Consider the following 57216-nt stretch of genomic DNA (forward strand, 5'->3'; position numbering starts at 1 on the left):
TCCCTCCCCCCCCCCCCCCCCCCCCCCCCCCCCCTCCCCCCCCCCCCCCCCCCCCCCCCCCCCCCCCCCCCCCCCCCCCCCCCCCCCCCGGCCGGCGCGGACCGGGCGGGCCGCCGTCAGCAGCGGGGCACGCCCGGGATGTAACCGTCGTGACCGGTGAGGACGTACGTGTCCGAGATGAACCGGCCGGTGCCGATCCGGTCCCAGATGTTGCTGGTGCCGTACGTGCCGGTGACGGTGGAGCCGGCCGTCTGGCACTGGATGGTCACCCGGGCACCGTCGGCGACCGAGCCCACGACGGCGTAACCGGTGCCCGGACCGGAGCGCACGTTGAGGTCGATCCCCGAGGTGTTCACCGTGCCGGTGGCGCCGCCACCACCGCCGCAGTTGTTGTCACTGGTGTACGTCTTCGTGCCGTAGTAGAGGGCGAGGGTGCCGTTGAACCGGACCTGGGCGTACGAGCCGTTGAGCCGCTGCTCGTAGTGCAGGTGCGGTCCGGTCGAGCCGCCGGTGGAGCCGACGTAGCCGATCACGGTGCCGTAGCCGACGCTGGAGCCGACCCCGATGCCGCTGGCGAAAGCGCTCAGGTGGGCGTAGTAGGTGGTGTGGCCGCCGCCGTGGTTGATCCGGATGTAGCGGCCGTAACTGGTGTTGCCGAGGTTCGTCGCGACGTCCACGGTGCCCGGCGCGCTCGCCACCACCGGATCGCCGTCGTCGTTCGTACGGTTGAAGTCGATCGCGGGCTGCGGGCTGTGGTCGGTCCGGGTCTGCCCGGACCAGGACTGCCCACAGGGGAACGGGACCTTGAAGGTGGGCGCGGCCATGGCCGGTGCGGCCGGCACCAGCACCGCCCCCACCAGCAGCGTCGCGGCGGTGACCACGGTCAGCAAACGTCTGTGCATCGGAGTTCTCCTCTGCCGAGAGGCTTTGTGAACGGTGTCACAGACTGGCAGAGGGAACATGAACAACATAGGTGAACATTGATCTCGGAAAGGTAACCAGGGACGATCAGTGGTCCGGGTCGGCCACCGGGTACGGCGCGAACGTGCTGTGGTTCTCGTCGATGGACAGCCCGCGCCCGATCTGCGGGAAGGCCCGCTGCGCGCAGCCGCTGCGCTCGCAGACCTTGCAGCCGATACCGATCGGCACGGCGGCGTCGGCGTCGTCGAGGTCCAGCCCGGTCGAGTAGACGAGCCGACCGGCCTGGCGCAGGTCACAGCCGAGGCCGATGGCGAAGGACTTGCCGGGGCGGCCGTACCGGCCGGGGGCGCGGGTGACCGTCCGGGCGATCCAGAAGTAGCGCCGACCGTCGGGCATCGCCGCGATCTGGGTCAGGATCCGCCCCGGCGCCGCGAACGCCTCGTAGACGTTCCAGAGCGGACAGGTCCCGCCGGTACGGGAGAAGTGGAAACCGGTCGCCGACTGCCGCTTGGACATGTTGCCGGCCCGGTCCACCCGGACGAACGAGAAGGCGACCCCGCGCGCCCGTGGTCGCTGGAGCGTGCTGACCCGGTGACAGACGGTCTCGTACCCGACGCCGTAGTGGGTGGCGAGCCGGTCGAGGTCGTAGCGGAACTCCTCCGCGCGCGCGTGGAAGTCGGTGTACGGCAGGATCAGCGCGGCGGCGAAGTACTTGGCCAGCCCGATCCGGGCCAGTGTCTCCGAGTCCGGGCTGCTCAGCGATGCTGCGTCGATCAGGTTGTCGAGGCTGCCGCCCACCTCGGCGAAGGCGAGTTGGGTGGCCATCCGGATCGCCACCTGCCCCGGTCGCAGGTAACCGGACAGGCGCAGCAACTGCGTCTTCGGGTCGTACCGGTGCAGTTCGTCGCTGTCGCCCCCGGTGCCGGGATCCCCGATCCGGACCCGGATCCCGTGTACGCCCAGCCGCTGCGTCAGCAGCGGCCGCATGTCGCCGGGCCGGATGCCGATCACGGCGGCGAGCCGTTCGGCCGCCTCGTCGAGTTCGGCGATGTAGTTGTGCCGCTGGTAGAAGTAGTCGCGGATCTCCTCGTGCGGCCCGGATCCCAGCTCGCCCATCTCGTGCTCGCGGTCGCCGGTGAGGGCGGCCAGCTGTTCGGCCAGCTGCCGGTAGCGGCGGTGCATGGTGACCAGCGCGTGCGCGGTGTGCGGCAGGCGCTGGGCCAGCTCGGCCGCCTCCTCGGTCGGGATGTCGATGCGCAGCGTGTCGTCGGAGGAGACCTCGCGGATCTCGGCGGTCAGCCTGGCCGTGTCGTGGGTGGCGAAGAACCCGGCGTCGACGCCGAGCGACTCGTTGATGCTCAGCAGCACCGGTACGGTCAGCGGCCGCGACCCGTGCTCGATCTGGTTGAGGTAGCTCGGCGAGATGCCGAGCATCCTCGCGAAGGCGGCCTGGGTCATCCGGCGTTCCTCGCGCAGCCTGCGTAGCCGCGCGCCGGCCACGTCCTTCTGCATCAGCGCTATCCCTTCGCCGCCGGCTCTCCGAGGTGACGGCCGGTTGGCCCGCCAGTTTGCCAACAGTACCTTCGCAACCTTTGCAAAACCGGGGCGAAGATTGGCAACTGTTGGCTGATTGGGGCCGTCGACCAGCACGTTCTCCTATGTCACGGTCGACCCATGAGCACTGCCGAGTCAAGCAAATCGGGATGGAAGGACATTGACATGGACGAGTTCACCGTACCGACGACGACACGCACGGCCGCGGAGCTGGGCCGGCGATGGGAGCGGGATGCGCGCTGGCGTGACATCCGGCGGACGTACTCGGCCGACGACGTGATCCGGCTGCGCGGCAGCGTGGTGGAGGAGCAGACGCTGGCCCGACGCGGCGCGCAGCGGCTCTGGGAGTCCCTGCACCGCGAGGACTTCGTGCCCGCGCTGGGGGCGTTGACCGGCAACCAGGCGGTGCAGCAGGTGGCCGCCGGGCTGCGGGCCATCTACCTCTCCGGCTGGCAGGTCGCCGCCGACGCCAACCTGGCCGGTCAGACCTACCCCGACCAGAGCCTCTACCCGGCGAACTCGGTGCCGGCGGTGGTGCGGCGGATCAACAACGCGCTGCTGCGGGCCGACCGGATCCAGCACGCCGAGGGCGGTGGGACCGGGCCGGCGGACTGGCTGGTCCCGATCGTCGCCGACGCCGAGGCCGGCTTCGGCGGGGTGCTCAACGCGTACGAGCTGATGGGCGCCATGATCACTGCCGGCGCGGCGGCGGTGCACTGGGAGGACCAGCTCGCCTCGGAGAAGAAGTGCGGCCACCTGGGCGGCAAGGTGCTGATCCCGACCGGCCAGCACATCCGTACGCTGAACGCCGCCCGGCTGGCCGCGGACGTCGCCGACGTGCCAACACTGATCATGGCGCGTACCGACGCCGACGCGGCGACGCTGATCACCACTGACGTGGACGAGCGCGACCGCGAGTTCCTCACCGGTGAGCGCTCGGCCGAGGGGTTCTTCCGGGTCCGGCCGGGGATGGCCCCGTGCATCGCCCGAGGGCTCGCCTACGCCCCGTACGCCGAACTGCTCTGGATGGAGACGTCCACTCCGGACCTGGACGCGGCCCGTACGTTCGCCGAGGCGATCAAGGCCGAGTACCCGGACCAGTTGCTCGCCTACAACTGCTCGCCCTCGTTCAACTGGCGCAAGCACCTGGACGACGCGACGATCGCCAAGTTCCAGCGCGAGCTGGGCCACATGGGGTACAAGTTCCAGTTCATCACCCTGGCCGGTTTCCACGCGCTGAACCACTCGATGTTCACGCTCGCCCACGGCTACGCCGCGGGCGGCATGTCGGCGTACGTCGACCTCCAGGAGCGCGAGTTCGCCGCCGAGGCCGACGGCTACACCGCCACCCGGCACCAGCGCGAGGTCGGCACCGGCTACTTCGACCTGGTCAGCACGGTGATCAACCCGACCAGTGACACAGTGGCGCTGCGCGGGTCGACCGAGGAGGAACAGTTCGCCGGGACGGTGTCGTGATGCCGGCGACGATGCGTTCGCAGATCACCGTCGCCGGGCCGGACGGTGACCGGTTCGACGAGATCCTCACCCCGGAGGCGCTGGCGTTCGTCGCCCGGCTCGACGCGGAGTTCGCCGGCCGGCGGGCAGAACTGCTGGTGGCACGGTCCCAGCGCCGGGACCGGCTGGCCCGGGGCGAGGAGTCACTGGGCTGGTTGGCGCAGACCGCGTCGATCCGGGCCGACGCGAGTTGGCGGGTCGCCGGTGCCGCGCCGGGTCTGACCGACCGCCGGGTCGAGATCACCGGGCCACCGGACCGGCGGATGACGGTCAACGCGCTCAACTCCGGTGCCCGGGTCTGGTTGGCCGACTTCGAGGACGCCCTCTCCCCCACCTGGTCCAACCTGGTCGGTGGGCAGCTCAACCTGCGCGACGCGATCGACGGGCGGCTGGACTTCACCGCCGAGACCGGCAAGCGGTACCGGGTCGGGCCGGACCCGGCGACGATAGTGGTCCGGCCGCGCGGCTGGCACCTGGTCGACAAACACGTGCTGGTCGACGGTCGCCCGGTGGCGGCGAGCCTGGTCGACTTCGGGCTCTACCTCTTCCACTGCGGCGGGCGGCAGCTCGACCGGGGCCACGGGCCCTACTTCTACCTGCCGAAACTGGAGAGTCACCGGGAGGCGCGGCTCTGGAACGACGTGTTCGTACTGGCGCAGGGGCTGCTCGGGATGCCGCACGGGACCATCCGGGCCACCGTGCTGATCGAGACGATCACCGCCGCGTTCGAGATGGACGAGATCCTGTACGAGCTGCGCGACCACTGCGCGGGGCTGAACGCCGGGCGCTGGGACTACATCTTCAGCCTGATCAAGACGTTCGGCGCCCGACCGGAGTTCGTCCTGCCGGACCGGGCACAGGTGAGCATGACCGTGCCGTTCATGCGCGCGTACACCGAACTGCTGGTGTCGACCTGCCACCGGCGCGGCGCCCACGCCATCGGCGGCATGGCCGCCGCCATCCCGAGCCGGGACCCGGACGCGAACGCGCAGGCCTGGGTGAAGGTGCGCCAGGACAAGGAACGGGAGGCGACCGACGGCTTCGACGGATCCTGGGTCGCCCACCCGGCCCTGGTGCCGATCTGCCGGGAGGTGTTCGACCGGACGCTCGGTGACCGGCAGCACCAGCTCGACCGGCTCCGCGAAGAGGTCCGGGTGACCCCGGCCGACCTGCTCGACGTGGCCGCCACCGGCGGCACGGTGACCGAGTCCGGGCTGCGCAACAACATCGCCGTCGCGCTGCGCTACCTGGACGCCTGGCTGGGCGGCAGCGGCGCGGTGGCGATCTTCGACCTGATGGAGGACGCGGCCACCGCCGAGATCGCCCGCTGCCAGGTCTGGCAGTGGATCCGGACCGGGACGCGGTTGACCGACGGCCGGACGGTGGACGAGGACCTGGTCCGCAAGCTGCTCACCGAGGAGGCCGCGGCGGTCCGGGACGGGACGGAGGCCGCCGGGCACCGGTGGGCCGAGGCCGAGGACATTTTCGTACGGACAGCGCTCGGCGAAACCCTGCCGACGTTCTTCACCACCGGGGCGTACGCGACGTACCTGGTGGGTCGCCGCACCGGGTGACCCGCACCAGGACCGGTCGGGGAGCACTCTCGGCAGTGCTCCCCTTCTTCACCTCGAAGGACTGACCGCATGTCCCGGACGTGCGAACGCGCCACACTTGGCCGACCTCGTCGTGATCCCGTCGGGTCCGAGACCCAATCGATCGTGAGTACGCCAAGCCGTCGAACCTGGAGACGCTGGCCCGCGGGGCACACCTGCCGGTCGGGCACCTGAGCCGGGTCAGCGGAATGCGGTGGTGAGGCGTTGCAGGGCGGCGTGAGCGGGTGGGCCCCAGGTGGACTGGCCGCCGGGGCGGCCGTGGACGCCGGCGTCGCCGATGAGGATGCCGCCGAGGGCGCGCGCCATCGCCCAGCCACGAGCGCGGCGCACGGTGGCGGTGTCCAGAGTCCGCTGGTAGGCCGCGTAGAACCGGTCGGTGGCGTCGTCCGGTAGCAGGAGCCACGCGGCGGCGAGATCGTATGCCGGGTCGCCCGCGCAGAGATCACCGAAGTCGATCACGCCGCAGAGGGTGCCGTCGGCGGTGAGGACGTTGGCCGGATGCAGGTCGGCGTGCAGCCACAGCGCCGGGCCCGTCCATCGGGGCGCGGTGACCGCGTCGTGCCAGACGGCGCGTACGGCGTCCGGGTCACGGATCAGCCCGCGCTCGGTGACGGCCCTGAGCCCCTCGGCGAACTGGTCGGCGCAGTCGGCCAGTGGCCCGCCGCGGTCCCGGCCGGCGGGCGCGCCGCCGGGGGCGGGTTGGTGAAGAGCCGTCAGGAAGGCGGCCAAGGATTCGGCGGCGTCGACGGCTCGGGTGACGGGCATCCGGTCGGCGGGTGTGCCCGGAATCCAGGTGGTGATGAGCCAGGGCCGGGGGAACCGTTCGGACGGCTCGCCGAGTCGCTGCGGTACGGGGACCGGCAGCGGAAGGCGCGGGGCAAGCGCGGGCAGCCAGGCGTACTCCTTGCGCAGCAGCGCGTCGGCGGACCCGGTGGCCCAGGGAAGCCGGACGGCCAGGTCGTCACCGAGGCGCCAAACTTGGTTGTCCCACCCACGCGCACCCAGCCGAATCGGGCGATCGCCGAGGTCCGGGTGCTGATCGCGGACCAGATCCCGGACCAACCCCGCGGTGATCTCGATCCCGACATGGGTCATGCCGAAGAACAGTAGTCCCGCAACGAGGCGCCCTACATCCGGTTGACGCCCGGTCTTGTATCTCAAGCCGCTTGAGAACGCATAGTGGGCGTCGTGGACATGAACGAGCTGTACCCCATCGGGGATGTCGCCCGGCGGACCGGCCTGAGCATCAGCGCCGTCCGGTACTACGCGGACGCCGGTGTCGTCACGCCGGCCGCCAGCACCCCGGCCGGGCACCGCCTGTACGACGTGGCGGCCATCGCCCGGCTGGAACTGGTCCGGACCCTGCGGGAACTCGACGCCGGCCTGGACGAGATCCGGCGGGTGCTGGCCGGCGAGGCGACGCTGCGCGAGCTGGCCGCCACCCACCTGGCCCTGCTGGCACGGCAGGAGGCACGGCTGCGCAGCCGTCGGGCGGTGCTGTCGGCCATCCTGCGGCAGGACTCCACGGCCGAGCAGGTCACGCTGATGCACAAACTGGTCGGCATGCCGGACGAGGAACGCGACCGGCTGATCGACGAGTTCTGGACCGAGGTCTCCGCCGGCTGGGAGCCGCCGGAGCGGATGGTCGAGTGGTGGCGGGCGGCCCGGCCGGAGCTGTCCGAACATCCCACCGCGGCCCAGTTGGAGGCGTGGATCGAGCTGGCCGAGCTGGTCCGGGACACCGAGGTCCGGCAGGCCGTACGCCGTGAGCTGCACGAGGTGTGCACCACCGGGGCCGGGCCGCTGATGACCTCGTCGCCGATGCTGGACACCCTGGAGGCGGGCGCGGCGATCGGCCAGCCGGTGATGGACGCGGCGCGGGAGCAGGTGCCGCCGGACTCGCCCAGGGGGCGGGAGATCGCCGACCAGTGGATCGGGTGGCTGACCGGGATCTTCGCGACCCCGGACAGCCCCGGGATGCCGGACACGCCCGAGTTCCGGATCCAGGCGGCCGACCACATGCTGGACGGCGCGGAGTGGGACCGCACCCCGCCGGACCCGGAGGGACCGTTCGACCGGTACATGGAGCTGGTCAGCGCCGTGAACGACGTGCCGCCGGAGCGGTTTCCGTACGAGTGGCTGGCCGCGGCCCTGCGCGCGTCCGCCCTACCCGCGCCCTGATCGGCGGTACGCGGCTCGGCCGGCTGGCCCACCTGGTCAACGTGGCGCATCGGGCGGATTCCTGCGCGTTGCAGAAGTGACCGGCGAGCATGAGGTCGGCTCCCTGAGACTTCGCCGCCGACGGAAGCGGTAGTGCGATCGCAGCTGCCGCGACCGATCAGATGCCAACGGACGCGGCAGCTGTCGGCACATCGGCACCGTCGGACCACCCTGTGATGATCGAACCGGTGATGTAGTAGCCGTCTTCGCTGATCTTCGTCGCAAGGTGGAGATCCACTGAAGTCGGGGTGACCCGCAGCACGTGGGTTTCCCAGTGCTGGTAGCGAAGGTCTCGCAGCCATACCTCCTCGATCTCCGCTGCGACGCGGTGCGGTGAAGCCGCTTGTTCGGCGAGGCAGTGCGCGGTCAGTTGACGGGCGGGATCCGGGCTGCTGGACACCATCACCTGTCGGATCGACAGGCATCGTTGCAGGTAGTGCTCGAAGTCGATGGCCATGCCCGAGAGGTTGTCCGGATCGGCCGGCGGCGCCACAGCGGCGACAGCGCGCACGGCATCGATGAAGTCGGTGGCCCCTGCGTCGCCCTCCCCGTCGAAGGCGACAACGCTGGGTGTGACCGCCTCCCACCAGGCTGTCCCGGCGCGGCGCCGCCACCAGTACAGGACTGTTCGATCCTCGGGCCAGGGGGCCAGATCTCCGCCGTGTGGCTCGAACCGGTCGCGGCCATCATCGACGGGGCGCCAGAAGGGGTCCCGGACGAAATCGACACTGTCGGCGCAGACTCGCACACGGCTGGCATCGCCGCTGGAACCGGACGCGGTGAAGCTCTGCTGGGCATCGATCAACGAGCCTCCGTTTGCGCCACCCGTCCGATATGGCCAGCGGAGCTGATAGATGTCGTCCTCCCACCCGCACAGGAGGCAGATCTCGTGAGATCCGGGGGGCTCCGAAAGCGTCCGATATCCGCAGCACACGCAGGGGTAGGCAAGGTTCACGCCATTGAGCGTGCACCAGGAACGCCGCCGAGTCCTGCGCATTTTCGGTGCAACGATCCTCTCGGATCTCACGGCAGCTGCGGATCACCAGCCCGACGACCGAGCAGGACAATTGACTCATCTTCGACGGTCGATGACAGTGCTGTCGAACACAGGTGGACGATTGGTCGCACGCCCTGCCGGCGGCGGGCCGTACGCGTCACGGCCCGGCTGGGCCGGTCGCTGCACTAGGCTGAGGCGGTGACCGAGCGGCGTCCGCAGGGGCCCCTGCCTGGGCTTCTGGTTGGTCTGACCGTCGTCGCCGGCCTCGTGGACGCGTTCAGCCTGTTGGGCCTGGGCCGCGTTTTCGTGGCCAACATGACCGGCAACGTCGTGTTTCTCGGTTTCGCCGTCGCCGGCACGGGCGGGGTCTCGATCGAGGCGAGTCTGCTGGCATTGGCGGCCTTCGCACTGGGCGCCCGGCTCGGCGGCCGGTGGGCGGCCGACCGGACCCCGCACCGGGGCCGCCTGCTGGCCGTCGCCACCGGAGTACAGGCCGGGCTCGTCGTTGTGGCCGCGATCGTCGTCACCGTCGTCGGGGTACCGAACCTGGCTACCCAGCTCGGGCTGCTCGGGCTACTGGGGATGGCGATGGGTGGGCAGAACGGGGTGGTCCGTCGTCTCGGCGTGCCCGGTCTGCCCACCACCGTGCTGACCCGGAGCATCACCGGCCTAGCGGTGGACGCCGGCCACGCGTCGCTGTCGCCTCGGCCGCTGCTGTCCGTGCTGGCGTTGCTCTGCGGTGCGATCGTGGGTGCCGCCCTGCTGCGCTGGCTGGCCCTGCCCGCGCCGCTGTGGCTGGCCGCGCTGCTGCTGGTCGGGTACGCGATCGCCGCCGAGGTGGCCGCCGCTCGTCCCCGTGCGGACAGCTGGCGCTGACCGGCGGTGCCACGCCGCTCCGGGCCAGACACCGGCCGGTGGCAACGCCAGAGCCGGCCACCTCATGGCGCGAGCGGCTGGGCTCACCCCAGGCGGTGTCGGCGGTACTGTGGGTCGAGTTGGCCGAACTCGATTCCGTTCTCGTCCAGGGCGTTGTACAGGGTCAGCCAGCCGTCCGCAAAGCGGAGGCCAAGGGTGACGGCGCCATCGGCCAGGTCGCCGCCAGCCCACTCGAGAAGCTCCACCGACGCAAGTTGCTGCCCGCACCGGGCAGCCAACACGGCGGGAACGTTGTCGCGCCAGACCAGCCGGAAGCCGTCTGAGGTCGGCCACACCGGGGCGCGGGCCACGTCCACGGAGTTCCACGTGATCGACAGATCATCAAACTTCTGATGATTGACCTCCAGGCGCTCCCCGGCGAAGTCGAGCACCACCGGACAGTCAGCAAACCACTCGTCGTCATCGGCATCCCACACGACCCACGTACCCGTCAGCCGGCGGCCGACGAGGCCACGCAGCCGGCGACCGTGACGGTTGGCGACCTCGTCGACCCCGTTGATCCAACGTGGCTGATACCCAGCGATCCCGAAGTCGAACACCACCGGAGAATTGTGACTGACGCCTACACCTCCGGCGTCCTGCCACTGACAGCCCCCGCGCGGGCCGCACTCATCCGAGGCCCGGAGAATGCTGGCACTGCCTGTGACTGTGACGCGCCGTGAGGTGTGTGACTACCGCTCCCGATTCCGGTCCCGGTGCCGTCTCGCCTGATCGCCCGTTCTCCGTACGGCGGTGGCCGCCTACCTCGGTCGGCACCGAGGATGCGCACGGTCGCACACCGACTCCGACCTACGCGTCTTTCCGACCTGGTGCACCGACCAAGACCTGCTGAGCGACGCGCTCATCACCACCACACGCCGATGCGGCATCCCGAAAGACCTTCGCGCCGATCGCGATGCTCGGCTTGCTGGGCTGCGCACCGGTACGTGAGCTCGGCGTTGGCCGCGTTCGCCGGGCCCGCGAAGCCGGCGTGATCCACCGCTTTGGCCACGCCGAACTCGACGTCGTCTTCCGGCCGACAAGGCGTGATCGGGCGGTCATCGGCCTCCCACCGGAACGGGAGCAGACCCGGTAGTTCCGCGGTCATCGCTGGGCTGCCGAGGAGACGACGCGGGGATGGCGTTGTCGATCAGGACGGCGGCGATGGCGGCGGCGGTGGGGAAGGCGTCGGAGTTGAGAACCCGGGTCCGGGCCGCGGCGCCGTCGATGAGCAGCGCGAGCTGCTCGCCGAGCTGTTCAGGCTCGGCGGCGCCGGCTTCCCGGGCGGTGTCGGCGAGCCGCGCGGCGACGGCTTCCTTGTAGTTGCGCGCGTACTGGGATGCGGGGTGCTGGGGATCGTGAAGTTCGACGGCGGCGCCGATGTAGGGGCACAGGGGGGTGGTGGGAGGGACGTCGAACGCGGCCAGGAGCCGCTCGCGCGGCGTGAGGTCTGTGCGGTCGAAAACGCCGGACAGAACGGAGGGGTCGAACCGGCGCAGGTACTCGGCGACGAGTTCGTCCTTGCCGGTGAAGTGCTGGTAGGCCGTGCGCTTGGACACCTGGGCCGCCGCGCAAAGCTGGTCCATGCCGGTGCGGTTGATGCCCTGCTCGCGGAACAGCTGCTGGGAGGCGCTGATGATGCGCTCGCGGGCACCCCGGCCGCGGCGGCGACCCTGGGGGCCCTTCTCCAGTTCTGTCATGGCTCCATGGTACCCCAGCTGGGTAACGACCGGTGTACATAGTTTGCGTCCCGGCCGCCCGCCCCGTACCGTAAGCACACAGGGCGGTTTACATAACAACATCGCCCCGGGTGCGCACGGCACCACCGACCCAAAGGAGCGATCATGGGAAAGCTCGACGGCAAGGTAGCGGTCATCACTGGCGGCACCACCGGCATGGCGCTGGCCGGCGCGAAGCTGTTCGTCGACGAGGGAGCGCACGTCTTCATCACCGGCCGCCGCCAGGACGCCCTGGACGAGGCCGTGAAGCAGATCGGCCGCAACGTCACCGGTGTCCAGGGCGACGCCGCCGACCTGGACGACCTGGACCGCCTGTACGACACCGTCAAGCGGGAGAAGGGAAGCCTCGACGTACTGTGGGCCAGCGCCGGCGGCGGCGAGCCCGCCCCGCTCGGCGAGATCACCGAGGCCCAGTTCGACACCTGGTTCGGGCTCAACGCCCGGGGCACCCTGTTCACCGTCCAGAAGGCCCTCCCGCTCTTCAACGACGGCGGCTCCATCCTCATGACCGGCTCCAACGCCTCCCTCGGCGCCTTCCCCGGCTGGAGCCTCTACGCCGGCAGCAAGGCCGTCCAGCAGGCCTGGGCCCGCGTCTGGCTCAACGAACTGCGCGACCGCAAGATCCGGGTCAACGTTCTGACCCCCGGCCAGGTCGCCACCGCCAAGCAGGAAGAACTCTTCGACGAGGCCACCAAGCGCCAGTTCGAGTCCCTCATCCCCCGCGGGAAAATGGGCCGCCCCGAAGAAATCGCCACCGTCGCCCTGTTCCTCGCCTCCGACGACTCCAGCTACGTCAACGGCCTGGAACTGGTCGCCGACGGCGGCACCACCGCCATCTGAACCACACATCAGGAATGCCGCGGTCACACCCCCCAACAACCCAATCTACCGGCGAAAGCCGACGAGCCGGAGGTGCCGGGAAAGGCGCGGTAGTTGGCCCAGAAACGTCGCGGCCGACGCCCGGCGCCTGACCCGGCACGAACGAGACAGAGCGACACCTCGGGAACAGGAAGAGAGCACACCTCATGAGCAGCATCACCCTCATCGGTACGGGGAACATGGCCCGTACCATCGGCACGCTCGCGGTGGCGGGCGGCAACACCGTCGAGGTCATGGGACGCGATCAGTCCAAGGCCGATGACCTGGCGAAGGCTCTGGCCGGCGGCGCGACGACGGGCAGGTGGGGCGCCGTCCCAACCGGGGACATCGTCATCATGGCCCTGCTGTACGACGGTGTCGTTCCGGTCGTCGCCGAGTACGGAGACGCCCTCGCGGGCAAGGTCATCGTCGACATCAGCAACCCCTTCAACGCCACGTTCGACGGACTGGCCCACAGCGAGGAGACCTCGATCGCGCAGGAAGTCGCCAAGGTGGCCCCGGCCAGCGCCAGCGTGGTGAAGGCATTCAACACCATCTTCCGTAATGTCCTGGAGAAGGGCCGACCCAACGTCTTCATCGCTGGCGACGATGCGCAGGCCAAGGCGGGCGTGGCGGCATTCATCGAGAGCCTCGGGCTGCGCCCGCTGGACGTCGGCGGCCTGAAAATGGCGCACTGGCTGGAAGGAGTGGGCGTGGTCACGGTGGGGCTTGCCGGCAACGGGGTCGGCCACTGGGACTTCGCCCTCGGCGTCAACGAATTCACCGGCTGAGCCCCGGGGCCGAGCAGTCGGCGAACAAGGAGCCGTGCGCCCCGACGAGGATGGTCTGCACGATCGCGTGGTGCGGTGTGGGCAGCAGCGCAGCTTGGTCAAGGTTTTCCAGGTTTTGACGGCCGCGTTGGCGCGTTCGCCGACGGAGCGGATCCGCAAGCCAGGCGGGTCGAGGTGTCGCCGTCGCGCAGGTGTGCCAGGGCGAGCAGGGCTTGCCCGCCGGGATCGAGGCGTCGCCATCGGGACCGGCGCTGGACGCGGTGGGCCCGGATAAGGTCGGCGAGGTGGTTCAGGCTGCGGGTGGACAGCGCAATCGCGGCGGGGTGAGACAGCACAGCGAGGCTCCCGGTTGGTGCGTCGGATCTTGGTCGACTGCCGTCCTACCGGGGAGCCTCGCCGCATGTCCACATCAGACCTCGCCCTACTCGTGACCTGCACCGTCACGATGGAAATGGCTCCGTGGATCGTTGACTGCCACGGCTACGGTCCAATCATGGCCGACATGTCCCTTGCCGAGCTGATCGCGTTGCTCGCCTACGACAACGACGGCGTGGCCAGAGGCACCGACGCGAACCTCGACTACGGCCTGGCCGGAGCGTTGCTCACGGACCTGGCCCTGGCGGGACGCATCGACGTTGCCGGTAAGTACGTCGTCGTCACAGATCCGGCACCCACCGGCGTCCGGCTGATGGACCTCGCCCTCCACCGCTTGCAGCACGACCGCAGGGCCCGCGAGCCCAGAGACTGGATTATCCGGTTAACCAAGAATGTACGCACGGCCGTGCTGAGCCAACTCATCGACGTAGGCACCCTACGGCGCGAAACCGACAAGATGTGGAAGGTGTTTCCTCGTACCCGCTATCCCACCCAGGACGGCTCGGAACCACCAGCCAAGGCAGCGGCCCACCGACAGATACGGGCTGCCGCGACCCGACCGGAGCACGTTGATGCGCGGACAGCGGCCCTGTGCGGCCTGGTCAGCGCAATGGGATGGGAACCGCACGTCGTACCGGATCTACCGCCCATGCAGGTGCGCAACCGCTTCGCTGAGTTTCGACGATCGGTGTGGGCCGCGAACGCGGTGGAAAGGATAATCGACGACGCCCGCACGGCCTCAACAGCAGCGGCAACCGCTGCCGGCGCGACCGCCTGACCTGCCCCCGTCCGCCAACAATGGGAAACTGTCACGCATCGTGGGCAACCTCGGTGCCGGCCGGCACGCGGAGCGCCCGATGTGCGGATGCCTGGTCTATCCTGCGAGTCGTGGTCGTCGACCCCCGTGCGGAAATAAGCGCCGCGTTCCACCCCCTTTAGGTGGCCGCATTCGCGGCCCCGAAAGGGGTCAACCATGTCTCGTACGGACGAAGATGGTCCGCATCATCCGCGAACCGACCTGCGATCTCTCGTCGGTGGCGGTGGTCCCTCCCGCTGGTTCATCAGTCAGGTCTGGACCAGTAGAGAACGTCAAGCAGCGCGAGTCGCGTGCCGAAATGCCGTCAAGGAATATCACGGCGACGGGATCGTCGACACCATCCGGCAGCATCACCACAACGCCCAGTGGCTCTGGTGGTGAAGCTCGCGTTCGCATCTTGCGAACCACCATCTCCATCAGACGCGCTCCGCGGAGATCGTGTCGACCAAGGTCAGGCGTCCGGATCCGCCACGCGACGCCGCGTTGCCCGCCCTGATTGCCCTGGCGAACGACGATCCCCTGGTCGCCGCGATCGACGCCGTCTACAACGCGGCAATCGCTTACGGCGACGACCGCGACCGCTTCCTCACCGACGCCCACATCGCCCTGCGCTGAGCCTCCGGGTGCCGAGGATGCACCCCGACACCCGCGCCACACATTCGTGACGACCAGTGCTTCGAACGCCTCGGTCCACATGACGATCACCCCGCCGTGGCGGTCGGTCCCGCCAGGTGGGGAAAGGGCGGCCGGGGTCGGCGGCCCTTCCCCACCTGGCGGTTGGCTACAGCTTGCCGCCCGTGGTGATCCGGGTGGTGTCGCCGTCGGGACGACCGGTGCCGCCCAGTTGACGGCCGGAGTTCGCGTCGACTCCGGCGGTGCTGGCGGCACCGCCGAGGGACACGATCATGGCGTCGGTGTCGCGTACCAGGACGCCGCGTACGTCGGGGTCGGGCACCAGGGCCGGATCCGAGGCGAGTACGGCGAGGGCGGCGAGTTGCTGGACCGCCCGCCTGTCGTTACCGGCCGCCTCCGAGTCACGGGCCGCGGTCAACTTGTTCGACAACTGCCGGTGGGCCTTGGTGGAGAGCCGGCTGGTCGCCTCGAACCGGTCCAGCAGGTGCTGGATGTCCCGGAACGAGGTGGTGACGAAGAAGCGTACCGAGCTGGTGGTGCTGTTGCCGGCCCGGTCGGTGGCGGTGACGGTGAGCTCGTGCAGGCCCAGGGTGAGGTCGTACAGGGCTTGCAGGGTGTTGCTGGCGTACGGCGTACCGTCGAGTTTTCCGACCGTGGCCGCGACGCCGGAGGTCGGGTCGACGGCCTGGAAGGTGATCCGGACCTCCCCGCTGTCGCCGTAGAGCTGGCCGTCGGCGAGCCCGGAGAGGATCACGGTCGGCTTCGTTCCGTCGATCCGCACCAGCGCGGACTTCAGGGTCTCGGCGTTGCCGGCCGCGTCCTTCGCCCGGTAGAGCAGCTCGTGCTGCCCGTCGCCGGTGACGGCGACCGGGGTCGAGTACGCCGTCCAGGGGCCGCCGTCGAGCGACCATTCGATCCCCTGCGGTCCCGATCCGGCGTCGGCGGCGGCGAGCGTGACCGGGATGGCCCCGGCGTGCCAGCCGTTGTCGTTGGCCGGGGCGAAGGTCGCGGAGCTGACCGGCGCGGTGGCGTCGATCTTCACCTCGACCTGACCGGGGGTGGACAGGTTGCCGGCCCGGTCGGTGGCCCGGTGGCGCAGCACGTGGACGCCGTCGCCGGCGACCCGGACCGGGCCGGTGTAGACGGTCCACGCGGGATCGCCGTCGAGCTGGTACTCGGTGGAGCCGACCCCGCTGCCGCCGGTCTCGTCGGTCGAGGTCAGCGTGACCGTGGCCGGACCGGTGTACCAGCCGGCGGTGTTCGGTCCGGCGACCTCGGCTGCGGTCGTCGGGGCGGTGGTGTCGTCGTCCGGCTCCTCGGTGGCCGGGGTGCCGTGGACGTTGATGTCGAAGAGCGAGTAACCCCATTCGGTGGCCCGTGCGGTGCCGGTGACCCGCACGTGGCGGCCGGTGCCGTCGACCGCGAGGTCGTCGACCCCGCCGTCACCGGTGGTGGTGGCGTGCAGCGGGGTCCAGGTGGATCCGTCGGTCGAGGTTTCCACCTCGTACGCGCTGGCGTAGGCGGCCTCCCAGTTGAGGCGTACCCGGTTCAGGTCGTAGACCGCGCCCAGGTCGACGCTGATCCACTGCGGGTCGATCTCGTGCTCGCTGGCCCACCGGGTGGTGGGGTTGCCGTCGACGGCGTTGCCGGGCGCGTGCGACGAGTTCGGCTCGACCGAGGACGCGGTCACCGGACGGTTCAGCGCCAGGTCGTCGGTGTTGGCCGCGTCCGTCCTGACCCGGATGTTCCGGTAGTTGATCTCCAGTCCGGCACCGTCGTTCTGCACGCCGAAGTGGCCGTCGGCGATGTTGCGGGTACTGGTGTACTCGGTGATCTTCACCCCGTTGAGGAAGATCTCCACCTGCTGCCCGTGCACCCGGATGTCGTACGTGTTCCACTCCCCCGGCGGGTTGAGGTTCGCCGCCCGCAGGGCGGTGTCCGGGGCCTTGAAGCTGTAGACACTGCCGGTGGTCCGGGTCGGATCGTTGTCGGTGGCGTCGATCTGGATCTCGTGCCCGGCGTCGACCGGCTTCCACGGGTCACCCTGCGGATCCGGGAACCCGATAAACACCCCGCCGTTGTCGTCGCCCGGCATCATCCAGTCGACCTTGAGCGAGTAGTTCGCGTACGACCGCTGCGGGTACCAGAGCAGGCCCATCCCACCGAACGAGCTGAGTGTGCCGTCGGCCAGGGTGAAGCCACCCGGACCGGCCTGCTCCCAGTGGTCGAAACTGGCCTGGGTGCCGTCGAACAGGGGCGTGTAGCCGGTCTCCGGCCGGCAGTCGGCGTCGGCCTGGTCGGCGGCCAGTCGGATGCCGCCGAGCAGCATCTTCGTGTAGTTCTCCTGGGCGAACGACTGCGCGGTGTGACCCATGCCGGTGTACCAGGACCGGCCGCCGTCGTACTCCTGGCACCAGGTGATCGGGTGGTCCGCACCCATCCCGCCGCCGCTGTAGGTCGACTCGTCCACGGTGGCGAGCACCTTCACGTTGGCCCGAGGGTTGGCGCGGTAGTTGTACCACTCGTCGGTGTGGGTCCAGGTCGGCCCGAAGTGCGCGGTCGACGGGTTGGCCCGGTCCTCGAACCGGACGGTGGCCGGCTGCGTCGCCGGATGCGAGTCGAACCAGGCGCCGACCAGGCCGCCGTACCAGGGCCAGTCGTACTCGGTGTCGGCCGCCGCGTGCACGCCGACAAAACCACCACCACCCCGGATGTACGCCTCGAACGCCGCCTGCTGGGTGTCGTTCAGCGCGTCACCGGTGGTGGAGAGGAAGACCACGGCCTCGTACTGGGCCAGGTTGGCGGCGGTGAACGCACCGGCGTCCTCGGTCGCGTCGACCCGGAACCCGTTCTCCCGGCCGAGCTGTTCGATCGCGGAGATGCCGGCCTCGACCGAGTCGTGGCGGAACCCGGCGGTCTTGGAGAAGACCAACACCTGGTAGGTCTCCGGCGGGTTCTCCTCCTCCGAGGGTCCGTAGACGTTGAAGTCGAACAGCGAGTAGCCCCACTCGGTGTTGCGCGCGGTGGCGTACACCCGTACGTGCCGGCCGGTGCCGCTGACCTGGATGTCGTCCACCCCGCCGTTGCCGGTCGTGGTGCTGTGGATGGTGGTCCAGTCCTCGCCGTCGTCGGAGACCTGGATCTCGTACGCCTTCGCCGACGCGGTCTCCCAGCTCAGCCGGACCCGCTCCAGCTCGTACGACGCGCCCAGGTCGACGCTGATCCACTGCGGGTCGGTGTACTCGCTGGACCAGCGGGTGCTGGCGTCACCGTCGACCGCCAGACCGGGCACCCGGTACGCCTCGTAGGTCGACGACGCCGTCACCGGGCGGTGCCGGGCCAGGTCACTGTTGCCGGTGCCGCCGCCGGTGAAGGTGAAGCTGTCCACGTTGAACAGACCCTCGGTCGGGTCACCGGCGAAGGTCAGGAACAGCGTGCCGGTGCCGGTCGGCGCGGTGACCGTGCCGGTCACGGTGACGAAGTTCTCCCAGCCGCCGGTGCCCGGCACGGTGGCCGAGCCGACCACCGGGCCGGTCGCCGAGCCGGTACGGACCTGGAGCGTGCCACCGGCGTTGGCCGACGACACCCGGGCGGTGAACCCGGTGACCCCGACCAGGTTGTACGGGCTGAACGACACCCACTCGCCGTTGTTGATCGCCCCGACGTAGCCGCCCTCGGCGGCCGTACTCTGGTAGACCGTCACGTTGCCACTGGAGTCGGCGAAGTGCTCCGCCTGGCGGTGCCGGGGTTGCAGCACCACCTGGGCGTGTCCGGCCAGGCCGGCCCGGTCGGTGTAGGCGGCGTCGATCACGCCGAAGAGGTTGTCGCTCGGCCCGTGCTCGCTGTTGGCGGTGGTCTGGAGGACCCCGGAGCAGCCGGTCGAACTGGTCATCGGGTGGCCGTGCTGGTCGTGGCCGAGCACGAAGTTGACCGCGACCCTGGTGCAGTCGATCGTGCCGTCCTCCGGGTCGGTCACCGTGACCTGGTACGGCACCGCGTCACCGAAGGTGAACACCGATCCGGCCGCCGGGCCGGTGATGGTGATCGTCGGGGCGGTGTTGCCGACCGTGATGGTCACCGTGGAACTGCCGAAGTTGCCGGCCGGGTCCTGCACGGTGAGCTTGGCCTGGTAGGTGCCGTCGGCGGCGTACGTGTGGGTCGGGTTCGCGGAGGTCGAGGTGCCGCCGTCGCCGAACGTCCAGGCGTAGCTGAGCTGGTCGCCTTCGGGGTCGTTCGAACCGGCGGCGCTGAACGTGACGCTGAGCGGGCCCGGTCCCGAGGTCTTGTCGGCGGTGGCGACGGCGGTCGGCGCCCGGTTGCCGTTCGGGGCGGTCTCGATCCGGTAGAGCGCGGAGTTCTCGTCGCCGTTGAACCAGCCGGCGCCGTAGTCGAGCACGTAGAGGGCGCCCTCCGGGCCCATTGCCAGGTCCATCGGGTGGGTGTGGGTCCACGGGAAGTCGGCGATGGTGCCGGCGCTGCCGTCACCGTCGGCCGTGATCGTCTTGATCCAGTCCTGGGTGAACTCCCCGGCGAAGAACTTGTTGTCGAAGCTGGCCGGCAGCTTGGTCGGCGAGTCGAGGGCCGGGTCGAAGTGGTAGACCGGACCGGCCATCGGACCGCCGCCGTTGCCCAGCGGCGAGGACAGACCACCGTCGTACGCGATCCAGGCCGGCTGGGCCGGCGGCAGCTCGGTCAGGCCGGTGTTGTGCGGTGAGTGGTTGACCGGGGCGGCACAGTCGAACTTCGGCCCCGGCGTGTTGGTGGCAAAGTCGAAGTCGTTGTACGGCGAGTTGTAACCCTGGCAGTACGGCCAGCCGAAGTTGCCCGGCCCGGTGATCCGCTCGAACTCCTGGTGCCCGCCGTCGCCCCGGTTCGGGTCGGCGACCTCGGCGTCGGCGGCGTACGTGCCGACGTAGACCACCCCGGTCCGCTTGTCGACCGACATCCGGAACGGGTTGCGGAAACCCATCGCGTAGATCTCGGGGCGGGTCTTCTGGGTGCCCGGCGGGAACAGGTTGCCGGCCGGCACGGTGTAGGTGCCGTCGTCCTCCGGGTGGATGCGCAGCAGCTTGCCGCGCAGGTCGTTGGTGTTGCCGGAGGTGCGCTGCGCGTCGAAGTCCCAGCTGAACCCGTCGCGCTCGTCGATCGGGGTGTAGCCGCTGGACGACCACGGCTGGGTGTCGTCGCCGGTGGTCAGGTAGAGGTTGCCCTGGGCGTCGAAGTCGAGGTCGCCGCCCACGTGGCAGCACATGCCCCGGTCGACGGTGACCTGGAGGACCTTCTTCTCGCTGGCCGGGTCGATCGTCCCGTCCGCCCGTACGGTGAACCGGGAGAGCTGGTTGTGCCCCTGCCAGCGGGCGAAGTCGGCGTCTGTGCCGTTGGACGGGGCGTCGCCGGCCGGGGTGGAGGCGAGCACCGGCGAGTAGTAGACGTACACCCACCGGTTGGTGGCGAAGTCGGGGTCGGCCGCGATGCCCTGGAGGCCGTCCTCGTCGTGGGTGTAGACCGGGATGGTGCCGGCGAGTTTCGTGTTGCCGAGCGCGTCGGTGGAGAAGATCCGCCCGTCCCGCGAGGTGTGCAGGACCGTACGGTCCGGCAGCACAGTCAGGGCCATCGGTTCGCCCATCGCGACCGGGCCCTTGGCGAGGGTCACCTCCTGGAGGATCTCCTCCGCTGCCGCCGGCGTCGCGGGGGCGGCGGTGGCGGGCGGGGTGAGGGTGACGAGCGAGGTCAGGACGAGGGCAGCACTGGCGGCGGACGCGAGGAGGCGTCGGCGCATGGGTGCTCCTTCCGAGAGGTCAGGTTGAGGGAGCGCGCCGCCGCACCAGGGGGGGTTACCGAAAGGCCGCCGAGTCCTTCGGGTCGGTACCGCTCGGACTTTGCCGGCCGGTTTCGTGGGCGTCAAGGCCTCCGATCAAATGGTGTTCCGATCTTTGTCTTCTACTGTGGATCAATGGTTGTGAGCTGGAGATTTCGGGCGGGGTTCGGGTTCTGAGAGTTGAAGAGGCCCGATGTCTGGGGCGGCCGGGTCGGCTGTCCGACACCGGAGGTAAGTAAAGAATTCTTGACATGATGTTGGGGTTTCTTTACCTTGGTGGTGTCAAGGATTTTTTACATGGGGAGGATGACGTGACCGTCGAGGAAAGACGCGTGTGGATCGAGGGGATGGTCGCGGTCGTCGCGTACACGGCGTACGTGGTGGTCGTACTCGGTCGGGCCGGGGGTGAACCGCTGAGCGAGGTGGCCTACGCCGCGCCGTTGCTGTGGACCATCGGCGGGGCCATCGCGGCGGGGATCGTGCTGAACATCGCGGCGGCGATCGTCGCCCCGGAGGGCGCCAACGAGAAGGACCAGCGGGACCGGGAGATCAACCGGATCGGCGAACACATCGGCCAGTCGTTCGTCGTGATCGGCGGGGTGGCGGCGCTCGGCATGGCGTTGGTCGAGTGGGCGCCGTTCTGGATCGCCAACGTCATCTACCTGTGCTTCGTGCTCTCGGCCGTGGTCGGCGCGGTCGCCAAGGTCGTCGCCTACCGCCGGGGTTTCCAGTCGTGGTGAGACCGACCCGGATCACCAACTCGATCCGCACCCTGCGCTTCGCGCACGACGAGATGACCCAGGCCGAGCTGGGTCGGCGCGTCGGCGTCACCCGGCAGACCGTGATCGCCATCGAGCAGGGCCGCTACTCACCGTCGCTGGAGCTGGCGTTCCAGATCGCCGAGGTGTTCGGCGTACCGATCGTCGATGTCTTCCAGTACCCGTCGAACGAGCCACAGGAGCAGCCATGAGAGCAATCGTCCAGGACAGGTACGGCTCGGCCGAGGTGCTCGAACTGAGGGAGATCGACGTACCCCGGGTCGGCGACGGCGAAGTGCTCGTCCGGGTGCGGGCGGCCGGTGTCGACCCCGGCGTGTGGCACCTGATGACGGGCCTGCCGTACCTGGTGCGCCCGATGTTCGGGCTGCGCCGCCCCCGCAACCGCGTTCCCGGCATGGACCTCGCCGGAGTGGTCGAGGCGGTCGGGCCGGGCGTCACCCGGTTCGCGCCCGGCGACGAGGTGTACGGCACCGGCAGGGGCACCTACGCCGAGTACGCGGTCGCGGCCGAGGGCAAGCTCGCCGCCAAGCCGGCCAATCTCAGCTTCGAGCAGGCCGCGGCCGTCCCGATCTCCGGACAGACCGCCCTGGCCGCGGTCCGGGGCGCCGCTGACGTACGGGCGGGGCAGCGGGTCCTGGTCATCGGTGCCGGCGGAGGCGTCGGGTCGTACGCGGTGCAACTCGCCCGGGCGGCCGGGGCACACGTCACCGGTGTGTGCAGCACGTCGAAGATCGACCTGGTCCGGTCGATCGGTGCGGAGCACGTGATCGACTACACCCACGAGGACATCGCCGACCGGGGACAGTGGTACGACGTCATCATCGACACCGCCGGCAACCGTCCGCTGTCGCACCTGCGGCGCGCCCTGGCCGACCGGGGCACGATGATGCTCGTGGGCGGCGAGGCCAGCACCGGCAAACTGTTGCAGGGCTTCGACCGCCAGCTCCGAGCGCTGCTGGTGTCGCCGTTCGTCGGCCAGCGGTTGGTGCCGCTGCTGTCGGTGGAGTCCACGGCGAACCTCGACGCGTTGCGTCAGTTCATCGAGGCCGGTGAGGTCGTGCCGGTGGTCGGCCGGACCTACCCGCTGGCGGAGGTGCCCGACGCCGTACGCGACATCGGGGGCGGTCACACGCGGGGCAAGGTCGTCGTCGTCATCTGACTACTCGTAGCGGTCACGGCGCCACTCGGTCTCGCGGTCCTCGTCCACCTTCGCCCGCCGTCACGCCGCCGCCCACGGTCGACCTCGACCCAGGACCGCACCCACCGCCGCTGTCCCGACGAGCGCCACCGCACCGGCCGTCAACGACCGGCGGTGCCGAGACATCCACGCCTGTGGGCTGTGGCGGTGGGCCCGGCCGTCGAACGACCCGTGCGCGCCGAAGTCGACACCACCGACGCCGTCGGCCGGATGCCACAGGTTCTCCGGGCGGTGCGGATCGGCGGGCCACCGCGCCTGCTGGGAGTCGTACCCGGTGCGGCCGAGGTAGCGGTCGAGCAGGGCCGGGGCGATCCGGTTTGCCAGGATGGTGGTGACGGTGGAGACGCCGACCCAGTACTCCCGCCGGCCCGGTCGGCGCGCCGCGTGCACGATCGCCCGCGCCGCCACCTCGGGCTGGTAGATCGGCGGCACCGGCTGGGGGTGCCGACCCAGCCGGGACAGCACCCAGTCGAACTGCGGGGTGTTGACCGCCGGCAGGTGCACCATGGTCAGCCGTACCCGGCTGCGGCTGTGCAGCAGCTCGCACCGCAGCGACTCGGTGAAACCCACGATCGCGTGCTTCGCCCCGCAGTACGCGGACTGCAACGGAATCGACCGGTACGCCAGCGCCGAGCCGACCTGTACGATCGTGCCCCGGTCACGGGACAGCATGCGGTCGAGCGCCACCCGCGTACCGTGCACGTAGCCCAGGTAGGTCACCTCGGTCACCCGCCGGAACTCCGCCGGATCGATCTCGACGAACGGCGCGAACACCGAGGTGAACGCCCCGTTGATCCACAGATCGATCTCGCCCAGTTCGGCGGTGACCCGCTCGGCGGCAGCCTCCACCTGCGCGTGGTCGGCCATGTCGGTCTCGATCGGCAGCGCCGTACCGCCGGCCGCCCGGATCTCCCGCACCGCCGCCGCCAGACCGACCGAGCCCCGGGCGAGCAGCGCCACCTTCGTACCGTCGGCGGCCAGTTCGCGGGCGGTGGCCCGGCCCACACCGGCGCTCGCCCCGGTGACGACCGCGACCGGACTCACGAACGCAGCTCGTTGAACTTGTCCCGGGCGACGGTGGCCAGGGTGGAGACCTTGTGCGGCTCACCCCGCAGGAACGCCTCGGTGAACTCCTTCGCCTGCTCGTAGCGGACCTTGCCCGGCATCGGCGGCTCGTCCGGGTTGACCCGGCAGTCGACCAGCGCCGGCCCCGGGTACGCCAACGCCTCCCGGATCGCCGACGACACCTGCCCCGGCTCGGTGACCTTGCAGCCGTAGCCGCCGCAACTCGTCGCCCAGGCGGCGAAGTCGGCCTCCGGCTGCCGGTGGCGTACGGAGTACTCGGGGTAGCCGAGGATGATCTGCTCCCAGAGGATCTGCCCGTACGCGTTGTTGTTGTTCACCACCACCTTCACCGGCAGTTGGTAGCGGGCGGCGGTGAGGAACTCCGCCATCAGCATGGCGAAACCGCCGTCACCGACGTAGGCGACGACCTGCCGCCCCGGATACGCGAACTGCATCCCGATCGCGTACGGCAGTCCCGGTGCCATCGAGGCCAGGTTGCCGGAGAGGTAGAACTCGCGCCCGCCCCGGATCGTCCAGTGCCGGGCCGCCCAGGTGGCGATGGTGCCCGAGTCGCAGGTGAGGATCGCGTCGTCGGCGGCGAGTTCGTCGACGCAGCCGATCAGGTACTGCGGTGCGATCGGCTGGCGGGTGCCGTCGCGCAACGACCGCATCTCCTCCCGCCAGGTGTCGCGCATCCGCTGGTACTTGTCGAGGAACGACCGGTCGTCGTGCCGGCGCAGCAGCGGGTGCAGTTGTCTGAGTGTGAGCCGGGCGTCGCCGCTGACGGCCACCTCCACCGGCAGCCGTACCCCGATCTGGCTGGCGTCGTGGTCGACCTGCACCACCCGGGCCTGCCCCGGCGACGGCAGGTAGCTGGCGTACGGGAACGAGGTGCCGACCATCAGCAGCGTGTCGCACTCCTCCATCAGCTCCTCGCTCGGCTTCGTGCCGAGCAGACCGAGGCCGCCGGTGGTGAGCGGGTGCTCGTCGGGCACGACCTGCTTGCCGGGCAGCGTCTTGACGATCGGGGCGCCGAGCGCCTCGGCGACGGCCAGCACCTCCTCGCGCGCGTCCAGCGCACCGGCCCCGACCAGCATCGCGACCTTCTGTCCCGCGTTCAGCACCTCGACCGCCCGTTCGAGGTCCTCGTGCGCGGCCGGCACCGGTGGGCGGGACAGCACCGGGCTGCTCTTCGGTGGCGCCCCCGGACTGACGTGCCGGTACGGGTCATCGGCGGCGCCGGCCACCTGGATGTCGTTGGGCAGGCTCAGGTGCACCACGGTCCGCTTGGCCAGGGCGTGCCGGATGGCGATGTCCAGCACTCCCGGCACCTGCTGCGGGTTGGTGACCATGAGGTTGTAGGCGCCGGCGACGTCCTGGTAGAGCTGCGTCGTCTGCACCTCCTGCTGGTACTGGGTACCGAGCACCGAGGTTTCCTGCATGCCGGTGATCGCCAGCACCGGCTGGTGGTCGAGCTTCGCGTCGTACAGGCCGTTGAGCAGGTGGATCGCACCGGGGCCGGAGGTTGCCACGCACACCCCGAGCCGGCCGGTCGCCTTGGCGTACCCGGTGGCCATGAACGCGGCCGCCTCCTCGTGCTGCACCAGCACGAACCGCACCCGGTCCTGCTGCCGGCGGAAGCCCTCCATCAGTCCGTTGATGCCGTCGCCCGGCAGCCCGAAGACGGTGTCGACCCCCCAGTCGACCAAACGCCGGGCCAGGACCTCTCCGACGATCTCCTGCATCAGTACTCCCCCGTCTGTGTCCCGCGACCCCGGTGGCGGTCATCCTGCGGGCGTCACCGCCGGCCCGTGGCCGGTGCCGGGTCAGCGCGGCCATGGTCGGTGCCGGGTCAGCGCCGAGCCCGGCGGCCGATCAGGTAGCCGACGACCAGGGCTGCCACGGCCGTGAACAGCGCCGGGGCGCTCACGGCAGCCTTCAGCCGGTGGACACCCTCCCTCGGATCCATCACGGCACCCGCGGCGTCACCGATCGCGCCGGTGGCCGCGTCGCCGACACGCCCGTGCGTCATCTGCTCGTCTCCTCCCGGCCCGGATCCGCGCGCGCAAGTCGCTCGCCCATGCCGACGATAACTGACCATAAGTGGAATATTGGACATACAGTCCGGCATCGATCCAACGGGCCGGCATGGCGTCGTGCAGGTACCCGTGCTGCGGTCAGCGCAGCCAGTCGAGCAACCGGTCGCCCTGCTGCCAGATGGTCAGCGCGGAGAAGACCCCGAACAGCAGCACCGCCCAGAGCAGTGCCACCACCCGGTACGGCCGGGGCCGGATCTGCGGCGGCAGCACCCGCCGGTTGAGCACCAGCAGCAGGATCGAGTAGATGAACATCATCAGCCCGCCGACGCAGGCGGAGATGACCAGCAACAGCAGCGGCTGGTCGAAGCCGGCGAGCAGGATGGCGCAGCCGAGCCCGACCAGCCCCCAGACCAGCACGAAGTAGATCGTGCTCTCGGAGCGGCGCGGCAGGTAGGACGTCTTGATCACGTCGGCGGCGAGCCGGCTGGTGTAGTCGACGATGCCCATCGCCGCCGCGAACAGGGAGATCGCGCCGATCACCCAGAACAGGGTGCCGAACCAGGGCCCGACCAGCGCACCGAGCCGGTCCCCCTCCACCTTCAGGAACGAGACACTGTTCGCGAGCCCCGGTACGCCGTACACGGTCGAGTAGGCGAGCATCGACATCAGCGCGATCGTGACGAACGAGATCAGGACGAAGGTGACCAGCTGTTCCCGGTTGGCCAACCGCCACCAGCGCCGCCACCGGCCCAGGTTCTCCTCGGTGGGTTCGAACACGAAACCGGCCGTGTCCGGTGCCGCCTCCGGTCGCCCGGTGACCGGGCTGACCAGCCGGGGAACGTACCGGCCCATGCCGAAGCCCTTGTCCCGGATCCAGTTGCTCTGCACCAGGTTCTGCCCGCCGCCGGCACCGGCGAAGACCAGCGCGGACAGGATCAGCGCGAACCCCAGCTCGGTCGGGAACTCCGGTGCGGTGACCGTCTCCGGCAGTGCCCGCCAGGCGTCCGCGTCGACCGCGAACAGCAGCGCCACCGCGAGGAAGACCACCACGAGCCCGACCTTGACGAACTCCACCCGCTCCAGCGCGGTGTAGATGACCGGGGCCAGGGTGAGGGTCATCCCGATGATCACCAGCATGCCGACCGCGATCCAGGTGGCGTCACCGCCGAAAAGGTACGTCACCATCGTCGCCGAACTGGAGGCCCAACCCGGCCAGAGGTTCGCGAAGTAGACCATCACCGCGAAGACCAGCCCCCAGTGGCGCCAGAACCGGGAGAAGCCGGTGAGCGCGGTCTCGCCGGTGGCGAGCGTGTAGCGCTCGATCTCCATGTTGAGGAACCACTGGGTGATGATGCCCACCCCGGCGGCCCAGAGGAAGACCAGCCCGACCTGCGACGCGATGTACGGAAACAGGATGAACTCGCCCGACGCCAGCCCCACCCCGGCGGCGATCACCCCCGGCCCGATCACCCGCCGGGCCGACGCGGGCGGCTCGGGCAGGTCCCGCACGTTCACTCCGGGCAGGTGCCGGGTGGGGAACCGGTCGGCGGCGGTTGTCATCATTGACCTCCAGGGACGGGGTCCTCCCATACCCGTACCCCACCCACACCCAAACCACTGTGGACGGCCCCGTCCGGACCCGGCCCGAACCGGCCGGTGGTGACCAGGTTCGTGAGGTGCGCGACGAGGTCGTGCGGCATCCCCGGGACCGTGACGGCGAGCCGGCCGGCCACCAGCGCCGCCGTCTCGCCGTCGCCGGGTCGCCAGACGATCGGCAGGTCCGGTCGGATGCCCCGACCGGACAGAACGGCGTGGAAACCGGCGTCGTCGGGAATCGCGAGCAGCAGGGCCCGACACCGGTCCACTCCGGCGAGGCGCAGGGTCTCCGGCCACCTCCCGTCATCGACGATCACCGGGATGTCCGACTCGCGGGCCACCCGGACCCCTCGGGCCGTCGGCGAGACGTCGACGGCGACCACCTCGACGCCGGCCCGGTGCAGCGCGCGTACCAGTCGGGTGCCGAGCCGGCCCAGGCCGACGACCACGACATGGTCGCCGATCCCCTTCGGAGGCATGCCGGCCGTCGCCAGCGCGCGCGTGTGCTGGACCGCGTCGCCGAGGTAGACACCCGCCATCACGCTGCCCGTCACGGCGAGCAGACTGAAGCACGCCTGGTAGACCTGCACGGCCGTGCTGTTGGAAAGCTCGACGTCGCCGAAGTCCCGCAGCAGGGTCGCGTAGAGCGCGTCGGCCAGGCTGAGCGTCTGCAACCGGGAGAGCAGCAGCGCGGCGACCGCCGTCGTCACCGTCGCCAGCACGAGGACCCGGATCGCGCGGGCGCGCAGCTTCTGCCGGACCAGGCGACGGGACGTGCGCGGGCGACGGAGGCGGGCAGGGGCCGCGCGGCGCGGGGGCGACGCCTGCGCGAGCGCGGTCAGGTGGGCCGAGGCCGTGTCGGTGACGGGCGAGAAGAACGTGCAGTCGCCCAACGTCGGGAGCCCGTCGACGTCGTCGGGCTCGGCGCGGACCACCAACCGTACGGTGGGGTGCAGTTCGCGTACCAGTAGGGCCTGACGCGCAGCCGCGCCGGCCGAGAGCAGCACGACCACGTCCGCCCGCTCGATCCCGGCGCGGTGCAGCGTCGTCCGGTCCAGCCGCGCGGTCGCCAGGAGGTCGGCACCGGCGGGAACCGCCGCCCCGACGTCGGGCGGCACGAGGACGGTGACCTCGACGCCGGGCTCCGCCAGCAGCTTCCCGGCCAGGTCGACCGCGAGGTGGTCGTCCCCGCAGAGGATGTACCGCCGGTGGTGACATTCTTCGGGCACGCCCGTCACCGTACGGCGACCGCACAACACCCGACGGTCACCGGTACCGGGTCAGCGAACCCCGACGACGTCGCTCGACCCGGACTCGTCGGTGTCCCGTCCTGCTCGAAGTCGGTGAGGTCACGCAGGCGCCGGATCGGTGCGGCCAGCAGGACCACCGGTATGCCGACGGCCACCACCGCGAAGATCATCAGTGTGGCCCGACTACCGAGGAGCCCGGCGACGAGCCCGCCGACCGGGATCGCGCCCCAGGAGACGAAGCGGACCGTCGCCATCACCCGGGACAGCAGTTCCGGCGGGCTGGCGATCTGCCGGTAGGTACGGGTCACCACGCTGAGCACCACCACCCCGACGGAGAAGACCACGTTGCCGACGGCGAAGGCGACGAAGCCCGACACACCGGTGCCGAGGGGAACGACGAGCGCCCCGACGACCGCGACGAACCCGGCGACGATCAGGGCGCGCGCGGTTCCGATGCCGGCGGTGAGCCGGGTGGTCAGCGCCGCGCCGATCAGGGTGCCGACCCCGTCCGCCGCCATGGCCTACGAGGAGAACACCCCCTGGTGCGAGATGCTGATCGAGTCGTGTGAGCCGCCGCACCGGTTGGCCGTGGCGACGGTCGACGAGACCGGCTCGTGGCGGATGGACCTGCTGCTCTCCGAGGCCGACGGCGCCACCGAACTCAGGCTCGTGCACCACCTCGAAACCGAGGAGGGGATCGGCGAGGTCGGCCCCGGCTGGGAGTACTACCTGGACCTGCTCGTGGCCGCCCGGGAGGGATCGGCCCGGCCCGTCTTCGACGACTACTACCCGGCGATGAAGCCGTACTTCGACGCGCTGACCACCGACACCACTGCCGGCTGACCGCCGCCGGGGTCCCACGGACTACGCGGGGTCCGCCGCCTCCTCGACCAGCCGGGCGAGGTTCGCCAGCGCCATCCGCGTACCGGTCTCGTTGTCGGCGGCGGAGACACCGTCGGGAATGTCCTCGTGCACGATCCGTACCTCGGTGCCGCCGTCGGCGTCGGCGAGCGTGGTGGTCATGGTCATCGCGCCCCGCAGTGCCGGGTCGTCGGTCTCGAACTCGATCACCTCCACCACCTGCTCGTCGGGGACGAGCCGGAGGAAGTGCCCGTGGTACGTGTCGGTGTGCGGCGCCGACTTGCCCGTCCCGTCCGAGGTGTCGTAGGTGAGCGAGACCCGGAACGAACCACCTTCGCTGGCCTCGAACTCATGCACCACGCTGCTCATACCGGTGGGAACCCGCCACCTCGCGATCGCCCCCGGATCCAGCAGTGCCCGGTAGACGGCCGAACGCGCGGCTCTGACCCGCCACGAGACGCTTGTCGATACCATGGGTGAAAAGATAGACCCCGGCGCTGACACGGGTACGACAACCTCCGCCCGATGGCGCAGGGGGGCGTCTGCGCGTCCCACCTGCTCGACCGCGTACGCGCCGTGGTTCACCCGTCGACCGTCAAATTGAAGGTCTCCAGGTAGGCCTCGACGAACAGGCCGCCCCCGCTGTCCGAGGTCGGCCCGCCGCCGGCGGCCGCGCTCGGCCGGCGCGGATCACGCGCGCCGCACGCCGTGGCCGGCTGACCGTCGCCGCGTCCCACCCGCCGTCGCGGGCGGACCGGATCAGTAGTAGCCGGTCTCGCCGTCGAGCAGTTCCCTGATCGTGTCGAGATGGCCCGCGTGGCGGGCGGTCTCCTCGACCATGTGGATCACCATCCAGCGCAGGCTCGCGGCGGCGGACCGGAAGTCCGGGTGGCGACCCACCTGGTCCAGCGGGTGAGCCGCGATGATCTCGTTCGAGACGGCGCACTGCTGCTCGTAGTCGGCCAGGAGTTGTCCGAGCGGAATGCCCTCGACCCTCATCTCGGCGTCCTCGGGCTCCTCCCGGAACTGGGGCCCGTCTGCCGGGCGGCCGAGGAAGAGGACCTCGAACCAGGTCTGCTCGGTCCAGCGCAGGTGCGAGACCAGACCCGCCACCGTCATCAGGGGCGAGGTCGGCAGCACCGACCGGTGACTGTCCGCCTCGGACAGCCCTTCGCACTTGTAGTGAATGATCGCGCGCTGCATGTCGAGCCAGCCGACAAGCTGGGTCCGTTCGTCGGCCACGAACGGGGGACGGATCCGGGGAGGGGACATGGACGGGGACGCTACCCCCGTGGCCGGCGTACCGCGCGGGATTTTCCGTGGGTGTCCGACCGGGCACCGGGCTGCCGGATCAACGGGCAGAGCGGCGGGGTGGTGGCGGTAGCCGGGTCGTGGCGATTAGGTGTTCACCCGGATCCTGGCCGACCGCCCCGCCCGGCACAGTGGCGGGGACGGTCGCGGGCCCGTTCGACGACGCCTCGACCGGATCCGGAGCGAACGGAATCCGGGGCGGGTTCGGGATGACGGCCAACGGGCGGGATCCCGACCGGCATCAGCGGGTTCCGGCAGCGACAACAGGAGGAACCATGGGCAGGAAGACGAAGACCGGCCGGAAGATCGTACGGGCGGCCGTCGTGATCGCCGCGGGTGCCGCGGCGATCGCGCTGGCCGTGGCACCCGCCTCGGCGAACGAGGGCGCCTTCGGCGGGTTCGGTGGCGGCAGCGGCGGCGGTGGCGGCGCCAGCGGCAGCTGGTGACGGGAGTCCGGCAGTAGCCGGTAGCGGCAATCGGAGCCCTGTCGGGCCGGGTGGACGAAATCCACACCCGGACCGGCAGGGCTCCGTCGTGTCGGGCGCGGAGTCGGTCCCACCGGGCCGCCGCGCGCACTGCTAGATCATCGGTTGGAAGGTGTCGATCGGCACGCAGCAGGAGCTGGAGCCGCAGCAGGAACAGGCGGCACCGTCGCCCTGGGACGACATGCCGGTTTCCGGCAGCGCGACCGCGTCACGCATCGAGGTCACCGTGATGTCGTCCAGGTTGAGGTCGTCCAGTTGGAAGACGTCGATCTCCATCGAGAGGTCAGCCCCTTTCCGGGCCAGGCCCGCCCCGGCCGGGGTGGGAAGGAGACCACGGTCGCAGTGCCGTCCGGCCGGGAGCATCCGGGAGAACACCAACCCGCCCCGGAAAGCGGGCCCGGCGAACGGACCACACGCGAGCCGAGCCGCCACCCGACCGGGTCCGGGCTCAGCGGTCGGCCAGCGAGACGTGCCGGGCCACCGCCGCGCGGGTCGAAACCCCGAGTTTGACGAAGATCCGGGCCACGTGCGACTCCACGGTCCGGGTGCTGAGGAACAACCGGGACGCGATCGCCCGGTTGCTGAGCCCCTCGGAGACCATCGCGGCGACCTCCCGCTCCCGGCCGGACAGCGGGTCCGGCCGGTCCTCGCGGGGCCGGGGATGGGCGGCGGCGAACCGCCGTTGCAGGTTGGTCGCCCGCCCCACCAGCCAGTCCGCCCCGCACCGGCCCAGTCGGTGCTTGGCCTCGCCCAGGGTTTGCCGGCTGCCCGCCAGGTCACCGGCCCGGTGCAGCATCGCGGCCAGGGTCACCAGTGCCTGCCCCTCCCGCAGCGGCTGGCTGGCCAGTGCGGCCCGGTTGGCCGCCAGCCGGGCGGCGTCCACCGCCGCCGCGACGTTGCCCCGTTCGGCCGACAGCTCCGCCCGTGCCTGCGCCACCGCCGACGCCTCGCCGTGCAGGCCGCTGCGCCGGGCCGACTCGGCGGCCCGACCCAGGTACTCCTCGGCCGCCCCCAGTTCACCGCGGAGCACCTGGGCCCGGACCACGAGCGACAGACCCTCCGCGGTCGCCACCGGCACCTCGCCGTCGAGCAGCAGCGCCAGGGCGGACTCGGCTTCCCCGGTCTCGATCAGGGCACCGGCGAGCCCGACCCGGGCCATCGAGTGCCACCACGGCGAGCGCAGCGGCTCGCTGGCCCGCAGCTCGGCCAGGGGCCCGGCGGCGGCCGCCGGGCCACCGCGCCAGAGCAGCAACGGCACCCGGATCGCCGTGGCGAACCGGCGCAGTTCGTCGCTGCCGAGCACGCGGGCGATCTCCTCGGCGTCCTCGGCGTCGCGAGACGCCTGCCGCAGATCCCCGAGCCGGCCGTGCAGCACCGACCGGACCAGGTACAACTCGGGCAGGACGTGGCCGCGACCGTACCGGCGGGCGACCCGGAAACCGCGCGCCAGGTGTCGTACGGCCTCGTCCTGCCCCTCCCCCAGCAACTCCGCCCAGACCAGTGCCGGTACCAGGTCGATCGCCCCGCGCAGCCCTCCGTCGTCGAGCCCGTCGACGGCCCACTGGGCGCGGGCGAGTTGCCCGCCGACGTCGGCCCCGGATCGGCGGTCGAGCAGCCAGGCCAGCGCCAGCAGGGTGCTCGCGGCGGCGGCCAGCCCGTGATGGGCCCCCCGTTCGGCCAGCTCACCAGCGAGGGCGGCGTTGTCGGCGGCATCGCCGAACCGACCGGCCAGGATCTCGGTCGTCGCCAGTTCCAGGCGCAGGGTGGCCTCCGTGCAGGCGCCCGGGTCGCGCAGCCGGGCCAACTCGCCGGAGAGCAACGCCCGTGCCTCGTCGAGCCGGCCCAGCATCCGTTCGGTCGCGGCCAGCAGTTCGGTCGCCGGACATCGGTACCTCGGCGCCTCGCCGATCAGGTCGTGCAGGATCTGCTGGCTGTCGCCCAGCCGGCCGGAGATGCTCAACGCGCGGGCCAGGGTGAGCCGCAGCGACGCCCGCCGGTCGGCGGTGTCGGGGCGTTCGGGGACGATCCGCAGCGCCGCCCGCAGCCACCGCACGCTGGTGGTGGGCGCGCTGTCCAGGGTGGCCTCGGCCGCCGCCGCCAACACCCCGGCGGCGTGCTCGGCGCCGGGTCGCGCGCAGTGTTCCAGGTGCTGGGCCTGCCGGACCGGGCCGGCGCCCTCCTGGGCCAGGTGGCGGGCCACCCGGTCGTGCGCGGCCAGCCGCCAGGCCGCCCCGGCGCTCTGGTACGCGGCCGCCCGTACCAGCGGGTGCCGGAACATGATCCGGCCGTCGGCCTGCCGGAGGATGCCCCGCCGGATCAGCGCGTCCAGGGCGGTGATCACCACCGCCACCGGCACCTCGGCGGCGCGGGCGACCAGGGCCGGATCGCAGTCGTCCCCGGCGAGGGCGGCGGCCTGCACGGTGATCCGTTCCGCACCCGGCAGCACGCACAGCTCGGCGCTGACCAGCGCGTCGAGGGCGGTGGCGACCCGGTCGTCCACCACGGCCGGCGCGCAGCCGGCGTCGAGCACCACGGCGTCCGTACCGGTGGCGAGGATCTCGAGGTAGAGGGGGTTGCCGCAGCTGGCCTCGTACAGCGACCGGCGGCGGTGCGGGGACAGTTCGGGGAGCCAGTCGTCGACCTCGGACGGCGAGAGCGGGCCGAGCACCAGTTGCGCCGGTGGCGGCTGGACCCGGCCGAGTTGCAGGGCGAGGCGCACCGGGCACTGCCCGCTGCGGTACGCGAGCACGAACACGACCGGTCCGTCGGCGGGGTGGCGTACGAGATAGTCCAGCAGCTCGACGGACGCCTCGTCGGCCCAGTGCACGTCGTCGAGGACGACGACCAGACCGGCCACCCCGGCGACCTCGGTGAGCAGTTCTCGTACGGTCCGGTAGAGCTGGTGGCGTTCGATGCCGAGCAGGGGTGGCGCCGGCTCGCCGCCGGGGTCCGTACCGGTGGTCCGCCAGGCGGCGCCGACCGAGTGGGCGAGCCGGACCAGGGTCTCGCAGGCGGTGCCGCGCCCGCCGCCGCGGTGCCGTGCGCCGTCGCCGGCCAGCGCGTCGAAGAGCAGGCCGAAGGGGAGACCCACCTCGAACTGGCTGGCCCGGCCGTGCAGTACGGCCCAGCCGCCGCGTCCCGCGGACTCCATCAGGTCGGCGAGCAGTCGACTCTTGCCGATGCCGGTGTCGCCCTCCACCGTCACGAAGGTCGATCGAAGCGGCGGATTGGCGAGGATCTTCTCCAGCAGGACGCGTTCGGTCGTACGGCCCACCAACCGATCAGCAGCAGCCAATTGCCCCATATCAGCATTTCCCCGTTCTTCGACCCCGTGCGCATGATCCACACGAGAGAGGCTGCCGGTACAACCAAGCCCCGAACATCCGCGAAACTACGCAACACCTCTGTCCACAATGGCCAAAAGTCCCTCACGTACCGGCCGTCGCCGTTCGGTAGCCCCCGCCCGACCCCGCCGGCACCGGTACCGGCGCGGACCGACGGCGGCCGCCCCGACGACCGGCGGCGACCGCCGTCGGCGGCGGCGGGCCGGGGAACGGGTCGGGAAAGAGCACCGGACACCGCGCGACCCGCGCCGACGAATGGGGGATTACGCGGATGCTGTCCGGCCCACCGGGTGTGACAGTTCACTCGCCCCACCGGGCGCCCCGGTCGACCGTGACCATCCGCCCGGCGGGAGCCAGTCCCAGGAGGTGAAAACACATGATGGAAATGCTTGATCTGGCAGACCTCCAGCTCGACGACATCACCGTGACGTCGATGCGCGACGCGGTGGCGCTGCCCGAGACCGGTGCGTCGTCGGGCTCCAGTTCGTGCAGCGCGACGTCGACCTGCGGGTCCTCGTCCTGCTGCGCGTCCTGCGGCGGCGGCGGAAGCGTCCAACCGGAAGCCAGCTAGTCCCGGCGCGGCGAACCAGGCCGCGCCACCCCCGGAGGAGGGAGCGTCCTTCCGGTGCTCCCTCCTCCCACCCACCTGGAGTAGCAATGGAAGTCGTCGCACGCCTCGACAACGTGACAAAAACCTACGGCCGGATCGTCGCGCTCGATGCCGTGTCGATCGCCATCCCGCGCGGGGTCACCGCGATCCTCGGCGAGAACGGCGCCGGAAAGTCGACCGCCATCGACCTCCTCGCCGGGCTGCGCCGGCCCAGCTCCGGCCGGGTCGAGGTGCTCGGCGGCGACCCCGCGAGCCTGCCCGTACGGGCCCGGCTGGGCCTGTCCCCGCAGGCCACCGCGCTGCCGTGGCGGCTCACCGTGGCCGAGACCCTGCACCTGCTCGCCGCGCACTACCCGAACCCGATCCCGCCGGCCACCCTCGCCGACCGGCTGGACCTCGGCGGCATCTGGCGCCGCCGTAACGGCACCCTCTCCGGCGGGCAACGCCGCCGGGTGGTGCTCGCCTCCGCCCTGGTCGGCAATCCGGAACTGGTCTTCCTCGACGAACCGACCACCGGCCTGGACGCGGACAGCCGCGACCTGCTCTGGGCGGCCATCGAACAGGTCGCGGCCGAGGGTCGTAACGTCCTGCTGACCAGCCACAACATGCCCGAGGTGGAACGCCTCGCCCACCACGTGGTGATGATCAGTGGCGGTCAGGTGGCCCAGTTCGGCACCGTCGAGCAGGTCTGCTCCGACGTCGGGCTGCACGTGGTCGAGGCCGAACTGCTCGGACCGCTACCGGAGGCGGTCACCGAGCACGCCGTCCGGGTCGAGCCGGCCGGTGTCCGTACCCGGCTCTACACCGCCGACCCGGACGCCACCGTACGCGCCCTGGTCCGGCACGACGTGTCGTTCCGCGCCATCCGGGTCGACCGGGTCGGCCTCGAAGAGGCGATCCGTACGGTCGCACACGCCAAAGCCCGCAACGAACCACTTCGGACGGCCTGACATGCGATACGTACTGCTCCACGCCGGCGCGCACCTGCGGGACATGGTCCGGGTACCGATCTACTGGGTTCCCGGCCTGCTCTTCCCGATGCTCTTCTTCCTCCTGTTCGGCCTCACCTCCGCCGCCCAACTCGCCCACCAGGGCCTGGGCAGCGAGTACGTCGTCACCCCGTTCCTGCTGTTCACCACGCTCAACGTCACGCTCATCTCACTGTCGGCCGGAGTGGCCGCCGACCGGGAGAACCCGTGGGAGCAGCGGCTGCGGCTGCTGCCGGTGGCCGTACTGACCCGGTTCCTCGGGCGGCTGCTCTACGTGCTGGTGTTCAACGTGGTCAGCTGGATCCCGCTGATCGTGGTCGCCTCGTTCGCCACCGACCTGCGACTGCCGGCCGCGATCTGGCCCGTGTGGCTGGTCGCCGTGGTCGTCGGCGCGATCCCGTTCGGACTGCTCGGCATGGCGCTCGGCTACCGGCTGCCGCCGTCGGCCGCCGCCATGGTCTGCAACATCGTCTTCCTCATCCTGGCCTTCTGCGGCGGGCTGCTGGTACCGGCCGAGATGCTGCCCGGCCCGGTCCAGGCCGTCACGCCGTACCTGCCCACGCACGAGTACCTGCACCTCGTGCTGACCGTCATCGGCCGGGCCGACCAGGTCACCTCACCGTCCTGGATGATCGGCCTGCTGGCCGGTTGGGCCGTGCTGTTCGCCCTGCTGGCCCGGCACGGCTACCAGCGCGACGAGGGAGTGCGGTACGGATGACCCCGGTCACCGTCACCGCGCCGGTCGCCCCGGACAGCCTCACCGCATCACTCGACCCGGACAGCGTCACCTCGTCCGTCGGCCCGGACAGCGCCGTCGAGGTCGAACTGGCGCCCTACGCCCTGGTCCGGATGGCCGCCGTGCCGTACCCGCCGGCACCGGAGCGGGCGGCACCGTTCCGGGCCGCGCTCACCGGACTGGTGTCGCTGCGTACGGCGACGGCGGCGATGGCGCCCGGACTCAGCGCGGCCCTGCACGACACGGCCACCGGGCACGACCCGCTCTTCCACCGCTCCGTGGTGCTGCCGCTGCGGCGGGACATCCACAACGGCCGGCCGCCCCGACCGGCGACCCGGGCAGCCCTGGACGACCTGGTGGCACGCGTACCGGTGCTCGGTGACTGGCTGGCGGCGCAGGACGAGATCGCCCGACTCACCGCGACCGTCACGGACACCTCGGCGGACGCCCTGGCCGCCGAGCGGGCAACGCTGGCCGGGATCTGCGCCACCGACGAACTGCGGCGCGCGGTCACCCTGGTCGGCGCCGACCTGCTGCGCGGCGTCGACCGGGTCGCCGCCCGTGCCGGCCAACCGGACGGGCGGGCCCGCAAGGCCGAGCCGACCGTGCTGCGCTACGCCCTGCGGGCCTCCGCCAAGACCAGCCCGCTGTCCTGGTTCACCCAGGTCGCGTGGGCCGGCTGGGCCGGACCCGACGCCCCGGAACGGCTCGACGCCGGCGACCCGGTCGCGGTCACCGCGCTGAACCGGACCCCGCTGGCGGCGGTCACCGCCGCGGTCCTCGCCGCCGCGCCCCGGCGGGACCGGTTGCCGCACCGGCTCGCCCCCGGCGTACGGATCCTCGACGGCCGGATGCTGTTCCGGCGGGACACCCCGGTCCCCGGCACCCACCGGCTCGCCGCGCTCCGCGAGGAGGAGGTGGGTCTGCCGCACACCCGCTCGCTGGACTTCGTGGTCGCGGCCGTACGCGCCGCCGGGGCGACCGGCGCCACCCCGACCGACCTCGCCACCGCGCTGGCCACCCGGCTGCCCGGCCCACCCGACCGGACCGGACCGGCAGCGCTCGCCTACGTGTGCAGCCTGGTCGACGCCGGCCTGCTCGCCCCAGTCGCCCCCTTCCACCCCCAGCACGGCACCGCCGTACGCGACTTCGCCGACTGGCTGGACCGGCACGACGCCACCCGGCTCGCCACCGGGCTGCGCGAACTACAGGCCGGTGCCGACGCGTTCGCCGAGGTGCCGGCAGCCGAACGACCGGCCGCCCTGGGCCGGATCAGCGCACAGTGGGACGCCGTCTGCGACGAGGCCGGTGTGCCCCGCCCGGTGGCGTCCCCGCTGACCGAGGACGTCGGCCGGCGCGGCCGGATGCTGCTCGGGTCGACGCACGGCGCCCACGCCGCCGCGACCCTGCCCGAACTCGGCGCCCTGGTCGAGCTCTTCGACCAGCACCTGCTGGTCCGCCGGCTGCTCCGGGACCGCTTCGTCGCCCGGTTCGGTGTCGGCGGAACCTGCACCGACCTGACCGACTTCACCACCGACCTGAGCGAGGTGTGGCAGGCCGCCGACCTGGTCGCGGTCGACGGCAGCACGGCTGCCGGCGGTGGTCGCGAGCACCTGCTCACCGACGAACTGCGGCACCTGGCACAGGGGCGGGCCGCGCTCACCCGAGCCATCCGGGCGGCGGCGGACCCGGCCGCGACCGAGGTGCACCTGCCCCGACACGCGCTCGCCGGGGCGGCCGACGCCCTGCCCCGGTGGGCGTACGGGCGGCCGGCGTCGTACAGCTTCTTCGTCCAGCCGGCCCGTACGCCCGACGGCACCCTGCTCGTGCTCAACCACGTGTACGCCGGATTCGGCCGGTTCACCAGCCGCTTCCTCGACCTGCTCGACCCGGCTGCCGGACGGGCCGTCGCCGCCCAGTTGCGCCGCACCTTCGGACCCGACTCCCGGCTCGCCCAGTTCCGCCCGGTCAACGGCTTCAACGCCAACCTGCATCCGCTGCTCACCCCGGACGAGGTCGCCGAGGAGCCGAGCTGGGCCGGGATCGCCGCCGACGACCTCGAACTCTGGCACCACGCCGAGGCCGACCAGGTCCGGCTGCGCCACCGGCCCACCGGCGAACCGGTCGACGTGCTCTACCTCGGTTTCCTGGTGCCGTTCGTGATGCCGGACCGGTTCGCCCCGATCTACGGCGACCTCGGCTGCGGGGTGGTCGACCTGAGCCACCTGACCGTTCCCGCCACCGTCGACGAGACGGTGGCCGTACGGCCCCGGCTGCGTCACCGGGACGTGGTACTCAGCCGCCGGTCGTGGACCGTACCGCCGGAGCGGGTGGCCGGTTGGCGGGCCGAACTGGACGCCGACGGGGACGTACCGGCCCTGGCCGCGGCGCGCGGGCGGGCCCGCTGGGGGCTGCCCGAACACGTCTTCCTCACCGCCGACGGGGCGACGCTGCGGCGCCCGGAGGACCTGTTCCGCTACCTCGACCGGCCGAAACCGCAGTACACCGACCTCGGCAACGCGCTGCACCTGCGCTGTCTGTCCCGGCTGCTCGGCCGGCACGACACGGCGGTGCAGTTCACCGAGGCGCTGCCGGTTCCCGGCGTACAGAGCCCCACCGGACGGGTGGTCGAACTCGTCACCGAGACCTACCGGAGGGCATCGTGACCGCCAGCGCCACGACCGGAAACGCGGAGGGCATCGTGACCGCCAGCGCCGCCGTCGCCTGCTACTACCACGACCCGGTGAAGGCACCGCTGCTGCGCGACGCCGTACTGCCGGTGATCGGCGAGGTCGGCCGGGCTTACCCGGACGTCACCGCCCACCTGGAACGGCACTGGCGACACGGCCCGCACGTCCGGGTACGGCTCGCCGGGCCGATGGCGTCCGTCGACGCGGCCGCGAACCGGGTCGCGGAACGGCTGCGGGCCCACCTGAGCGTCCACCCGTCCACTGTGAAGGTGTCGACGGAGACGCTACTGGCCCGCTCCGAGGCGGCCGGGCAGTCCGAACTCGTCCCCGGCCCCTACACACCGATCCACCCCGACAACACCGTACGGGTCGAGGAGAGCGACGACGACCGGCTGCTCGACCTGCTCGAAGCGACCGAGGCGGTGCGGTGCCGGTCCACCCTGCTCCAGCTCGGACTGCCCGCCGTCGGCGCCTCCCTGGACCGGCTCGGCGCGGCCGGCGACACCGCCAACGCCCGGGTATGGCTGACCATCGCGGCGATGTCGGCGCACGCCGGCCGGTACCCGCTCGGCCTCGGCGACGGCCACCAGTCGTTCCTGTCCCACCTGGAGGACTTCCTGCTGCACGCCGACCCGCAGGGCACCCTGCGCGCCGGCTACCAGCGCCAGTGGGAACGGCACGCCGACTCGGTCACCGCGACCGTGGCCCGGATCGCCGGTGGCGACGGTGCCGATCCGGCCGAACGGGCGTGGCTGACCTGGACCAGCGCCGCACGGGCAGTCACCGAACCGGTCTACGACCGGGGACTGCTGCCACCCGTACCGGGGGCGGGGTACCTGCGGCGGGCCCGCGAGATGGGCGACGCCGGCACCGCGCGCCGCTGGGACCCGGAGAAACGTACCGCGTACAGCGACTACCACCGGTTGCTCCGGCAGATCGACTTCAGTCGGGTACGGCACCAGCGCGAGTTCGTCGTCTACCGGTTCGCCACCAACGTGCTCTACCTGCTGCTCAACGTCTGCGACGTCACCCCGGTCGAGCGGCACCTGGCCGCGTACCTGGTCAGTCGGGCCGCCGAGCGGCTGACCGGCACCACCTGGCAGGAGCGGCTCGGCGGCTACCTCGCCATCCTCGCCGCCGAGCGGCCGGACCCGACCGGCCCGGACACGAACAGCGGCGGCGACACCACCGGAGAGGGAGTCAGGTCTTGACCGTGCACCGGCTGCGGCCCACCGTTTTCGCCACCCCGATCCCGACCGGGGTACACGTGCGGGGTTGGGCGTCCAGCTTCACCATCGAGGGCGGTGCCGGCCTGTGGCGGGTCTGGCAGGCGCTGGCCGGGCAACTGGCGACCGGCGTACCCGCCGAGGGGCTCGACGCGCCGGCCGGGCTCCCACCGGAGGTGCGTCGGGCGATCGACGGCTTCCTCGACCAGTTGCGCGCACACGACCTGCTCGTCGAGGTGCCGCAGGGGTGGGCCGGGCCGGACGTACCCGGGCTCCCGCCGGCCGACGTGGCCGGCTGGCTGGAGGCTGTAGCCGCCAACCCGGCGGCAGCCTGGTCCCGGCTGCGGGAGGTGACGGTCGACGTCGCCGGCACCGGGCCGGTGGCCGACGCCGCCCGGCGGGCGTTGCGGCGGACCGGGGTACGGATGACCGACCCGACACCCGTCGACCCGTCGCGGGACGGCCGGCCACCGGATCCGGAGCACGCAAGCCCGGCGCCCACCGAGGGTGACGTGCTGCTGCTCGCCCACGACCGTTCGACCGGTGCGGTGGTGACCGCGATCGGGGCCCGCTGCGCCGCCGAGGTCGCCTTCGTGACCCCGGTCGCTCCCCCGACCCGACTCGGGTCCGACCTGGTCGCGCTCGGCGTTCGGCTGCGCGCGGTGCCGGTGCCGGACCCGCCCGGACCGCTGGCCGCCCTGGTCGGCGCGGCGGCGGTACACCGCCTGGTCTGCGCGGTGGGCGGACTACCCGATCCGGCGCGGGAGACGACGATGGTCGACGACACGCCGGACGAGCCGGTTCGGGACGCGCATCCGGCCGTACTGGTCGCCCGGATCGATCCGCTGCGGGCGACGTACCACCCGTGGCTCGGCCACGACGGCCCGATGGCGGACGACACCGGCGGACCGGTGGACCTGGTGACCGCGTTGCACCGGCTCGACGTGCTGGCCGATCCCGAACTGGGACTGCTGGCACCGCCCGGCCCGGCGGAGCTGCCGCAGGTGCCGGCGGCCCTGGCGACCAGCGGCGGGGTGCTCGGCGTCGGTGTCACCGCCGACGCCGCACGCCTGGACGCCGGACTGCGGGCGGCGGCACGCCTGCTCGGCGGGGCGGCGATCGTCGGTGCCGACAACCGGCACGCCACCGGCGCCGGACTGCGGCACGCCGTCAACGCCCACCGCGAATCGTTGCCCGGCAGCCCGGTACCGGAAGCGGAATGGTCGACCTCGCCGGCCGCCCGCCGCTGGTGGAAGGCGCTGACCCTGCGCTTCGGCTGCCCCGCCGGGGTCCGGGTCCGCCGGCTCGCCCCGGCCGTCGTGCACGCCGCGATCGTCGCCGACGGCACCGTACTGGGCTGGGCGGTGGAAAGCACGGCGGCGGACGCGGTCGGGCTCGCCGCGCTCGCCGCGACCGGTGTCGCCCAGGCACGGGCCGCCGGGGTCGAGGTCCCGATCGGCGGCATCACGCTCGTCGGGGCGTCGCCCGGTTGGCGGCCGGCGGAGTCGGACTCCGGTGGCTGGGCCGGCCCGAACTGGCAGTGGCCGGTCGGGCTCACCGAGGCCGAGGACGAGCTACAGGACGCGCTGCGTCGGTTGATTCCGGCGCCGCTGGCCGGGGACCGTCGCGGTCCGCTGCCGACCGACGCACCGGAGATCGGGGGCGCACTGCTCCGCGCCGGTTTCGCGCTGGTCCCGGTGCCATCGGACCCCGTCCCCCGGCCGGATGCCGTCGACCCGGCCGACATGGTCGTCCCGACCGAGGCCGTGGAGGTGCCGGCGTGACCGCACAGCAGACCCTGGTCGGCGGGGAGCGGCCGACCGACACCCGCGACGCCGGGTCCGGACTGGCCGCACTGCTCGCCGACGCCGGACACCCGGTGTACGACATCCCGGCGGCCCTGCTCGCCGACGGCGGCACCGCCGTGGTCGCGATGCCACAGTGGAGCCCCGAAACCGCCGCCGCACTCTCCCGACGGGCCTGGGACACCGGCGCCCGGTGGCTGCCGGTCTGCCTCGACGGCGGGCTGGTCCTGATCGGACCACTGCTGCGTCCCGGCGCCACCGCCTGCCTCGGCTGCGCGGAGTCGGCCCGGCTGACCAGCATGGGATCGAAGGTCCCGCACACCGTGTCCGGGCTGCGCCTCGGCGGTGTGCCGGTGCCGACGGTCGGCCCCGTACTGGCCGAGGTGGTGGCGGCGATGCTGGCCGAACCCGAGCCGTACGACGCGACCGTGGTCGCCGTACGGGCCGACCGGGGAACCGTCAGCACCCACGCCGTACGCCCGCGTGGTGGCGGCTGCCCGGTCTGCGCCCCCGCCCGCGACGACGCACCGGAGCCGGTCGAGGGGCTGACCGCGTACCGGCCGACGGAGCATCCGGAGTCGCTGCGGGCCGCGAACCCGAACACCGACCGGCAGGGGCTGCGGGATGCGCTGTTCGACTGGCGCTACGGTCCGGTCGCGCACGTGTTCCGGGCCGAGCGCCTGCCGCTGCCACTGGTCACCGCCGAACTGGTCGGGGAGAGCGCGGTACGCGAGGGCGGCTACGGCCGCGCCGCCACCTATCCCGAGGCCGAACAGGTGGCCCTCTTCGAGGCGGTCGAGCGGCTCACCGGGATGCGCCCGCACCGGCGCCGTACGGTGGTCGAGGCGTCCTTCGCCGACCTCGGCCCGGAGGTGGCGCTCGACCCGGTCCGGCTCGGCCCGCACGACCCGCGCTACCACGACCACCCGGCGTTCCACCTCTCCGCCTACCACCCGGATCTGCGGGTCCGCTGGGTGTACGGCTGGTCGCTGCGGCACGAGCGGCCGGTGGCGGTCCCCGAACACGTGGCCTACTGGGGCCTGACGCGCGGGCTCGGCCCGCAGTTCCTCTACGAGAGCTCCAACGGCTGCGGGCTCGGCAACAGCCTCACCGAGGCGATCCTCTACGGACTGTTCGAGGTCGCCGAACGCGACGCGTTCCTGATGGCCTGGTACGCCCGCACCCCGCTGCGCCGGATCAGCCTCCCACAGGACGATCCGGTGCTCCCGCACCTGGTCGACGACCTGGAACGGATCGGGTACGACCTGCTGCTGTTCGACGCCACCAACGACCTCGGTATCCCGGCCGTGCTCGGGATGACCCGGTACCGGGGTGACGACGAACGGGCCCCGCTGGCGTTCTTCGCCGCCGGGGCGCACCCGAACCCACGGGCCGCGATGCGGTCGGCCGCCGCCGAGGCGATCGTCAACACGATGATGGCGCCGGAGCTGGCCCGGTCCCGCCCCGGCCACCTGGACCGCGACCGGCTCCGGCCGATGCTGGACCGCCCCGAACTGGTGCACACCCTGGACGACCACGTCGGGCTGAACACGCTGCCGGAGGCGGCTTCCCGGTACGCGTTCCTGTTCGAGCACGGCGACGACCCGGCCGACTGGCGGGACGTCTGGCCCGGTCTGCCGGCACCCGCGCCCGACCTCGGGTGGGTGCTCGACGACACCGTCGGGCGCCTCGGTGACCTCGGCCTGGAGGTCGTCGCGGTGGACCAGACCGATCCGGCGATCGCCGCCCGGCTCGGCCTGTACGCGGCGAAGGTCATCGTTCCCGGCACCCTGCCGATGACCTTCGGACAGGTCAACCACCGGACCCTGGGGCTGCCGAGGCTGCTGGAGGTGCCGTACCGGCTCGGTCGGGTGCCGGCGCCCCTGCGGTACGACACGCTGCCCCTGCATCCGCACCCGTTCCCGTGAGCACCCGTTCCGGTGACGGGTCGATGAGCGACCGGGGCTCCGACACGCGTCCCGTCGACCACGGTCGGGGCGCGCTCGCCGAGGCGTACGCGCACGGGCACGGCAAGGACGTCCGTCCGGGTGCCGGGCGCGGGGCACCGCCGCCGGGGCGCGACGGGCACCACTTCGCCACGGTCGCGTCCGCCGGTCCGTTCGCGGCGGAACTGGTACGCGTACTGGCGATCGCGTTGGCGCCGCGCCGGTGGGAGCCGTGGAACGCGTACAACGACCATCGGGCGTACCCGTCGCCCCGGTCGGCGTACCTGGTGGACGTGTGGCTGGTCGAGCCGGCGGGACCGCGTTGGCGGGTCGACCCGGTGCGGCGGGTGTTCACCGGGCCGGTGTCCGTACCGGACCCGGCCAGCGCGGCCCTGCTGGTGTTGAGTACCCATCCCGAGCGGCTGCCGGACGGTTACGGGCCGCTCGCCGACGCCCTGGCCGAACTGGAGGCCGGTCACGTCCTCGCGGCGTTGACCGAGGCGGCCGCCGGAGCGGGTCTGACCGCCGGGCCACACGACGGCGGGATCCTGCTCCGCCCCGGCGACCGGCACGACCCGACCGCCGGCCCCGCCGGGGTACGAGACCGCGCCCGCGAGCCGGACGCGGAGCGGGAACGGTGGTGGCGGCGGGCGACTGCGCCGCGCAGTTCCGGTCCGTACCCGGTCGGGGTCGCGCCGGACCCCCGCCCGCTGCCGGCCGAGACCCTGGGTGACCTGGTCCGGGCCGCGAGGCGACCGCCGCCGGGATCACCCGCGAGCGCCGCCGGGGCGCTGCGCCACCGACTCGCGGTCGGCCGGGTCGACGACCACCCGGACGGCTGGTACGCCGTTGACCCGGTCCCGGCCACCGGCGACCCGACGCCGCTGACGGTGGTGGAACGTGCTCCGGCGCTGGCGGCGGTGCAGGGCGCGTTCAGTTACGACCGGGCCCTCGCCGATGTCACCGCGATGCACGTCGCCTGGGTGATGACCGCCGACCTGCACCGGGCGGTGGCGCCCGACGGCGGCGGGTACCGCGCGCTGCTGCGCCGCACCGGCGCGGTCGCGCAGCACATCGCCTCGGCGGCCGCCGTCGCCGGGTTGTTCTGCCGCCCGGTACGCAGCGTCTACGAGGCCCGGCTGGAGGCGACGGCCGGCGCACCGGCCGGACACGACTTCGTCTACCTCCTGCTGGTCGGGCGGTCCCGGCTGTCCGGCTTCGGCTACGACCTGTCCCCGGCGGAGGAGACCCGATGAGCACGGACACGGCGAGCACGGACACGGTGAGCACGGACGCACCGGCGGCGGAATGGTTGAGTCTGCACTGCTTCGCGTACTGGCGGTCGGAGCACTTCGACCGGTTCCTCGTCGACACCGTCGCGCCACGGCTGGACCGGCTCCGCCGCGACGGCCGGATCCGCGACTGGTTCTACATCAGGTACGGCGAGAACGGCCCCCACCTGCGGCTGCGCCTACACGGGGCGGATCCGCGGACGGCGGCCACGCTGCCGGAGGAGCTGTCCGGGGCGATCGCGTCTGCGCCGTACCCGGTGGTGGCGCTGGAGGCACGGGCCGACCTCGAACCGCACGGTGCCGTACGCCGGATCGCCTACCTGCCGGAAACCGGACGGTACGGCGGCCCGGCGGCGCTGCCCGTCGCCGAACGCCTCTTCTGCCGCTCCACCGAGACCTCGGTCCGGACCGTGGCCGCCGCCCCGGAACGCGGCGCCCGGTTCACCGCGGCCGTCGACCTGATCACCGCGACCGCCCAGGCACTGGCGATGGACCGGCTGGCCACCGCCCGCTGGCTGCGCGCCCACGCGATGAGCTGGCGGTGGGTGGACGAGGTGACGATGCCGCCGACGGTGGCCGCCCAGGCGCGGGTCACCGGCATCCTCACCGGACGGTCGGGCGCGGTCGGTGCCCGTTGGACGGCAGTCGCCGACCTGCTGACGAACCCGGACGCGGTCAGCGCCACCGGCTGGGCGGCGGTGGTACGCGACTGGGCCGGAGCGGTACGGCAGGCGTCGCGGGACCTTCCCCGCACCGGCGACCGGCCGCCCGAACCGGACGACTGGCTGTCGGTGTGGGCGTCCCAGCTGCACATGCTGCTCAACCGCCTCGGCATCACCCCGGAGGAGGAACGCACCCTGTGCTGGCTGGTCGCGGCGGCAACGATGGCGCCCGACGGGGTGCCGCCGTTCTTCACCGACACCGCCGACGCACCCGACCGCCGCTACCAGGAGGCGAGCAGATTCCTGCCGGGCCGCACCGACCAGGAACCGGCCGCGAAGGAGCGGCCCCGGACCCGGTTGCGCTTCTCCGCCGGGCCGCCGGTGCCCCTGCCGGCCGGGGCGCCGCCGACGGTGAGCCTCACCGACGCGCTGCTCGCCCGGCGGTCCGCCCGGGGCCGGCTCACCGGGCCGGTCACCGCAGCCGACCTCGGCACCCTGCTCTGGAGCGCGCACGCCGCGACCGGGACGACGACTGTCGTGCTGCCGGACGGAACCGACCTCGACCTGCGCCACCGGCCGTACCCGAGCGCGGGCGCGAGTTGTGCGGCCCGGCTGCGGCTGCTCGCCTTCGACGTACCGGGGCTGGTGCCCGGTTGTTACGAGGTCGACGGGGTGACCCGGTCGCTGTGGCCGCTGGGCCGGGCAGCCGACCGGGCCGAGGTCGCCGGCACCTCGGCCTGGTTGAGCGGTGAGAACCCGCAGGACGGGCGGATCGACATCGGCGAACTGCCCGCCCTGCTCGGGCTCTACGTCCAGTTGGGCGCGCTGCGCCCCCGGTACGGCCTGCGCGCGCTGCGGTTCGCCATCGCCGAGGCCGGTCACCTGGCCCAGAACCTGGCCCTGGTGGCGGCCGCCAGCGGGCTGGCACTGAGCACCATCGGCGGTTTCTACGACGACGTGGCGCACGAGCTGATCGGTCTCGACGGGGTCGACGACCTGCTGGTGTACCTGATCCCGGTCGGCCGTACCGGGCCGGGTGGTCGTGGGGTCAGCGGCCGTTCCCCGACTCGGCGGTGATCATCCGGGCCACGGCGGACCGGGTACTCACCCCGAGCTTGGCGAAGATCCGGTTGAGGTGCGACTCGACCGTACGCGGACTGAGGAAGAGCTGGCCGGCGATCTGCGGGCTGGTCAGCCCCTGCGCCACCAGCTCGGCGATCTCCCGCTCCCGCCCGGAGAGCCGGTCCCCTACCGAGGCGCCGGGTGGGCGGGAGCCGGTGCGCCGCTGTTCCCGGCCGACCCAGCTGCTCAGCCAGGGCGCCCCGCACCCGTCGAACGCCGCACGGGCCCGCCCCAACTGCTTGCGGGCGGCGGCCGGGTCACCGGAGCGGACCAGGATGTCGGCGACCACCGTCCGGGCGAGCCCCTCGCCGATCGGCAGGCGCACCTGCTCGAACCGCTCGACGGCGAGCATCCCCGCCTCGCGGGCCTGCGCGTACCGGCCTTCGGCGGCGTACAGGAGCGCCTGGTTGCGGGCCACGCAGCCGAACTGTGCCGGCGGCGCCCCGGTCTCGGCGACCGCCGCCGCGCGCTCGTACCACTCCCAGCCGGCCGCGAGGTTCCCGCACACCACCTCCGCCTGCGAGCGCAGCGCGTACACCGACGGCGCGTACGGGCCGAGGCCCGCCGGGTCGGGGCCGATCCGCTCGGCGAGCAGGTCACGACAGTCGCGGATCCGGCCGACGAAGTAGAGCACCTCGGCGTGGTGCTGGTCGGCGATCCCCCGCCACCAGGCCGACCGCAGCCGCTGGTGGGACTGCAACTCGGCGAGGAGCGGCAGGGCCGCATCGGCGCCCTGCTGCCAGAGCAGCGGCCGGGAGCGCAGGGCCAGGGTGAAGGCGCGCAGTTCCGGGCTGTCGATGTGCCGGGCACTCTCCGCGCCGTCCTCCACGTCGACCAGGGCCAGTGCCGCGTCCCCGGTCCGGGCGTGCACCACCGACCGGACCAGGTAGAGCTGGGCCACCTCGTGGGTGGTACGCCCGTAGCTGCGGGCCATCCGCAGGCCCCGCTCCACGTGCCGCAGCGCGTCGGAGTGCTGGTCGACCAGGTACTCCGCCCAGGCCAGGGCCGCCACCACGCCGAGATCGTCGCGAAGTTGCACGTCGGTCAGCGCGTCGGTGTCCCGGCGTGCCTGCTCCAGCAGCGTGTACCCCCGGTCGAACCGGCACTGGTACAGCTCGCTGAGCGCCAGCAGGGTGGTCGCCGCGACCGCGATGCCGGGGCGGGTGCCGGGCCCGACCGCCTCGATCGCCCGCGTGCTCCGTTCGACCCCGGCGGCCCAGTTGCCCTGCAACATCTCGATGGCGGCGGCCTCGACCAGCAGGCCGGCGCGGGCGTCGCCGTCGGCGTCGGCCCGGACCAGCGCCGCACCGATCAGCGCGCGGGCCTCGGCCAGTCGACCGACGGTCCGTTCGGTGACCGCGAGCAGTTCCACCGCCCGGTACCGGATGGTGCTGTCCCCGGCGACCAGGGAGTGCAGGATCTCGCGGGCCTCGTCGAGCCGGCCGGTCCTGATGAACGCGTCGGCGAGCAGCAGACGCAGCTCCGCCCGTCGTTCCGTCAGCGCCGGCCGGTCCGGCATGGCCCGCAACGCCGACCGCAGCCAGCCGACGGTGGTCGCCGGGGCGGTCTCCAGGATCGCGGTCGCGGCCGTGGCGAGCAGTTCCGCGCCGGCCAGGTCGCCGGGGCGTACCGCGTGGCGCATGTGCTCGGCGCGCCGGTACAGCGGCGCCCCGTGCCGGGTCAGGTAGGCCACCGCGCGCCCGTGCGCCGCCGCCCGCCAGGCCGGGCCCGCCATCCGGTACGCGGCAGCCCGCACCAGCGGGTGCCGGAACGTCAACTGCCCGTCCACCACCCGCAGTACGTCCCGCGCGACGAGCTCGTCCAGCGCGACCCGTGCCTGCTCCACCGGTACGTCGGCCACCGCCGCGACGAGCGCGGTGTCGAACTCGGCACCGGTGACCGCGGCGGCGTGCACGGCCAGTCGCCGTGTCCCGCCCAGCGACTCCAGGTCACGGGCGATCAGTACGTCCAGCCCGACCCCGGCCCGCCCACCGTCGTCGGTGACCGGGGCCCGGTCCAGCTCGTCGACCACCCGCGCGGGTAGCTGACCGAGGATCTCCAGGTAGAGCGGGTTGCCGCCACCGGCCCGGTGCAGCCGCCGCCGGTACGCCGCCGGTTGACCGGCCAGCAGCAGGTCGGCGTCGGCGGACGACAGCGGTCCGAGCGGCATCCGTACCACCGGTGCCCGGGTGGTACCGAGCGACCGGACCAGTTCCGCCGGGAGGCGCCCGGTCCGGGCGGCCAGGACGATGACGACGGCCGCCCGCGGCGGGTGCCGGATCAGGTAGTCGACCAGTGCGATCGAGGCGTCGTCGGCCCACTGCACGTCGTCGAGGAGCAGGAGCAGCGGCGCGGTCGCGGCGGACGCCTCCAGGGCGGTTCGGACCTGCCGGTGCAGCAGGTGCCGCTCCACGCCGCCGGTGGGGTCGCCGGGTCCGGCGGGGGTGGCGAGCGCGGTCCGCAGCCGGGCCGCGTGCCGGGCCAGGACCGGATGCCGGTCGGCGTCGCCGAGCAGGTCGAGCACCAGCCCGAGCGGGGCGTTCCGCTCGAACTCGGTGGCCCGGCCGACGAGTGCGCAGCCGTCGGCGCCGAGCGCGGCGAACGCGGCGAGCAGGTGCGACTTGCCGATTCCCGGTTCGCCGGTGACCAGCACGAACGCCGGTTCACCGGGACCGGGTGCCGGTGGGGTCGGCCGACCGTCGGCCCGTGACGCGGTCACCAGTTCGCGCATCCGGGCCAGCTCGGCGTCGCGGCCGAGCAGGCCGGGGCGTACGTCCGGGTCCGCGTTCGGGGCAATCATGGGCACGACCTTTCGGCGATGATCACATCCGGCGGGAAGCCAATCACATCGGAGAACTGCGCACCATGGGCGAAAGGATGACGTACATGGCGGCGGTGCCGTTCTCGCGGCTTCCGCTCATAGAAGCGGCTAAATCGCGCTATTCGCGGGTGCCGTGGTGTCGCCCGCCGCGTACCGTTCCACCGGTGCGACGCGTGAACATGCTGGTCCCGGCCCTGCTGCTGGCCCTCGCGGTGGCCGGCTGCGGTGCCCCGGCGCCCCGCTCAGCCGCCCCGGCGACGCCGTCCGCTCCGGCAACGCCGTCCGCTCCGGCCGCCCCGGCGGGTACGGGCAGCCCGGCACCGGCCGACTTCGTCTCCGCGATCGCCCCGGTGACCGCCGCCGACCTCGGCGCGAGCTGGCACCCCGGTTGCCCGGTCGGCCCGGACCAGCTCAGCGCGCTCAGGCTCAGCTACTGGGGCTTCGACGACCGGCCGCACCTCGGCACGATCGTGGTGCACCGGACGGTCGCCGACGAGGTGATCGGTGTCTTCGCCGCCCTGTACCGCGAACGGTTCCCGATCCGCCGGCTCACCCCGGTCAGCGAGTACGGCGGCAGCGACGACCGCTCGATGGCCGACGACAACAGCTCCGGCTTCAACTGCCGCGACGCCGTGGCCGACGGTCCGACGAAGTGGTCCGCGCACGCGTACGGGCAGGCGATCGACATCAACCCGGTGGAGAACCCCTACCTGGTCGACGGTCGGGTGCTGCCCCCCGCCGGTGCCCCGTACGCCGATCGTGGCGCCGACCGGCCCGGCCAGGCGGTGCCCGGCGGTCCGCTGGTCGAGGCGTTCACGGCGGCCGGTTGGACCTGGGGCGGCGAATGGTCCGCGCCGGACTACCAGCACTTCAGCAAGACGGGTGGCTGATCCACCGCCCCCGCCCCGACCGGTTCAGCCGCCGACCTGGGCCAGTGGTGGGGCCAGCGCCCAGCCGCGCGCCAGCAGATCGGCGCAGGCGGCACGGGCGGCGGCGAGGCGTACGTCGGGAGGGCCGGTCAGTTCGCGTACCGGCACGCCGCTGTCGCGCAGCACCTCCCGGAACCGCGCGGTCATCCAGGCGCGCAGGTGTTCCCCGTCGCGCAGGCCGTCGTCCTCGAACGGCACACCCTCGTGGTCGGTGAGCAGGTAGAGGTCGGGGCGCCGGGCGGCGGCGAGCGTCGCGGCGGACACCGAACCCAGGTAACGCTCCTCCCACACGGCGGTGGCGCGGGCGTCGGTGTCGCCGACCAGGATCGGTCCGCCGACCCGGGCCGCGGCGTCCTCGGCCCGGTTCTGGGTCCGGGCCACCTCCGCGAAGTCCTCCGGCGACCAGGTCACGTCGAACACGGTGGCGGTCGGGTCGGTGTGCCGCAGCACGGCGAGCTTGCGGGCGGTCAGTTCACGGCCGTACTCCGGGACCCAGCGGGTGTCCGCCCACGCGCCGCCGTCAGCGCGCAACGCTCCGGCCAGGTCACGGGCGAGCGTCGTGGTGCCGGTCGACTCCGCGCCGACGACCACGACCCGCCGGGTGAACCAGGCCCGCACCGGCGGCGCCAGGTGTCGCCAGTACGCCACCGGGTCCGCCCGCACCGCCGTTCCGGAGACCGTGACGGCGCTGCGGTCCTGATCGACGCAGACGTGGGTGGCGGAGAAGCGTCGGGCCAGTTCGTCGCCGTACGACTCGGAGCTGAACACCGCGTCGACCGGCCCGTCGAGTGCGGCCCGGAAGACCGCGCAGTGCGCGTCCCAGACCAGCGGGTCGGTGTAGTCGACCGGGTGGTCGTCAACGACGCCGACGAACCGTACCCACGGTGTGGCGGCGTGGACCTCGCGCAGCCAGGCCAGGCGCAGGTCGAGCGGGATCGACTCGACGCTCGACGGTGCCACCACCACGGTCAACCGGGCGCAGGCCGCCGCCGCGGTGGCGATCAGGTGGTGGTGACCGGCGTGCGGCGGGTAGAACTTGCCCACCACCATGCCGTGCGCGAACCGGCCGGCGTCGGCCGGACGGTCGCCCCGGTGCCCGACGGCGTTCACGCGGTCACCGGCGTGTTCACCGGGCCGGACCGGGCCGACCGGCCGCGCAGGTCGGCCCGCCACGCCCGCCAGCCGAGCGCGCACAGTCCGAGGAATCCGACGTACAGGATCGCGGTCAGCCACAGGCCCTTGTAGCCGTACAGCGGGATGTAGACGAGGTCGGCGGTCGCCCACAACCACCAGCTCTCGACCAGCTTGCGCGCCTGGCCGTACGTGGCGAGCAGGGACAGCGCGGTGGTCAGCGCGTCCGGCAACGGCACCGTCGAGCCGGTGAAACGGTCGAGGAAGAGCCAGAGCAGGCCGGTGAGCGCGACCCCCGCGACGGCGAGGCCGACCCATTCGGCTCCGGTGGTGGTCCGCACCCCGGTCACCGTGCCCGGTCCGGCGCCTCGGGTCCACCGCCACCAGCCGTAACCGCCGAGTGCGACGTACACGACCTGGAGTCCGGCGTCGGCGTAGAGCCCGACGGACCAGAAGACCACCATCAGCAGCAGTACGTTCAGGATGCCGATCGGCCAGTTCGCGACGTGCTGGCGGACGACGAGCAGCACGCACACCATCCCGGTGGCGAAACCGAGCAGTTCCGCCCACGAGGTCGGTGCCCCGAACAGCGTCACCGCCGGGGAGTTGAGCCAGTCGAGCATGGACCTCGCCGTCCCTTCGGGAGTCGCCATACGCTACCGGAGCCGTACCGCTGGCCGCGCACGGGCGAACGGGTGGGCGCCCCGGTTGCCCACCCGCCCGCGCACCTTTCAGTTCCCGCTGACTCGGGGCATCAGGAGAACTTCACCGAACCGGCCCGGTTGCTCCAGCCACTGCCGATGGTGGACAGATCCGCCGACTTGTCGATCCAGGTCGAGACGGCACCACCGAAACTGACACCGTCGTACAGTTTCACGTCGCACCTGTTGTAGGTGTGCACCGAACTCGCCCGGTTGTTCCAGTTGCCGCCGCTGGTGTACCGCAGGTCGTCCCACTGCCATTCCCTGTCGTACGACGGGGTGCACGCCCGGGACTGGACGAACGTGAGGGTCGCCCCCTTGTGGCCGGGCAGGTCGTAGAACCGGGCGATGGTCAGCGTGGCAGCCGGTAGCGCCGCCCTCCGTCGAGCCTCGGTCTCGGTCGACGCGCAGCTCACCGTGGCGTTGTCCAGGTCGACCACACAGTCGCGGGTCACCCCGGAGGCTGCCGCCGGTGAGCCGCTCAGTCCCAGCAGGCCGACCGCACAGGCCAGGACTCCGGTCGTCGCGAACATCCGTACGTTTCTCATCTTTCCTCCTTCACCGGGCCACCGGCTCTGCCCGCCGGATGGCCGCTCGACTCCATTGCTAATCGCCGGCTCGGTTGTCCGGAGAGATCAGCCGGCGCAATCAATCAATTGCGGTCAAGTCCACCGCTGCGCAAAGAATCCGACAGCGATTGGGCGTGGCCCGGTGCCGTGGGCGAGCATTGACGGGAAACTGCCGCCCGGAGATTCGTTGGGGGCGAGAAATCACGTGGCCCGTCGAGAGAGACCCGTCGACCCGGCTACCGGCCCGCTGCCGGCATTCGCCTACGAACTGCGGAAGTTGCGGGCCGAGGCGGGCAACCCGACGTACCGGGTGCTGGCCAAGTCGGCCGGCTACAGCGCGACGACCCTCTCCGAGGCGGCCGGCGGGGACCGGATGCCGACCCTGGACGTGCTGCTCGCGTACGTCGGCGCCTGCCACGGGGACGTCGAGCGGTGGCGACAGCGCTGGTACGAGACGACCGCCCACCAGCAGTCGACCGCCGAGGGGAGCGGACCGGGCGACGGCACCGAACCGGGAGCCCTACCGGGAGGCGAGCCGCCGCCGGCGGTGTCGTCCGGATCGTCGACGGCGATCGGCCGGGCGGATCGTCGTACCGAAATGGATGCCGGTCCACGACGGCGGCGGAGGATGGGCGTCTTGGCCGTCGGCGCCGTGTCCGCGCTGGTCGCCACGGTGGTCGTGGGCGAGCCGTCGCGGCCGGGCGGCCCACGCAGCGGGTCCACCATCGCCGGGGCTGTTTCGGTCGCGCCGAGCTGCCCCGGTACGCCGGTCGGCGCCCTGTTCACCGGCGTCACCTACGGCGGTGGGGCGCACCTGCGCGGTGGGGCGAGCCGGGACGCGCCGCTGCTGACGACGATCCCGCCACACTGCACCGTCGGTTTCACCGGCTTCTGCATCGGCGAGAAGGTGTACGACAACACCGGTGGCACTCCCGACGTCCGCTGGTTCAAGGCGGCCGGTGGCGGGGTCGTCTCGTCGGCGGTCATCCACGGCAATCCGCCCCGGACCGAACCGGCGTCCGAGTGTCCGAACGGGCGTACGGCACCCACCGCGATCACCTTCTCCGTCACCGCCGGGACCGGCCCGCCGGGTACGGTCACGCTGCACGCCGCCGGTGCGGACGTGGACATCGTCGGGTTCACCCGGTCGACCGGAACCGATCCGGCCTCGCCGGACCGGGTGACCTGGCGACAGGTGAGCCTGGCCGACGTCCGCCACCCGCCCTCCGGGGCCGGGGTCCAACTCGACGTGGCGTCCACTGGCGCCGGACAGCCGATCCTGGTCGCGGTCGCGTGCCTCGGCGGCGACAGCCCGACCGGCGTGGTCGAAGCCCGGCGGGCGCACCCCGAGCACCCGGACCGGTACGTCCCGGTGGTCCTCTCCCCCGAGCAGCGCCACGCCGCGACGGGCTCGGCCTGCCGCTACCCGAACCGGGGATGACCCGCCACCGGGGACAGCACCGCTGCGCACCCGGAACAGCACCTCCGGATCCGAACAGCACCGCAGCGCACCCGGCACCCCGGCATCCCGGCGGCGGCAGGCAGATTGGCCGGGGCGTCGGTCGGTCGGCATCCTTGACCGGGCCGGGCAGGATCGGTGCCGGCGGGTAGCGCCCGGTCGCGACGGTTGACGTGGGCAGTCCGGCCCGCCCGCCGGTCGGCCGCCGTGAGACAGCGGGACGGACATCCGGGAGGACACACATGACCGACACCCCGAGCCGGGACGACCTGTTCGCCCATCTGATCGAGTCTCGGATCGCCGGTCGGGTCGCCACCCCGCGCGAGAACAACCTCGACCATTTCCGGCGGATGAGCCGGCGCGAACCGCTCTACCTGTTCGGGCTCGAACCGAGCGGCAGCTGGACCCCGGCCGAGGTTCTGACGCTCATGGTCACCCGCTGCGGCGTCTCCCCCGACACCACGCACGTACGCGGCACCGACACCATCGATCCGGAGCGCACCGTCGAGCGCCTGGAGGCGATGGCGACCCTCGTCCGCGACGCCGCCCGGCGCCAGCAGCGGGTGCTGCTCGCGACCGGACATCCGCACGGGGTGTTCTCCATCCACCGCGCGCTGGCCGGGGCCCTACGTGCGGCGGGCTGCCCACTGCTCTCGGCGGCCTCCGGCTGGGAGCATCCCGACGAGCCGTCCTACCGCAGCCGCCACGGGTCGATCCGGTTCGTCGACGACGTCGCGGTGCTCACCCACTCGTCCGGCGGGCTGGCCCACACCCATTCGCCGATGCCGATGACGGCGATCCTGGACGAGTTGGCGGCGACCGGTCAGCCCCCGCCCGAACTCGTCATCGCCGACCACGGTTGGGCCGGCGCGGCCGCCCAGGCCGGGATCCCCACCGTCGGTTTCGCCGACTGCAACGACCCGGCCCTGTTCGTCGGCGAGGCGGAGGGGCGGGTACGGGTCTGCGTGCCGTTGGACGACAACGTGGACCCGGACCTCTACGCGCCGCTGACCGCGTACCTGCTGCACCACGCGGGTCTGGCCGGCTGACCGTAGGGCGTGGTCAGCTCGGGGCGCCCGTGGGGAAGTCGGCCCGGTGCCGGGTGAGCTCGGCGACGATCTCCCCGTCCTCGTCCGGTTCCGACTCCTCGAATCCGACGGACGCGTAGAGCTGGCGCGCCGTCGTGTTCGCCCGGTCGACACTGAGGCGTACGGCGGGACAGTCGGGCCGTTCCATCAGCCAACGCACCAGGCTCGACACGGTGGCCCGGCCCAGTCCGGCGCCCTGTTGGGCCGCGTCGACGAGCATGCCGCCGATCCAGTAGGTCCGGTCGTCCTCGTCGTACCCCCACATGACGTGGCCGACCACCGTCTCGTCGGCGTAGACGGCGAACGATTGCCAGACGCCTTCGCGCATGCCGAGCAGCAGATAGCGGGCCGCCGACGGTGCGACGAACGCACGCTGGTCGTCGAGCGGCACCACGTCGGCGACCGCGCGCCAGTTCTCGTCGTCCACCGGCCGCAGCGTAACCCGCCGGTCCGCCCGGTCCACCAACCCGTAGTTGATCACAGCCCCGTTCATCCGGGTAGCCTGCCATGCGCCGACCCGCGCCGTGTGCCGCGGGTCCTGCGCGTCCCGGCCGGGCCGGGGTGGATGGTCGGATCGCCGGGTCGTCGGTTTACCGAGCCGAAAAGAGATCGAAAACTCGCCGCAGCACCCACGTTGCAATGATCTTGGCGGTCGCCAACCGGCGCCCAGCGGGCATCTCAGCGCGGTGCCCATTCCTGGCAGAAGACAGGAGCCCCCAGCACATGCACGACAAGCAGGACACCCC

General features: G+C 72.1%; 48 protein-coding genes and 3 pseudogenes (1 of these 51 cut by a window edge). 27 read left to right on the forward strand and 24 right to left on the reverse strand.

Going from position 1 to position 57216, the window contains the following annotated elements; genetic code table 11:
* Positions 1-116: 116 nt before the first annotated feature.
* Together ACZ6QQ_RS25940 and ACZ6QQ_RS25945 are read right to left on the reverse strand one after the other, a co-directional pair.
* Positions 117-902: a M23 family metallopeptidase gene (locus ACZ6QQ_RS25940; RefSeq protein ID WP_465879767.1), complete on the reverse strand. Its 786-nt coding sequence runs from the start codon at positions 900-902 to the stop codon at positions 117-119.
* A gap of 106 nt (positions 903-1008) precedes the next feature.
* Entirely contained in the window at positions 1009-2433 is a 1425-nt protein-coding gene (locus tag ACZ6QQ_RS25945) for a short-chain fatty acyl-CoA regulator family protein (protein WP_465879768.1), read from the reverse strand.
* A gap of 207 nt (positions 2434-2640) precedes the next feature.
* Between ACZ6QQ_RS25945 and aceA the strand changes: the two genes are divergently transcribed.
* The 3 genes and pseudogenes from aceA to ACZ6QQ_RS25960 form a co-directional block, all read left to right on the forward strand.
* Positions 2641-3951, forward strand: coding sequence for an isocitrate lyase (gene aceA, locus ACZ6QQ_RS25950; RefSeq protein ID WP_465879770.1), 1311 nt, complete (start codon positions 2641-2643; stop codon positions 3949-3951).
* Positions 3951-5564, forward strand: a complete 1614-nt coding sequence (aceB, locus tag ACZ6QQ_RS25955; protein ID WP_465879771.1) for a malate synthase A — start codon at positions 3951-3953, stop codon at positions 5562-5564. Before aceA ends, aceB begins: the two co-directional genes overlap by 1 nt.
* A 119-nt stretch (positions 5565-5683) precedes the next feature.
* Positions 5684-5782: pseudogene (locus tag ACZ6QQ_RS25960) on the forward strand (AraC family transcriptional regulator); the annotation flags it as partial.
* 1 nt (position 5783) lies between these two features.
* Here the strand turns inward: ACZ6QQ_RS25960 and ACZ6QQ_RS25965 are convergent.
* Positions 5784-6698: an aminoglycoside phosphotransferase family protein gene (locus tag ACZ6QQ_RS25965; RefSeq protein ID WP_465879772.1), complete on the reverse strand. Its 915-nt coding sequence runs from the start codon at positions 6696-6698 to the stop codon at positions 5784-5786.
* Positions 6699-6791: 93 nt separating this feature from the next.
* On the opposite strand from ACZ6QQ_RS25965, the gene ACZ6QQ_RS25970 reads away from it, so the two are divergent.
* Positions 6792-7784 carry a MerR family transcriptional regulator gene (locus tag ACZ6QQ_RS25970; RefSeq protein WP_465879773.1) on the forward strand — a complete coding sequence of 331 codons (993 nt, stop codon included), beginning with the start codon at positions 6792-6794 and terminating at the stop codon, positions 7782-7784.
* Positions 7785-7941: 157 nt separating this feature from the next.
* On the opposite strand, the gene ACZ6QQ_RS25975 is transcribed toward ACZ6QQ_RS25970, so the two are convergent.
* Entirely contained in the window at positions 7942-8820 is an 879-nt protein-coding gene (locus ACZ6QQ_RS25975) for a CPCC family cysteine-rich protein (RefSeq protein ID WP_465879774.1), read from the reverse strand.
* Between the two features lie 198 nt (positions 8821-9018).
* Between ACZ6QQ_RS25975 and ACZ6QQ_RS25980 the strand changes: the two genes are divergently transcribed.
* Positions 9019-9696 carry a YoaK family protein gene (locus tag ACZ6QQ_RS25980; protein WP_465879776.1) on the forward strand — a complete coding sequence of 226 codons (678 nt, stop codon included), beginning with the start codon at positions 9019-9021 and terminating at the stop codon, positions 9694-9696.
* Between the two features lie 83 nt (positions 9697-9779).
* On the opposite strand, the gene ACZ6QQ_RS25985 is transcribed toward ACZ6QQ_RS25980, so the two are convergent.
* Together ACZ6QQ_RS25985 and ACZ6QQ_RS25990 are read right to left on the reverse strand one after the other, a co-directional pair.
* Positions 9780-10298 carry a hypothetical protein gene (locus ACZ6QQ_RS25985; RefSeq protein WP_465879777.1) on the reverse strand — a complete coding sequence of 173 codons (519 nt, stop codon included), beginning with the start codon at positions 10296-10298 and terminating at the stop codon, positions 9780-9782.
* A 495-nt stretch (positions 10299-10793) separates the two neighbouring features.
* Entirely contained in the window at positions 10794-11435 is a 642-nt protein-coding gene (locus ACZ6QQ_RS25990; protein ID WP_465879778.1) for a TetR/AcrR family transcriptional regulator, read from the reverse strand.
* Positions 11436-11579: 144 nt separating this feature from the next.
* Between ACZ6QQ_RS25990 and ACZ6QQ_RS25995 the strand changes: the two genes are divergently transcribed.
* Together ACZ6QQ_RS25995 and ACZ6QQ_RS26000 are read left to right on the forward strand one after the other, a co-directional pair.
* Entirely contained in the window at positions 11580-12314 is a 735-nt protein-coding gene (locus ACZ6QQ_RS25995; RefSeq protein ID WP_465879779.1) for an SDR family NAD(P)-dependent oxidoreductase, read from the forward strand.
* A 185-nt stretch (positions 12315-12499) separates the two neighbouring features.
* A complete protein-coding gene (locus ACZ6QQ_RS26000) occupies positions 12500-13123 on the forward strand; it encodes an NADPH-dependent F420 reductase (protein WP_465879780.1) in 624 nt (207 codons plus the stop codon).
* 152 nt (positions 13124-13275) lie between these two features.
* Here the strand turns inward: ACZ6QQ_RS26000 and ACZ6QQ_RS26005 are convergent.
* Positions 13276-13458: pseudogene (locus ACZ6QQ_RS26005) on the reverse strand (IS5/IS1182 family transposase); the annotation flags it as partial.
* Between the two features lie 158 nt (positions 13459-13616).
* Between ACZ6QQ_RS26005 and ACZ6QQ_RS26010 the strand changes: the two are divergent.
* Complete coding sequence (locus tag ACZ6QQ_RS26010; protein WP_465879781.1) at positions 13617-14276, forward strand: GOLPH3/VPS74 family protein; 660 nt, start codon at positions 13617-13619, stop codon at positions 14274-14276.
* A 477-nt stretch (positions 14277-14753) separates the two neighbouring features.
* Positions 14754-14930, forward strand: a complete 177-nt coding sequence (locus tag ACZ6QQ_RS26015; RefSeq protein ID WP_465879782.1) for a hypothetical protein — start codon at positions 14754-14756, stop codon at positions 14928-14930.
* 166 nt (positions 14931-15096) lie between these two features.
* Here ACZ6QQ_RS26015 and ACZ6QQ_RS26020 read toward each other — a convergent pair whose 3' ends face one another.
* On the reverse strand, positions 15097-20727 hold the full coding sequence (locus tag ACZ6QQ_RS26020; RefSeq protein WP_465879784.1) for a ThuA domain-containing protein: 5631 nt from the start codon (positions 20725-20727) through the stop codon (positions 15097-15099).
* 350 nt (positions 20728-21077) lie between these two features.
* On the opposite strand from ACZ6QQ_RS26020, the gene ACZ6QQ_RS26025 reads away from it, so the two are divergent.
* The 3 genes from ACZ6QQ_RS26025 to ACZ6QQ_RS26035 are packed head-to-tail and all read left to right on the forward strand — an operon-like array spanning position 21078 to position 22704.
* Positions 21078-21506 (forward strand): hypothetical protein, encoded by a 429-nt coding sequence (locus tag ACZ6QQ_RS26025; RefSeq protein ID WP_465879786.1) that lies wholly within the window; start codon positions 21078-21080, stop codon positions 21504-21506.
* Positions 21500-21736, forward strand: coding sequence for a helix-turn-helix transcriptional regulator (locus tag ACZ6QQ_RS26030; RefSeq protein WP_465879788.1), 237 nt, complete (start codon positions 21500-21502; stop codon positions 21734-21736). Before ACZ6QQ_RS26025 ends, ACZ6QQ_RS26030 begins: the two co-directional genes overlap by 7 nt.
* Positions 21733-22704 (forward strand): NAD(P)-dependent alcohol dehydrogenase, encoded by a 972-nt coding sequence (locus tag ACZ6QQ_RS26035; protein ID WP_465879790.1) that lies wholly within the window; start codon positions 21733-21735, stop codon positions 22702-22704. The genes ACZ6QQ_RS26030 and ACZ6QQ_RS26035 overlap by 4 nt, the downstream gene beginning before the upstream one ends.
* 60 nt (positions 22705-22764) lie before the next feature.
* On the opposite strand, the gene ACZ6QQ_RS26040 is transcribed toward ACZ6QQ_RS26035, so the two are convergent.
* The 6 genes and pseudogenes from ACZ6QQ_RS26040 to ACZ6QQ_RS26065 all read right to left on the reverse strand — a co-directional run.
* Positions 22765-23787, reverse strand: a complete 1023-nt coding sequence (locus ACZ6QQ_RS26040) for an SDR family oxidoreductase (RefSeq protein WP_465879792.1) — start codon at positions 23785-23787, stop codon at positions 22765-22767.
* Positions 23784-25553: a thiamine pyrophosphate-dependent enzyme gene (locus ACZ6QQ_RS26045; RefSeq protein ID WP_465879794.1), complete on the reverse strand. Its 1770-nt coding sequence runs from the start codon at positions 25551-25553 to the stop codon at positions 23784-23786. Before ACZ6QQ_RS26045 ends, ACZ6QQ_RS26040 begins: the two co-directional genes overlap by 4 nt.
* A gap of 107 nt (positions 25554-25660) precedes the next feature.
* Positions 25661-25840, reverse strand: a complete 180-nt coding sequence (locus ACZ6QQ_RS26050) for a hypothetical protein (RefSeq protein ID WP_465879795.1) — start codon at positions 25838-25840, stop codon at positions 25661-25663.
* Positions 25841-25985: 145 nt separating this feature from the next.
* Complete coding sequence (locus ACZ6QQ_RS26055) at positions 25986-27410, reverse strand: Nramp family divalent metal transporter (RefSeq protein WP_465879796.1); 1425 nt, start codon at positions 27408-27410, stop codon at positions 25986-25988.
* On the reverse strand, positions 27407-28672 hold the full coding sequence (locus ACZ6QQ_RS26060; protein ID WP_465879797.1) for an NAD-binding protein: 1266 nt from the start codon (positions 28670-28672) through the stop codon (positions 27407-27409). The genes ACZ6QQ_RS26055 and ACZ6QQ_RS26060 overlap by 4 nt, the downstream gene beginning before the upstream one ends.
* 5 nt (positions 28673-28677) lie before the next feature.
* Positions 28678-29211 (reverse strand): annotated as a pseudogene (locus tag ACZ6QQ_RS26065) (hypothetical protein); the annotation flags it as partial.
* Here ACZ6QQ_RS26065 and ACZ6QQ_RS26070 point away from each other — a divergent pair.
* Positions 29210-29536 carry an SRPBCC domain-containing protein gene (locus ACZ6QQ_RS26070; protein ID WP_465879798.1) on the forward strand — a complete coding sequence of 109 codons (327 nt, stop codon included), beginning with the start codon at positions 29210-29212 and terminating at the stop codon, positions 29534-29536. The pseudogene ACZ6QQ_RS26065 and the gene ACZ6QQ_RS26070 overlap by 2 nt on opposite strands.
* A 21-nt stretch (positions 29537-29557) precedes the next feature.
* Here ACZ6QQ_RS26070 and ACZ6QQ_RS26075 read toward each other — a convergent pair whose 3' ends face one another.
* The 3 genes from ACZ6QQ_RS26075 to ACZ6QQ_RS26085 form a co-directional block, all read right to left on the reverse strand.
* A complete protein-coding gene (locus ACZ6QQ_RS26075; protein ID WP_465879799.1) occupies positions 29558-30028 on the reverse strand; it encodes an SRPBCC domain-containing protein in 471 nt (156 codons plus the stop codon).
* Between the two features lie 107 nt (positions 30029-30135).
* Positions 30136-30291: a hypothetical protein gene (locus ACZ6QQ_RS26080; protein ID WP_465879800.1), complete on the reverse strand. Its 156-nt coding sequence runs from the start codon at positions 30289-30291 to the stop codon at positions 30136-30138.
* A gap of 22 nt (positions 30292-30313) precedes the next feature.
* A complete protein-coding gene (locus tag ACZ6QQ_RS26085) occupies positions 30314-30826 on the reverse strand; it encodes a DinB family protein (RefSeq protein WP_465879801.1) in 513 nt (170 codons plus the stop codon).
* Positions 30827-31140: 314 nt separating this feature from the next.
* On the opposite strand from ACZ6QQ_RS26085, the gene ACZ6QQ_RS26090 reads away from it, so the two are divergent.
* On the forward strand, positions 31141-31311 hold the full coding sequence (locus ACZ6QQ_RS26090; RefSeq protein ID WP_465879802.1) for a hypothetical protein: 171 nt from the start codon (positions 31141-31143) through the stop codon (positions 31309-31311).
* Positions 31312-31443: 132 nt separating this feature from the next.
* On the opposite strand, the gene ACZ6QQ_RS26095 is transcribed toward ACZ6QQ_RS26090, so the two are convergent.
* Together ACZ6QQ_RS26095 and ACZ6QQ_RS26100 are read right to left on the reverse strand one after the other, a co-directional pair.
* Entirely contained in the window at positions 31444-31626 is a 183-nt protein-coding gene (locus ACZ6QQ_RS26095; RefSeq protein WP_465879803.1) for a thiazolylpeptide-type bacteriocin, read from the reverse strand.
* Positions 31627-31798: 172 nt separating this feature from the next.
* A complete protein-coding gene (locus ACZ6QQ_RS26100) occupies positions 31799-34624 on the reverse strand; it encodes an ATP-binding protein (RefSeq protein WP_465879804.1) in 2826 nt (941 codons plus the stop codon).
* A 446-nt stretch (positions 34625-35070) separates the two neighbouring features.
* On the opposite strand from ACZ6QQ_RS26100, the gene ACZ6QQ_RS26105 reads away from it, so the two are divergent.
* From ACZ6QQ_RS26105 to ACZ6QQ_RS26145, 9 genes are all read left to right on the forward strand, one after another.
* Positions 35071-35265, forward strand: a complete 195-nt coding sequence (locus ACZ6QQ_RS26105) for a thiazolylpeptide-type bacteriocin (RefSeq protein ID WP_465879806.1) — start codon at positions 35071-35073, stop codon at positions 35263-35265.
* 86 nt (positions 35266-35351) lie between these two features.
* Entirely contained in the window at positions 35352-36254 is a 903-nt protein-coding gene (locus ACZ6QQ_RS26110) for an ABC transporter ATP-binding protein (RefSeq protein ID WP_465879807.1), read from the forward strand.
* A gap of 1 nt (position 36255) precedes the next feature.
* The gene (locus tag ACZ6QQ_RS26115) at positions 36256-37011 is read left to right on the forward strand and encodes an ABC transporter permease (RefSeq protein WP_465879808.1); all 756 of its coding nucleotides are present in this window, start codon (positions 36256-36258) and stop codon (positions 37009-37011) included.
* Positions 37008-39695 (forward strand): lantibiotic dehydratase, encoded by a 2688-nt coding sequence (locus tag ACZ6QQ_RS26120; RefSeq protein ID WP_465879809.1) that lies wholly within the window; start codon positions 37008-37010, stop codon positions 39693-39695. Before ACZ6QQ_RS26115 ends, ACZ6QQ_RS26120 begins: the two co-directional genes overlap by 4 nt.
* On the forward strand, positions 39692-40930 hold the full coding sequence (locus ACZ6QQ_RS26125) for a lantibiotic dehydratase C-terminal domain-containing protein (RefSeq protein WP_465879810.1): 1239 nt from the start codon (positions 39692-39694) through the stop codon (positions 40928-40930). The genes ACZ6QQ_RS26120 and ACZ6QQ_RS26125 overlap by 4 nt, the downstream gene beginning before the upstream one ends.
* Positions 40927-42729 carry a roadblock/LC7 domain-containing protein gene (locus tag ACZ6QQ_RS26130; protein WP_465879812.1) on the forward strand — a complete coding sequence of 601 codons (1803 nt, stop codon included), beginning with the start codon at positions 40927-40929 and terminating at the stop codon, positions 42727-42729. Before ACZ6QQ_RS26125 ends, ACZ6QQ_RS26130 begins: the two co-directional genes overlap by 4 nt.
* The gene (locus ACZ6QQ_RS26135) at positions 42726-44678 is read left to right on the forward strand and encodes a TOMM precursor leader peptide-binding protein (RefSeq protein ID WP_465879813.1); all 1953 of its coding nucleotides are present in this window, start codon (positions 42726-42728) and stop codon (positions 44676-44678) included. The genes ACZ6QQ_RS26130 and ACZ6QQ_RS26135 overlap by 4 nt, the downstream gene beginning before the upstream one ends.
* 23 nt (positions 44679-44701) lie before the next feature.
* Positions 44702-45952: a hypothetical protein gene (locus tag ACZ6QQ_RS26140; protein ID WP_465879814.1), complete on the forward strand. Its 1251-nt coding sequence runs from the start codon at positions 44702-44704 to the stop codon at positions 45950-45952.
* Positions 45949-47727, forward strand: a complete 1779-nt coding sequence (locus ACZ6QQ_RS26145) for a thiopeptide-type bacteriocin biosynthesis protein (protein ID WP_465879815.1) — start codon at positions 45949-45951, stop codon at positions 47725-47727. Before ACZ6QQ_RS26140 ends, ACZ6QQ_RS26145 begins: the two co-directional genes overlap by 4 nt.
* Here the strand turns inward: ACZ6QQ_RS26145 and ACZ6QQ_RS26150 are convergent.
* Positions 47699-50572 (reverse strand): helix-turn-helix transcriptional regulator, encoded by a 2874-nt coding sequence (locus ACZ6QQ_RS26150; protein ID WP_465879816.1) that lies wholly within the window; start codon positions 50570-50572, stop codon positions 47699-47701. The genes ACZ6QQ_RS26145 and ACZ6QQ_RS26150 overlap by 29 nt on opposite strands.
* Positions 50573-50757: 185 nt before the next feature.
* Here ACZ6QQ_RS26150 and ACZ6QQ_RS26155 point away from each other — a divergent pair, with 185 nt between their 5' ends.
* The gene (locus tag ACZ6QQ_RS26155) at positions 50758-51483 is read left to right on the forward strand and encodes a M15 family metallopeptidase (protein WP_465879817.1); all 726 of its coding nucleotides are present in this window, start codon (positions 50758-50760) and stop codon (positions 51481-51483) included.
* Between the two features lie 24 nt (positions 51484-51507).
* On the opposite strand, the gene ACZ6QQ_RS26160 is transcribed toward ACZ6QQ_RS26155, so the two are convergent.
* The 3 genes from ACZ6QQ_RS26160 to ACZ6QQ_RS26170 form a co-directional block, all read right to left on the reverse strand.
* Complete coding sequence (locus tag ACZ6QQ_RS26160; protein WP_465879818.1) at positions 51508-52632, reverse strand: AAA family ATPase; 1125 nt, start codon at positions 52630-52632, stop codon at positions 51508-51510.
* Positions 52629-53276, reverse strand: a complete 648-nt coding sequence (pnuC, locus tag ACZ6QQ_RS26165; RefSeq protein ID WP_465879820.1) for a nicotinamide riboside transporter PnuC — start codon at positions 53274-53276, stop codon at positions 52629-52631. Before pnuC ends, ACZ6QQ_RS26160 begins: the two co-directional genes overlap by 4 nt.
* A gap of 131 nt (positions 53277-53407) precedes the next feature.
* Positions 53408-53902, reverse strand: a complete 495-nt coding sequence (locus ACZ6QQ_RS26170) for a hypothetical protein (protein ID WP_465879821.1) — start codon at positions 53900-53902, stop codon at positions 53408-53410.
* Positions 53903-54128: 226 nt separating this feature from the next.
* Here ACZ6QQ_RS26170 and ACZ6QQ_RS26175 point away from each other — a divergent pair, with 226 nt between their 5' ends.
* Positions 54129-55364, forward strand: a complete 1236-nt coding sequence (locus tag ACZ6QQ_RS26175; RefSeq protein ID WP_465879823.1) for a helix-turn-helix domain-containing protein — start codon at positions 54129-54131, stop codon at positions 55362-55364.
* A gap of 260 nt (positions 55365-55624) precedes the next feature.
* The gene (locus ACZ6QQ_RS26180) at positions 55625-56431 is read left to right on the forward strand and encodes a phosphatase (protein ID WP_465879824.1); all 807 of its coding nucleotides are present in this window, start codon (positions 55625-55627) and stop codon (positions 56429-56431) included.
* A 13-nt stretch (positions 56432-56444) separates the two neighbouring features.
* On the opposite strand, the gene ACZ6QQ_RS26185 is transcribed toward ACZ6QQ_RS26180, so the two are convergent.
* On the reverse strand, positions 56445-56963 hold the full coding sequence (locus tag ACZ6QQ_RS26185) for a GNAT family N-acetyltransferase (protein WP_465879825.1): 519 nt from the start codon (positions 56961-56963) through the stop codon (positions 56445-56447).
* A gap of 230 nt (positions 56964-57193) precedes the next feature.
* On the opposite strand from ACZ6QQ_RS26185, the gene ACZ6QQ_RS26190 reads away from it, so the two are divergent.
* On the forward strand, positions 57194-57216 hold the beginning of the coding sequence (locus tag ACZ6QQ_RS26190) for an amidase (RefSeq protein WP_465879827.1). Its footprint extends 1837 nt past the window's final position; only the first 23 of its 1860 coding nucleotides appear in the window; its start codon is at positions 57194-57196; its stop codon lies beyond the right edge, outside the window.

This window comes from Micromonospora sp. NPDC049529, from assembly GCF_055586685.1.

Excerpts from the sequence above, each read along its gene's own strand:
- ACZ6QQ_RS25940 (WP_465879767.1), bottom strand. The coding sequence starts at position 902 with ATGCACAGACGTTTGCTGACCGTGGTCACCGCCGCGACGCTGCTGGTG.
- ACZ6QQ_RS25945 (WP_465879768.1), bottom strand. The coding sequence starts at position 2,433 with ATGCAGAAGGACGTGGCCGGCGCGCGGCTACGCAGGCTGCGCGAGGAA.
- aceA (WP_465879770.1), top strand. The coding sequence starts at position 2,641 with ATGGACGAGTTCACCGTACCGACGACGACACGCACGGCCGCGGAGCTG.
- aceB (WP_465879771.1), top strand. The coding sequence starts at position 3,951 with ATGCCGGCGACGATGCGTTCGCAGATCACCGTCGCCGGGCCGGACGGT.
- ACZ6QQ_RS25965 (WP_465879772.1), bottom strand. The coding sequence starts at position 6,698 with ATGACCCATGTCGGGATCGAGATCACCGCGGGGTTGGTCCGGGATCTG.
- ACZ6QQ_RS25975 (WP_465879774.1), bottom strand. The coding sequence starts at position 8,820 with ATGCGCAGGACTCGGCGGCGTTCCTGGTGCACGCTCAATGGCGTGAAC.
- ACZ6QQ_RS25990 (WP_465879778.1), bottom strand. The coding sequence starts at position 11,435 with ATGACAGAACTGGAGAAGGGCCCCCAGGGTCGCCGCCGCGGCCGGGGT.
- ACZ6QQ_RS25995 (WP_465879779.1), top strand. The coding sequence starts at position 11,580 with ATGGGAAAGCTCGACGGCAAGGTAGCGGTCATCACTGGCGGCACCACC.
- ACZ6QQ_RS26000 (WP_465879780.1), top strand. The coding sequence starts at position 12,500 with ATGAGCAGCATCACCCTCATCGGTACGGGGAACATGGCCCGTACCATC.
- ACZ6QQ_RS26010 (WP_465879781.1), top strand. The coding sequence starts at position 13,617 with ATGGCCGACATGTCCCTTGCCGAGCTGATCGCGTTGCTCGCCTACGAC.
- ACZ6QQ_RS26020 (WP_465879784.1), bottom strand. The coding sequence starts at position 20,727 with ATGCGCCGACGCCTCCTCGCGTCCGCCGCCAGTGCTGCCCTCGTCCTG.
- ACZ6QQ_RS26035 (WP_465879790.1), top strand. The coding sequence starts at position 21,733 with ATGAGAGCAATCGTCCAGGACAGGTACGGCTCGGCCGAGGTGCTCGAA.
- ACZ6QQ_RS26045 (WP_465879794.1), bottom strand. The coding sequence starts at position 25,553 with ATGCAGGAGATCGTCGGAGAGGTCCTGGCCCGGCGTTTGGTCGACTGG.
- ACZ6QQ_RS26050 (WP_465879795.1), bottom strand. The coding sequence starts at position 25,840 with ATGACGCACGGGCGTGTCGGCGACGCGGCCACCGGCGCGATCGGTGAC.
- ACZ6QQ_RS26055 (WP_465879796.1), bottom strand. The coding sequence starts at position 27,410 with ATGATGACAACCGCCGCCGACCGGTTCCCCACCCGGCACCTGCCCGGA.
- ACZ6QQ_RS26070 (WP_465879798.1), top strand. The coding sequence starts at position 29,210 with ATGGCCTACGAGGAGAACACCCCCTGGTGCGAGATGCTGATCGAGTCG.
- ACZ6QQ_RS26075 (WP_465879799.1), bottom strand. The coding sequence starts at position 30,028 with ATGGTATCGACAAGCGTCTCGTGGCGGGTCAGAGCCGCGCGTTCGGCC.
- ACZ6QQ_RS26085 (WP_465879801.1), bottom strand. The coding sequence starts at position 30,826 with ATGTCCCCTCCCCGGATCCGTCCCCCGTTCGTGGCCGACGAACGGACC.
- ACZ6QQ_RS26090 (WP_465879802.1), top strand. The coding sequence starts at position 31,141 with ATGGGCAGGAAGACGAAGACCGGCCGGAAGATCGTACGGGCGGCCGTC.
- ACZ6QQ_RS26095 (WP_465879803.1), bottom strand. The coding sequence starts at position 31,626 with ATGGAGATCGACGTCTTCCAACTGGACGACCTCAACCTGGACGACATC.
- ACZ6QQ_RS26105 (WP_465879806.1), top strand. The coding sequence starts at position 35,071 with ATGATGGAAATGCTTGATCTGGCAGACCTCCAGCTCGACGACATCACC.
- ACZ6QQ_RS26110 (WP_465879807.1), top strand. The coding sequence starts at position 35,352 with ATGGAAGTCGTCGCACGCCTCGACAACGTGACAAAAACCTACGGCCGG.
- ACZ6QQ_RS26115 (WP_465879808.1), top strand. The coding sequence starts at position 36,256 with ATGCGATACGTACTGCTCCACGCCGGCGCGCACCTGCGGGACATGGTC.
- ACZ6QQ_RS26120 (WP_465879809.1), top strand. The coding sequence starts at position 37,008 with ATGACCCCGGTCACCGTCACCGCGCCGGTCGCCCCGGACAGCCTCACC.
- ACZ6QQ_RS26140 (WP_465879814.1), top strand. The coding sequence starts at position 44,702 with ATGAGCGACCGGGGCTCCGACACGCGTCCCGTCGACCACGGTCGGGGC.
- ACZ6QQ_RS26145 (WP_465879815.1), top strand. The coding sequence starts at position 45,949 with ATGAGCACGGACACGGCGAGCACGGACACGGTGAGCACGGACGCACCG.
- ACZ6QQ_RS26150 (WP_465879816.1), bottom strand. The coding sequence starts at position 50,572 with ATGATTGCCCCGAACGCGGACCCGGACGTACGCCCCGGCCTGCTCGGC.
- pnuC (WP_465879820.1), bottom strand. The coding sequence starts at position 53,276 with ATGCTCGACTGGCTCAACTCCCCGGCGGTGACGCTGTTCGGGGCACCG.
- ACZ6QQ_RS26170 (WP_465879821.1), bottom strand. The coding sequence starts at position 53,902 with ATGAGAAACGTACGGATGTTCGCGACGACCGGAGTCCTGGCCTGTGCG.
- ACZ6QQ_RS26180 (WP_465879824.1), top strand. The coding sequence starts at position 55,625 with ATGACCGACACCCCGAGCCGGGACGACCTGTTCGCCCATCTGATCGAG.
- ACZ6QQ_RS26185 (WP_465879825.1), bottom strand. The coding sequence starts at position 56,963 with ATGAACGGGGCTGTGATCAACTACGGGTTGGTGGACCGGGCGGACCGG.